This window comes from Echinicola salinicaeni, from assembly GCF_014280965.1.
In the GTDB taxonomy this organism is placed as follows: domain Bacteria; phylum Bacteroidota; class Bacteroidia; order Cytophagales; family Cyclobacteriaceae; genus Echinicola; species Echinicola salinicaeni.
Map to the genome: position 1 here is coordinate 57,672 of NZ_JACODZ010000012.1, position 45,603 is coordinate 103,274.

General features: G+C 40.1%; 39 protein-coding genes and 1 other RNA gene (1 of these 40 cut by a window edge). 25 read left to right on the forward strand and 15 right to left on the reverse strand.

Going from position 1 to position 45,603, the window contains the following annotated elements; genetic code table 11:
• Positions 1–402, reverse strand: the beginning of a protein-coding gene (locus H7U17_RS19435) for a tetratricopeptide repeat protein (RefSeq protein WP_186758515.1). 1,440 nt of this gene lie to the left of the window's left edge; the window shows 402 of its 1,842 coding nt (coding positions 1–402); the start codon lies at positions 400–402; its stop codon lies off the left edge, out of view.
• 44 nt (positions 403–446) lie between these two features.
• Here H7U17_RS19435 and H7U17_RS19440 point away from each other — a divergent pair, with 44 nt between their 5' ends.
• Positions 447–665 carry a PspC domain-containing protein gene (locus tag H7U17_RS19440; RefSeq protein ID WP_186758516.1) on the forward strand — a complete coding sequence of 73 codons (219 nt, stop codon included), beginning with the start codon at positions 447–449 and terminating at the stop codon, positions 663–665.
• Here H7U17_RS19440 and H7U17_RS19445 read toward each other — a convergent pair.
• The 4 genes from H7U17_RS19445 to H7U17_RS19460 form a co-directional block, all read right to left on the reverse strand.
• Positions 662–1,669: a glycosyltransferase family 2 protein gene (locus H7U17_RS19445; protein WP_186758517.1), complete on the reverse strand. Its 1,008-nt coding sequence runs from the start codon at positions 1,667–1,669 to the stop codon at positions 662–664. The genes H7U17_RS19440 and H7U17_RS19445 overlap by 4 nt on opposite strands.
• The gene (locus H7U17_RS19450; protein WP_186758518.1) at positions 1,669–2,001 is read right to left on the reverse strand and encodes a YbaB/EbfC family nucleoid-associated protein; all 333 of its coding nucleotides are present in this window, start codon (positions 1,999–2,001) and stop codon (positions 1,669–1,671) included. Before H7U17_RS19450 ends, H7U17_RS19445 begins: the two co-directional genes overlap by 1 nt.
• Before the next feature lie 158 nt (positions 2,002–2,159).
• Positions 2,160–3,533: a histidine--tRNA ligase gene (hisS, locus tag H7U17_RS19455; protein ID WP_186758519.1), complete on the reverse strand. Its 1,374-nt coding sequence runs from the start codon at positions 3,531–3,533 to the stop codon at positions 2,160–2,162.
• Between the two features lie 430 nt (positions 3,534–3,963).
• The gene (locus H7U17_RS19460; protein WP_186758520.1) at positions 3,964–4,176 is read right to left on the reverse strand and encodes a hypothetical protein; all 213 of its coding nucleotides are present in this window, start codon (positions 4,174–4,176) and stop codon (positions 3,964–3,966) included.
• A gap of 602 nt (positions 4,177–4,778) precedes the next feature.
• Between H7U17_RS19460 and typA the strand changes: the two genes are divergently transcribed.
• Positions 4,779–6,584, forward strand: a complete 1,806-nt coding sequence (typA, locus tag H7U17_RS19465; protein ID WP_186758521.1) for a translational GTPase TypA — start codon at positions 4,779–4,781, stop codon at positions 6,582–6,584.
• A 64-nt stretch (positions 6,585–6,648) separates the two neighbouring features.
• On the opposite strand, the gene H7U17_RS19470 is transcribed toward typA, so the two are convergent.
• From H7U17_RS19470 to H7U17_RS19480, 3 genes are all read right to left on the reverse strand, one after another.
• Positions 6,649–7,089, reverse strand: a complete 441-nt coding sequence (locus H7U17_RS19470) for a hypothetical protein (protein WP_186758522.1) — start codon at positions 7,087–7,089, stop codon at positions 6,649–6,651.
• 190 nt (positions 7,090–7,279) lie between these two features.
• The gene (locus H7U17_RS19475; protein ID WP_186758523.1) at positions 7,280–7,759 is read right to left on the reverse strand and encodes a hypothetical protein; all 480 of its coding nucleotides are present in this window, start codon (positions 7,757–7,759) and stop codon (positions 7,280–7,282) included.
• Between the two features lie 112 nt (positions 7,760–7,871).
• On the reverse strand, positions 7,872–9,335 hold the full coding sequence (locus tag H7U17_RS19480) for an NADP-dependent isocitrate dehydrogenase (RefSeq protein WP_186758524.1): 1,464 nt from the start codon (positions 9,333–9,335) through the stop codon (positions 7,872–7,874).
• Between the two features lie 231 nt (positions 9,336–9,566).
• Here H7U17_RS19480 and H7U17_RS19485 point away from each other — a divergent pair, with 231 nt between their 5' ends.
• A complete protein-coding gene (locus H7U17_RS19485; protein WP_186758525.1) occupies positions 9,567–10,352 on the forward strand; it encodes an enoyl-CoA hydratase/isomerase family protein in 786 nt (261 codons plus the stop codon).
• Positions 10,353–10,373: 21 nt separating this feature from the next.
• The gene (locus H7U17_RS19490) at positions 10,374–11,888 is read left to right on the forward strand and encodes an oligosaccharide flippase family protein (RefSeq protein ID WP_186758526.1); all 1,515 of its coding nucleotides are present in this window, start codon (positions 10,374–10,376) and stop codon (positions 11,886–11,888) included.
• A 27-nt stretch (positions 11,889–11,915) separates the two neighbouring features.
• On the opposite strand, the gene H7U17_RS19495 is transcribed toward H7U17_RS19490, so the two are convergent.
• The gene (locus H7U17_RS19495; RefSeq protein WP_186758527.1) at positions 11,916–13,322 is read right to left on the reverse strand and encodes a hypothetical protein; all 1,407 of its coding nucleotides are present in this window, start codon (positions 13,320–13,322) and stop codon (positions 11,916–11,918) included.
• A 332-nt stretch (positions 13,323–13,654) separates the two neighbouring features.
• Here H7U17_RS19495 and dut point away from each other — a divergent pair, with 332 nt between their 5' ends.
• From dut to H7U17_RS19595, 20 genes are all read left to right on the forward strand, one after another.
• Complete coding sequence (gene dut, locus H7U17_RS19500; RefSeq protein WP_186758528.1) at positions 13,655–14,089, forward strand: dUTP diphosphatase; 435 nt, start codon at positions 13,655–13,657, stop codon at positions 14,087–14,089.
• 114 nt (positions 14,090–14,203) lie between these two features.
• Positions 14,204–15,952 carry a tetratricopeptide repeat protein gene (locus H7U17_RS19505; RefSeq protein ID WP_186758529.1) on the forward strand — a complete coding sequence of 583 codons (1,749 nt, stop codon included), beginning with the start codon at positions 14,204–14,206 and terminating at the stop codon, positions 15,950–15,952.
• Entirely contained in the window at positions 15,945–16,685 is a 741-nt protein-coding gene (locus H7U17_RS19510; RefSeq protein WP_186758530.1) for a DUF4292 domain-containing protein, read from the forward strand. The genes H7U17_RS19505 and H7U17_RS19510 overlap by 8 nt, the downstream gene beginning before the upstream one ends.
• Before the next feature lie 3 nt (positions 16,686–16,688).
• The gene (locus tag H7U17_RS19515) at positions 16,689–17,939 is read left to right on the forward strand and encodes a murein hydrolase activator EnvC family protein (protein ID WP_186758531.1); all 1,251 of its coding nucleotides are present in this window, start codon (positions 16,689–16,691) and stop codon (positions 17,937–17,939) included.
• A gap of 132 nt (positions 17,940–18,071) precedes the next feature.
• Complete coding sequence (locus H7U17_RS19520) at positions 18,072–18,278, forward strand: Sec-independent protein translocase subunit TatA/TatB (RefSeq protein WP_186758532.1); 207 nt, start codon at positions 18,072–18,074, stop codon at positions 18,276–18,278.
• A 12-nt stretch (positions 18,279–18,290) separates the two neighbouring features.
• On the forward strand, positions 18,291–19,721 hold the full coding sequence (gene gatA / locus H7U17_RS19525) for an Asp-tRNA(Asn)/Glu-tRNA(Gln) amidotransferase subunit GatA (protein WP_186758533.1): 1,431 nt from the start codon (positions 18,291–18,293) through the stop codon (positions 19,719–19,721).
• Between the two features lie 62 nt (positions 19,722–19,783).
• A complete protein-coding gene (locus H7U17_RS19530; protein WP_230981506.1) occupies positions 19,784–21,130 on the forward strand; it encodes a lytic transglycosylase domain-containing protein in 1,347 nt (448 codons plus the stop codon).
• A gap of 90 nt (positions 21,131–21,220) precedes the next feature.
• A complete protein-coding gene (locus H7U17_RS19535; protein WP_186758535.1) occupies positions 21,221–22,315 on the forward strand; it encodes a DUF4837 family protein in 1,095 nt (364 codons plus the stop codon).
• Between the two features lie 22 nt (positions 22,316–22,337).
• Positions 22,338–24,611 (forward strand): NADP-dependent malic enzyme, encoded by a 2,274-nt coding sequence (locus H7U17_RS19540; protein ID WP_186758536.1) that lies wholly within the window; start codon positions 22,338–22,340, stop codon positions 24,609–24,611.
• Positions 24,608–25,207 (forward strand): Holliday junction branch migration protein RuvA, encoded by a 600-nt coding sequence (ruvA, locus tag H7U17_RS19545; RefSeq protein ID WP_186758537.1) that lies wholly within the window; start codon positions 24,608–24,610, stop codon positions 25,205–25,207. The genes H7U17_RS19540 and ruvA overlap by 4 nt, the downstream gene beginning before the upstream one ends.
• 98 nt (positions 25,208–25,305) lie before the next feature.
• Positions 25,306–32,346 (forward strand): T9SS outer membrane translocon Sov/SprA, encoded by a 7,041-nt coding sequence (gene sov, locus H7U17_RS19550; protein WP_262891709.1) that lies wholly within the window; start codon positions 25,306–25,308, stop codon positions 32,344–32,346.
• Positions 32,347–32,404: 58 nt separating this feature from the next.
• Positions 32,405–32,782 (forward strand): glycine cleavage system protein GcvH, encoded by a 378-nt coding sequence (gcvH, locus tag H7U17_RS19555; RefSeq protein ID WP_186758539.1) that lies wholly within the window; start codon positions 32,405–32,407, stop codon positions 32,780–32,782.
• Positions 32,775–33,167, forward strand: coding sequence for a VanZ family protein (locus H7U17_RS19560; RefSeq protein WP_317172779.1), 393 nt, complete (start codon positions 32,775–32,777; stop codon positions 33,165–33,167). The genes gcvH and H7U17_RS19560 overlap by 8 nt, the downstream gene beginning before the upstream one ends.
• Positions 33,168–33,240: 73 nt before the next feature.
• Positions 33,241–33,915 carry an energy transducer TonB gene (locus tag H7U17_RS19565; RefSeq protein ID WP_186758540.1) on the forward strand — a complete coding sequence of 225 codons (675 nt, stop codon included), beginning with the start codon at positions 33,241–33,243 and terminating at the stop codon, positions 33,913–33,915.
• Between the two features lie 687 nt (positions 33,916–34,602).
• Complete coding sequence (locus H7U17_RS19570; protein WP_186758541.1) at positions 34,603–35,280, forward strand: energy transducer TonB; 678 nt, start codon at positions 34,603–34,605, stop codon at positions 35,278–35,280.
• Positions 35,281–35,397: 117 nt separating this feature from the next.
• Positions 35,398–35,805: a transfer-messenger RNA gene (gene ssrA, locus H7U17_RS19575) on the forward strand.
• Positions 35,806–35,943: 138 nt separating this feature from the next.
• A complete protein-coding gene (locus H7U17_RS19580; RefSeq protein ID WP_186758542.1) occupies positions 35,944–36,141 on the forward strand; it encodes a hypothetical protein in 198 nt (65 codons plus the stop codon).
• A 446-nt stretch (positions 36,142–36,587) separates the two neighbouring features.
• The gene (locus tag H7U17_RS19585; protein WP_186758543.1) at positions 36,588–37,064 is read left to right on the forward strand and encodes a MerC domain-containing protein; all 477 of its coding nucleotides are present in this window, start codon (positions 36,588–36,590) and stop codon (positions 37,062–37,064) included.
• A 7-nt stretch (positions 37,065–37,071) separates the two neighbouring features.
• Complete coding sequence (locus H7U17_RS19590) at positions 37,072–38,265, forward strand: GTP-binding protein (RefSeq protein ID WP_186758544.1); 1,194 nt, start codon at positions 37,072–37,074, stop codon at positions 38,263–38,265.
• Between the two features lie 244 nt (positions 38,266–38,509).
• The gene (locus H7U17_RS19595) at positions 38,510–39,481 is read left to right on the forward strand and encodes a CobW family GTP-binding protein (protein WP_186758545.1); all 972 of its coding nucleotides are present in this window, start codon (positions 38,510–38,512) and stop codon (positions 39,479–39,481) included.
• A gap of 483 nt (positions 39,482–39,964) precedes the next feature.
• Here H7U17_RS19595 and H7U17_RS19600 read toward each other — a convergent pair whose 3' ends face one another.
• The 6 genes from H7U17_RS19600 to H7U17_RS19625 all read right to left on the reverse strand — a co-directional run bounded on the left by H7U17_RS19600 (position 39,965) and on the right by H7U17_RS19625 (position 44,402).
• Positions 39,965–40,201: a hypothetical protein gene (locus H7U17_RS19600; protein WP_186758546.1), complete on the reverse strand. Its 237-nt coding sequence runs from the start codon at positions 40,199–40,201 to the stop codon at positions 39,965–39,967.
• Positions 40,202–40,228: 27 nt separating this feature from the next.
• Positions 40,229–40,450 (reverse strand): hypothetical protein, encoded by a 222-nt coding sequence (locus H7U17_RS19605; protein WP_186758547.1) that lies wholly within the window; start codon positions 40,448–40,450, stop codon positions 40,229–40,231.
• Positions 40,426–40,875: a DUF5675 family protein gene (locus tag H7U17_RS19610; protein ID WP_186758548.1), complete on the reverse strand. Its 450-nt coding sequence runs from the start codon at positions 40,873–40,875 to the stop codon at positions 40,426–40,428. Before H7U17_RS19610 ends, H7U17_RS19605 begins: the two co-directional genes overlap by 25 nt.
• A gap of 3 nt (positions 40,876–40,878) precedes the next feature.
• A complete protein-coding gene (locus tag H7U17_RS19615) occupies positions 40,879–41,625 on the reverse strand; it encodes a hypothetical protein (RefSeq protein WP_186758549.1) in 747 nt (248 codons plus the stop codon).
• Between the two features lie 878 nt (positions 41,626–42,503).
• Positions 42,504–42,704, reverse strand: coding sequence for a hypothetical protein (locus H7U17_RS19620; protein ID WP_186758550.1), 201 nt, complete (start codon positions 42,702–42,704; stop codon positions 42,504–42,506).
• A 135-nt stretch (positions 42,705–42,839) separates the two neighbouring features.
• On the reverse strand, positions 42,840–44,402 hold the full coding sequence (locus H7U17_RS19625) for a terpene synthase family protein (protein WP_186758551.1): 1,563 nt from the start codon (positions 44,400–44,402) through the stop codon (positions 42,840–42,842).
• Between the two features lie 351 nt (positions 44,403–44,753).
• On the opposite strand from H7U17_RS19625, the gene H7U17_RS19630 reads away from it, so the two are divergent.
• Complete coding sequence (locus H7U17_RS19630) at positions 44,754–45,158, forward strand: MauE/DoxX family redox-associated membrane protein (RefSeq protein ID WP_186758552.1); 405 nt, start codon at positions 44,754–44,756, stop codon at positions 45,156–45,158.
• Positions 45,159–45,603: the final 445 nt, after the last annotated feature.

Genomic DNA, 45,603 nt, shown 5'->3' on the forward strand with positions numbered 1-45,603 from the left:
ACCTTTTACCCTAAGTTTACCCCTGTCCATTCCTTCCATATAGGGAAAAGACATTTCCTTTATAATTTCTACAGCTTGTCCCTTTCCGGCCAAATCCTCCACAGTTAGTGTTATTTCTTCTAAAGGCAGAGCCCCCTCTCCATATTCATACTCTGGCAAAAGTGTGTAATTACTTTTCTCAGACACCAAGCCTCCAGGTATACTGGCTTTCAAGGTAAACTGTATGGAATCCTTATGTAAAACCAAAGGATCCTTATCCACTGAAATCTTAGGCTGACCAGCCGTATCAAAAATGGAACGAGTATTGCAGGCTGAGAAAACCACTGTAATACAAAGTATTAAATACTTATAAGAATGTTTCATAATCTCTTTCAGCATAGGCTGATTTATTGGAATATTCATTATATTTTCACTACTTTTATCACTTTAAATTAAATCTCATAAAAATGGAAAAACTGAAAATATTCTTCGAAGACAGGGCATTTGGCGTTTGTTCCAAACTAGGTGAAAGACTTAATTTCCCTATCGACAGCATTCGGTTGTTCTTTATTTATACTTCTTTTATTACTCTTGGCTCTCCTGTAATCATTTATGTAGTCATGGCAATGATGTTGAAAGTAAGAAAGTATTTCAGAAAGAGTAATAACCCTATTTTATTTGATTAAATCCGAGTGTATATTTTTTTCCCTTTTAGGTAGTAAGTCAAGATAATTGAATTGACTTTTTTACCGACATTTTGGAAGGGCAATTTTGATGCCAAAGGAGGCGTTTTTCGGATTTGATTCCGCATTTTATAGAAGTCGTTATAGGCCGTAATTACCTTTTTAGCATGATCGGTTTTTCCGCCGATAAACAAGTATAGAATAGCAGTAAGATCAAAAAACACCCTTACTAGCATCACTTTAAAAAATCCCCAAGAATTGAGATTCTTGTATAGCATTAATAAGTTATTTCTAAAATTAAGGTAAGTTTTATAAGGACTATTTCTAGAAAGTGTCCCTCCCCCAACATGAAAGACATTCACATATCCTAAATAGCCTAACCTATGACCATTTAGGTTCATTCTCCAACATAAATCTATTTCCTCCATATGGGCAAAAAAAGCATCTTCAAACCCGCCCAATTCATGGAATATTTCTGCACGAATCGCAAAACAAGCACCTGAGACCCAATCAACCTGAACAACATCATTATACTGCCCCTGATCCTTTTCAATCGTATTCAATACCCTGCCCCTGCAAAAAGGAAAACCCAGCCGATCGATATAACCACCTCCGGCACCAGCATAATCAAAGTACTCTTTAGCCTGTTGAGACAGGATCTTGGGTTGAACAGCAGCATATTCAGCATGGGCTTCTAGCCAGTCTACTAATTCAATATCCCAATTTGGGCTAACTTCTACATCTGAATTTAAAAGAATATAATACTTAAACTCACCTTGAATTTTGGCTAAAGCTTCATTATAACCTCCACTGAATCCGAAGTTGGAGGAAAGAATAATCGTACGTAATTGCGGAAATTGGAACTTTAAAAAATTTGCTGATTCATCAGTACTAGCATTATCAGCTATTATAATTTCAAAACTACTGTTTCGAATAATAACGGGAAGGAATTCCTCTAACATCTCCTTCCCATTATAGTTCAGTATGACAATGGCCGCCTTTTTCATTAAACCATATTACCAAAATCCATACCTGGAATATTTGGCATCATGCCTTCTGTGGCCTTTTTCATTTCCTCTTTGATTTGTATCTCAATACTTTCAAAAGCCTTATTGGTGGCCGCAACGATCAAGTCTTTCAACATATCCTTATCCTCCGGTGTAAAAAGACTATCGTCAATGATAATATCCACCACTTTTCTGTGGCCATTTACTATTACCTTTACCATTCCTGCTCCTGCTTCTCCCTCGGCAGTAAGGTGAACTAACTCGGCCTGCTTCTCCTTGATCTTGGCCTGAGCTTCCTTCACCTTATTCATGATATTCATAAAGTCAAACATATCTCAGCTAATTATTTTTGTTCTAAATATAAGGCATTTACAAGAACTATTTTCAACAATGAAAAGGTAATGCGACCTGTTCAAAATGACATATCTCATACATTATTTTAAATAAGTTTATCCTTAGTAAAAAGCCTGTCTTTGTAAAATTCAAAACCTTATTTATTCTTGATTGCAAGAATAGCATCCTCCAAACTAAGCATTTTTTGCTCAGACGTGTCTAGATTCTTTAAGGACACCATATTTTGTGCAATCTCTTCCGATCCAATCATTACCACAAACGGAATCTGTTTTTTATCTGCATAGTTGAATTGCTTTTTCACCTTCGCATAATCAGGATATATCTCAGCGGCTACCTCAGCTGATCTAAACTGATTTAATACTTTCAAACCGTAATTTCTCCCTTCCTCATCAAAATAACCTATCATTACAGCTGTAGACTGCATTTGATCCTCCGGGAATAAACTCAACTCCTCCAACACATCATATATCCGGTCTACTCCAAAAGAAAACCCAACTCCTGAAACTCCTTCTAGGCCAAAAACACCAGTAAGGTTATCATACCTTCCGCCACCACTGATTGAGCCAATGGATACATTATTCACCTTAACCTCGAATATTGCTCCTGTATAATAAGAAAGTCCTCTGGCCAATACCACATCCAATTCTACATGGTTTTCATCCTCTCCCGAATGCTTCAAAATCTCAAGCACTTCTTCTAACTCTTCCACTCCTTTCAAGCCCTCTTGACTTGAATTCAAAAACTCTTTTAAGAAGTCTAACTTTTCTTGGTTATTTCCTTTTAAATCAATAATTGGCTCCAGCTTAGCTACTGCATCAGTCGTAAAGCCCCTTTGCTGTAATTCTTCTTGTACCTTTTCCCAGCCAATCTTATCCAGTTTGTCGATGGAGACACATAATGCTGACTCTTTTCCTGGCTCACCTATTACTTCTGAAATACCAGTTAAGACCTTTCGATTGTTAACCTTAATATCATAATTGTTAAGGCCCAATTGAGCAAGCACCCTTCTGATCATCAAAAGGATTTCCGCCTCACAAATCAGGCTATCCGTTCCGACCACATCCGCATCACATTGGTAAAACTCCCTATATCTCCCCTTCTGTGGTCTATCTGCCCTCCATACAGGCTGGATTTGAAATCGCTTAAAAGGAAATGTCAACTCGTTCCGGTTCATCACCACATACCTGGCAAAAGGAACGGTCAGGTCATACCTAAGGCCTTTCTCCGCAACTTTTGGCAATACTTGACTAGGCCCTTTTTCAAGATCAGCAGTTTTAACCTTTTTTAAAAAATCGCCACTATTTAATATCTTAAATAACAATTGATCACCTTCATCACCATACTTACCTGTCAACACGGAAAGATTCTCCATGGATGGAGTTTCTAATTGCTGATAGCCAAACAGCTTGAAAGTAGCTTTAATGGTGTCAAGTATATAATTTCTTCTTGCCATTTGCTTAGGCCCAAAATCTCTTGTTCCTTTTGGTAAAGTTGGTTTCTGGATGCTCATGAATGCTAAATTTTGCCCAAAGGTAAAAAATCTATCCAATTAAGAGAAAAAATTATCCAAGCTGCCCCAATGCCTGTCAATACTTTCTTTATCTAAATTGCACAGATAGTCCTAATAATTACTTTTTCCTAAATAGACCAATTCATTTAATTGAATAAAATTGTAATGACCAAATAGCATCAATAAAACTCCTCCTTTGCTTCCCGCTACACACTCTGGGGTTAAAAAAAGCACATAGTTATTCACCCCTCCAGCAAAATTGCTTGATCCACAAAAGCGCAGTTAAGATTAGCTATCTTTTTTCAATTCATTGGCACAAAAAAAGGCCATACCATATATAATGATATGACCTGACTTTAAAGTCTACCAATTGTTTTTTCTCAATTACAAAATGTAAATTTCTTACATAAAATAAATTTAGAGCTTTTGATCACAATAATAATACACTTCTAATACCTTCAGCTAGCTTTTGACCTAGAGAAGCGACTTCTTCACTCCCCATAGCTTCTTTCTCTATGGACTTTAATGAAGTTTTTCGTCTAATAATTTCCCAAACATTGTCTTTGGCTTCTCTTTCACTTCCGGCCTCAGTATGAATCTGAAACTCAATATCGTTAATTTCAATTTTAATCAAATATTTCATGATTACAGGTGTTTAATTACCCTAAAATAAAAAACGGTTGCATTAATTACACTTTCGTGTCTCCTACCGGTTATCCGGCATCTTAACATCAGTAAAAATAACTATTACGCATTTCAAAACTACTATTTTGCAGTTCATAAATATATATAATAATTATTTATTTACCACAGATTAAAGATTTTTTTTCCAACTAATTCCCTACATTTATACGATATTTCTTGATAAATGGATTGAACCGCACAATAAACTGTTCCAAAAACTATACCAATAACAATCAAACGATTATAATAATCTAACGATCAGGCTCTATATACTAAAACATATTACACTGTAGTTAAATCAGAAACGATCTCATCTACTAAACCAGACACGAAAATTAATCGCATTCAATCAACAGCTTATCGCTATCACTGATAGCATATAGACCTTCCTGCTTAAATAATAAGAATGAGTGATTTTAAAAGCAGCCTATATTTCATTAACTAAAACATACAATAAACCTAATTATAAGTTTTTAACCCCCTGATTCAATAAACTTTATATTTACTTAATTATAATACCGAATATTCTTTGTACTTTTGCAACTTAATTTAATTCTTACCATGCAGAATATTCGTAACATCGCGATTATCGCACACGTTGACCACGGCAAAACTACACTCGTGGATAAAATCATTCACGCGTCTAAGATCTTCCGTGAAAACCAGCAGTTTGACGACTTGATCCTTGATAATAACGACTTGGAAAGAGAAAGAGGAATCACTATCCTTTCTAAGAACGTATCAGTTAGATATAAAGACACTAAAATCAACATTATCGATACTCCAGGTCACGCCGACTTTGGTGGAGAGGTGGAACGTGTGTTGAAAATGGCTGATGGGGTAATCCTATTGGTAGATGCTTTTGAAGGACCTATGCCTCAAACTCGTTTTGTATTGAGCAAAGCTTTGGACCTTGGCCTTACACCTATTGTAGTGGTAAACAAAGTAGATAAGCCAAACTGTCGTCCAGACGAGGTACATGAAGCCGTATTTGACTTGATGTTCAACTTGGATGCTACTGAAGAGCAATTGGACTTCGTAACCATGTATGGTTCGGCTAAAAATAACTGGATGGGACCTGACTGGAAAGAACAAACGGATTCTATCCTTCCATTATTGGATGCCATCATTGAACATATCCCTGCTCCACAAATCGAAGAAGGAACACCTCAGATGCAAATCACTTCTTTGGATTATTCCAACTTTGTGGGAAGAATTGCCATTGGTAGATTGAAGAGAGGCACTTTGAAGGAAAATGCACAAGTTTCCCTTTGTAAGGCTGATGGATCTTTCAAAAAAGTTAGAATAAAAGAACTTCATGTATTTGAAGGACTTGGTAAAAATAAAGTTCAGGAAGTGCATGCTGGTGATATCTGTGCTATAACAGGTATTGAAGATTTTGAAATCGGGGATACTATCGCTGATCTTGAAAACCCAGAACCGCTTCCAAGAATTGCGATCGATGAGCCTACCATGAACATGCTCTTCACGATCAATAACTCTCCATTCTTTGGTAAAGAAGGTAAATTTGTAACTTCCCGTCACTTGAGAGACCGTCTTTTCAAAGAAATGGAAAAGAACCTTGCCCTTAGGGTAGAAACCACTGACAATGAAGACAAATTCATCGTTTTCGGTCGTGGTATCCTTCACTTGTCTGTGTTGATTGAGACCATGAGAAGAGAAGGTTATGAATTGCAAGTAGGTCAGCCTCAGGTAATTTATAAAGAGATTGACGGGGTAAAACACGAGCCAATCGAGTCATTGGTAGTGGACGTTCCTGAAGCAACTGCAGGTAAAGTAATTGAATTGGCTACCCAGCGTAAAGGAGAGCTTTTGGTTATGGAACCAAAAGGAGATCTTCAGCACTTGGAATTCCAAATCCCTTCAAGAGGTTTAATCGGTTTGAGAAACAATGTGCTTACTGCTACCCAAGGTGAAGCGATCATGAACCACAGGTTTATCGCGTATGAACCATTCAAAGGCCCTATCCCTGGTAGAACCAATGGCTCCTTGATCTCTATGGAGTCTGGCCCAACTACTGCTTATGCAATTGATAAATTACAGGACAGAGGGGTATTCTTCGTAGATCCAGGAGAGGAAATCTACGGCGGTCAGGTGATTGGAGAACACTCTAGAGACAATGATATCGTAGTAAACGTACAGAAAGGCAAGAAATTGACCAATATGCGTGCGTCCGGTTCAGATGACAACTCTAAAATCGCTCCTGCTAAGAAATTCTCTTTGGAAGAATCCATGGAATATATCCAAAAAGATGAGTACTTGGAAATCACTCCTAAGAGCATGAGAATGAGAAAAATCTACCTTGATGAGGGAGAAAGAACTAGAATGGCGAAAAAAGATGCTTAATTGGCATCAACATTCAGAATAATTCAAAAGCCTGTTTAATTAATTTTAAACAGGCTTTTTTCATTCATTTTTTCTCAAAATAGTAAATTGGTCCATCAGCCATATTTGGACAACTTTTGAAAAGTTCACCTTGATGTGTCAATACAAATTCTTCTTTATCCTCACTGCAAAGCCAGGCCCTATTCACTTCAGTCGTATAATCCAAGGTTATGTAGACCCGTGCCATACTTGAATCTGTTATCTCAGCCTCTTTGTAGGTATAGTTGCCACTAATCTGAAAGCTTTCGTCTTTTCCTTCACGTTTTTTCACAAAAGAACCATCCTTATTGAAAACATACGTTTCAAAATAGTCAAGTTCTTCTGCAGGCAACTCTCCTGACCAGCCACTATTTGCTTTGCTAAGCTCCCACTCTCCACGAATAGCAGCAGCTGGTTCAAACTCCTCCTCACAACTTGAAAAGAATAACACAAAAATAAAACAAGGTAAAAACAGCTTTTTCATCATCCATAAATTAAGACCTCTATTTAATTCATTTATATACAAGTAATGGCACCAGAATGTGTTTCCATAAAAAACGCTTACACAAAAATATCAGAATTGATTACTTAAACCTGTCTACCGCCAGGTAAATCAGTGAAAACCTGTGAGAAATAAGGTTACTGATGTAAAAACAGATAATCATATAATTCTAATATCATTTTTTCTTCTCGTAATACATGAAAAGCCCATCACATGGTGCCCAGCTGATATTAGCCAGTTGTCCTTCTTTTGAGATATATAGCGATTCTTTCTCTATATCCTGGCTAGTACAATTATAAGCTATGTCATCACCACCTGTAAAGGAAAGCACCACAACCCCAACATATTCTTCTTCAAACTCCTCAGTAACCTCTTTTATCACATAAGTACCTGTTGCCTCAGCATGAAAACCCTCATAATCCACAGTTTTTATAAAAGTACCTTCATTTGTAAAAGTATAGATATCTTTTCGGTTTAACTCCTCAGGCTCAGGGGAATCTTCCACTTTAAAGCCCCCACTTACTTCTACCAACTCCCAATCTCCTGTCACAAAAGACACACTTGGATCAATAATAATTTCTGAATCTTCCCCTACTTCAGAGCAAGAAAAAGTCAAAGAACAAAACAAACAACTGATTAAAAATAGTTTTTTCATAATAATAAATTAGTTTTATAAACCTGTACGAAATACAAGATCACTATGTCTCAAAAAATATAAAAAAATAAGGGCAACCATTTGATTGCCCTTAATTATGGATATTCAATCTTTATTCTCCCTGTGCTAGAGAAAAACCTAATTCCCCGTCAAAAGTATAAAGGTTTTCAATTTTAATAAAGTCAAAACCAAGCGCTTCAACTTGCTTCAATACCTCTAAAACTTGTGCATGGGTAATGGTGCTTTGGTCAGCATTAAAGAACCTCACCCTCCAGTGGTCTGAGCAGAAAGTTTCTTTCATACCGTCAGGATATACTTTTACCCCTCTGTTGGTAATCAACTGCATCTTCAGGCCATCAGCATCCACTGATCTCAACTTATCTCCAATTACATTGGCATCTCTATCGTTTTCTTTCCAGTCTATAAATACGTCCAAGCCGATCATGTCTTTGACACATGGCTTTCTTTCTGTCAAGGTGATGGCTCCCATATTATCATCCCCTCCTTCACTTTTCTTGAATTCAGCAGGGGTCATGTTTTCAGGTTTTTGACCTAATCTTTCGATCACTGACTGAGCAAACTCCTGTGTACCGACCAATTTAGAAGAAACTCCTTCTTGGAAAATATCTCCTGTATGGATTCCATCTTCCAAAGTTTTCATCCAAGCATTGCTGATCAATGCAGCAACTTCCGGCTGTCCAATATGAACCAACATCATGATAGCGCCATTCAACAAACCTGATGGGTTAGCGATATCCTTACCCGCAATATCAGGGGCAGAACCGTGAATAGCCTCGAACATGGCTACATCTTCACCCACATTGGAAGAACCTCCCAAGCCTACAGAACCTGTGATTTGCGCAGCTACATCAGAAATAATATCCCCATATAGGTTCAAGGTAACAATCACATCAAACATCTCTGGCTTATCAGCGATCAAAGCTGTTCCTATATCAATGATCTTGTGATCCGCTTCGATTTCTGGGTACTCCTTAGCAACCTCATTAAAGACTTTGTGGAATAAACCATCGGCCAATTTCATGATATTGTCCTTGGTCATACAGGTCACTTTCTTTCTGTTGTTTTTCTTGGCATATTCAAATGCATAGCGAATGATTTTCTCAGAACCAGGTCTGGAAATCAATTTCAAACACTGATAAACTTCATCTGTTTGTCTATGCTCAATTCCAGCATATAAGTCTTCTTCGTTTTCACGAACAATCACCATATCCGTCTCTGGGAAGTGCGTATGTATATAAGGAGAAAAGGACTTACAAGGCCTAACATTAGCGTAAAGCCCCAATGTTTTTCTTGTTGTAACATTCAAACTCTTGAACCCTCCTCCTTGTGGAGTGGTAATAGGCGCCTTCAAAAACACCTTGGACTCTCTAAGGGAATCCCAAGCTTTTGGTTCTATACCTGAGCTGATTCCTTTAAGATAGACTTGCTCTCCAATCTCAATGACGTCAGTTTCGATATCTGCTCCAGCTGCTTCCAAAATCCCCAGCGTGGCTTTCATGATTTCTGGACCGATTCCGTCTCCGTAAGCTACGGTTATTTTTCTTTTGGATGACATACGTAATATTATTATAGATTTGAGGTTTCAAAATGTGATACAAAAATATAAAATTTTGTCAGACCTGATTGATAATAAAATGACTATTTCAAATAAAAAGCCAAATGAATTATTGAATTTCAATCCTCAGGATATCAGGCACAAGCTATCATACGGATTCATTTTTGTTAGGTTTACTTTGTCTTTGCTACACCACCTCGTATATTTGAATTTAAACATAGGTTTTAAAGCATGGCTGAAACTACCAATATTCTTTCGGAAAATAAAGACGGTATCCTATACCTCACCATCAATCGGGAACCCAAACTCAACGCAATCAATTTTGATACGCTTGAGGAATTGAAAAACATCTTCAACGAAGTAAGCGACAACAAAACCATCAGGGCGGTAATCCTTACCGGAGCTGGTGAAAAAGCTTTCGTCGCAGGTGCGGATATTAACGAAATTGCCGAGCTGAATGAGTTAAATGCCAGGAAGTTTTCTGAAAACGGACAGGAAGTTTACAGCTTGATCGAATCCTGCCACAAGCCGGTTATTGCCGTAGTCAATGGCTTTGCTTTAGGAGGAGGTTGTGAACTGGCTATGGCCTGCCATATGCGCATAGCATCTGCCAATGCAAAATTTGGCCAACCAGAGGTAAACCTTGGTATCATCCCTGGATATGGTGGTACCCAAAGACTGACTATTTTAATTGGTAGAGGAAAAGCCAATGAGCTACTCATGACTGGTGAAATGATCGGAGCAGAAGAAGCAAAAGCCCTTGGTTTGGTCAACTATGTCACCAGCAATAAAGATGAAGCCATCCAAAAAGCAGAAGAAATCCTTCAAAAAATCATGACCAAAGCCCCCCTGGCACTAGGAATGATAGTTGACTGTGTCAATTCCGCATTCTCCAATGATGAGGACGGTTACCTTATCGAAGCCAATAGTTTTGCCAGATGCGTAAAATCAGAAGACTATAATGAAGGTACCACCGCCTTTCTGGAAAAAAGAAAACCCAACTTTAAAGGAGAATAAGCAATTCTTTGCTGCTAATCCATGAGCAATCTCAAAAAACTTGCGGGACAAACCGCCATTTACGGGATAAGTAGCATTTTAGGTAGGGTCATCAATTTCCTGCTTCTCCCTCTTTATATAGGTTATCTTTCCAAGGAGGACTTGGGCTCTTTCACATCGATATACGCCTTTATTGCTTTCTTTAATATTATTTTCACCTACGGGATGGAAACCACTTTTTTTCGGTTTTCTACTGGAAAAGGATTGAGCACCCAAACAGTCTATAACAATGCCCAATCCCTGATCCTTACCACCTCACTATCACTTGGCGCCCTCTTATACCTTTCAGCAGAGCCCATCAGCCTTTTGATGGACTATCCGGGCAAGACCTATTTGTTCAAGTGGACTGCCTTAATATTGACCATTGACGCCATATTGGCCATTCCATATGCCAAACTAAGGGTAGAAAATAAATCCATAAAATTTGCCATGACCAAACTGTTGAATATCCTACTTAATGTAGGCTTCAATATTTTGTTCATAGTAGTATTCTTCCATATTCATGAAGGTGATTATCTTAGTTTTCTCCAACCTTCAGTAGATGCTATTTACCATCCGGATTGGGGGGTTGATTATATTTTATTATCCAATTTACTTGCCAATGCCTTGATCATTCCAGTTCTTTTCTTCCTTTCGGGTAAATTCAGTTGGAGCCTGGAAAGAAGTATTTTGGGTCCAATGTGGCAATATGCCCTTCCCCTTCTATTTATGGGCTTGGCAGGCGTTACCAATGAAGTATTTTCAAGATTTTTGTTCGAATACCTCTTACCTGAAAATTTCTACCCAGGACTGAGCGCCAGAGAGGCAGGAGGTATTTTTGGAGCCAATTTTAAATTGGCCATATTTATGAACCTGATCATTCAGGCCTTTAAATATGCCGCTGAACCGTTTTTCTTCTCCAAAAGTGAAGACAAAAATAGCCCTCAGCTATATGCTACCGTAATGCACTGGTTCATCATATTTTGCTCCACCTTGATGATTTTGGTGGCTGTAAACCTCAATATCATCTCCCCTATCATCCTTGGTAACAAAGGCTATCAGGCAGCCACCAATATTGTCCCAATGTTATTGATGGGATACCTAATGCTGGGGGTTTATTTTAATTTGAGTATATGGTTTAAGATCACCGACAAGACCATTTATAGCTTTTATATCACTTTCACTGGAGCTATTGTAACCATCTTGGTTATCTTTTTTATGGTGCCAAGGTTTGGCTATATAGGTGGAGCCATGAGTACATTGGCCACCTATATAGTGATGTCCATCATGTGCTATTATTTTGGTCAAAAATATTACCCGATCCCCTACAAAACTGCAAAAGGAATTTTCTATTTACTCACCGCTTTTGCGTTATCTTATCTTGGCTATTATTTAAATATGGATAATTTTATAATAACCAGCTTGCTAAGAAACCTATTGGCAATTGCTTTTTTACTGCTTGTTTCTATTCTAGAGAAAGAGGAGATCAGCCAGATAAAAAGAAGGATCAGCAAATAGCATTTTGTGAGCACCACATCAACCTGTTTAAAATCTCTTATTAGTGAATTTTGGCCTGCCCAATAGCTTTAGAGTTTCGAAAATATAAGCTGTAGTTGCCTTATCTGCGACCCATTCCTCACGTGAAGGATAACTATCTTCACTTTCATCCAAATAAGTATGACCATCCTCAAAACGACTTTGCATTTCAAGTACAACTTCTCCGTGTTTTAACAGCCATTCCCCAGCCTCTTTTTTTATTTCATTATCATTCGAAAAAGCTGCAACTGTACTGTTGAAAGAGACAAAATTCATTCTCCTTCCCTCTCCCCAATCTGTACCCAATGGATAAAAGATATCTCCAGATCCTGGTTTATAAATAGTTCCTCCGGGAGACTTCACCACTCCACCTGTAATGCTATCTCCCTCATGAAACTCCAATTCCGTAAATGCATGGAATACCAAATCTATATTTCTTTTCATCGCTTGTGGCGCTGGTTTTTGGGCTAACCAAAAAAACTTTATTGGATTAAATTCAAAGGGAGAAGTCATATAGTCAGGATGAATAAAGTGGTGATTTACTATGGTACCATCCTCATTGATATTAGTTCCTACCAACCATTCCTTCAATGGCTTCCCATTGTATTTCTTCCTAGATGCCAAATCACTCGGACGAGCAAGGGCATTGAGGTTTAAAAAAACCATTTTATTCATCCATTTTGAATATTCAGGATGATCAGGCATCATGGCACAGGCCACTGTAAGCACAAGACTGTCCCAAGCATTTTCCTCAGCCCCAGTGTCTCCTAGACTAACAATTTCCCCATTTAAATTTCGGTAGGTCTTAATTCCTAACAAGCCTTTGTTATCCATCACCCATTCACACTCATCATAGATCATCGCCAAAACCTCCAAACGGTCTTGATCATCCAACTTATCCCACATCATCCAAGCAGCAAAACTGCTATATCCAGCCCATAAGGCAGATTGCCATTTTCTTCCCCAGCCATCTATTGAATTAGCTTTGTGACTATGCGCCAAGCTACGGATCATTTGGATAGTTTTAGTTTCAGCCTCTTCTACAGGCACCCCTGTAACCGAAGGATCATAGAGCCCCATTCTCAGCGAAGTTGCCAACGCTTCTGCTTCTGCTGCTACAGGACGTATCTTATGCTCTAAAGTCCCCTTCAAATCTAAATAATCTCCTGAGGCTGTTCCAGAAAAGCCGCGTTTTTCCCACCAAGTGGTAAGAGCGTATTTATTCGCATTAAGTAAAATTTCACCTAGCATCAATTGTTGCGGTGATGTTTTTGACTTCTCTTCAAAACGAGTCCAATCAATGTCCTCCACCCATTTCAGCCCTTCTTCAACATCCATAGTCGACTGATCATTTACCTCCTGTCCACTTACGGAAAAGGTAGTCATACATAACAATAACAAAACAAAGTTCCTCATTTCAAACATAGTCTAAGCAATAAGAAAAGTTTATTGATAAAGATTTAAACAAATCTTAATTTAAGGCAAATGTACTAATACTGAATTAAAATCCCCTCAAAATCAAAAAATCCCCTTCTCAGGTTACTATACAATCCATCAGCTCAAAAATGAATAAAATAAAGTATCCCCAAAATTAAGATATTCTATAAAGTCTCTAATTGAAACCATTCTTTACATTCAAATAGCTGGTAAATTCAGATAAGAAAGGTATTTCCTATTTTTCACCTTAAGCATTCCTTCAAAATAAAAATAACCCCCTATCTTTGACTTTATTTAAAAATCAAAATTCCATGAAAGTAAAAGTAATCAATCAATCAAAACACCCATTACCGGAATACCAAACAATACTGTCTGCCGGTTTGGATTTAAGGGCCAATCTTGAGAAAAACATTCTTTTGGAGCCTTTGGAAAGGGTATTGGTAGGAACTGGCCTATACATGGAATTGCCAGCAGGTTTTGAGGCTCAAATCAGGCCTAGAAGTGGCTTAGCCTATAAACATGGACTTACTGTTTTGAATACTCCTGGCACAATAGATGCGGATTACCGTGGTGAGATCAAAGTTCTCTTGGTCAATTTATCCAAGGAGCCTTTTGAAATCAAAGATGGCGAAAGAATTGCACAGATGGTTGTAGCCAAGCATGAACAGATTCAATGGCAAGAAGTAGGAGACCTTTCTGAAACAGAAAGAGGCGCTGGCGGATATGGCAGCACAGGAAAGTCCTGATATTGATCACTTTACTTCTGGGACTATTAGTTGGTGAACCAAAAAGGCATTAAGTTTGTAAAATTCTAGTATAGGACTTTGTCCCGTTCCAGACCAATTTGACTTATTCAAAGCATGAGTTTTAAAAGCATACACAAATACATCTTCCCTTTTGCTATTTTACTGTTCACGACCTTCATTGCCAATGAATCATTGGCACAAAAATCAGGTTCGCGTAAAAGTAAAAAACAGCAAAAAAAAGAAGCCATGGCTGATCGCCTTTTTATAGAAGGTGAAAAGCACATGATGCTGGAGGATTTTGAAAAAGCTTATTTTTATTTTGGCAAGGCACATGAGCTTAATCCTGATGCTGGAGCCATCAATTTCAAATTGGCAGAAATCCTTTCTAGGGCCAACCAAAATGAAGACGCCCTAAAATATGGACAAAAAGCCATTGAGGCTGATCCAGACAACAAATATTATCATTTGCTGGTGGCAGAGGTTTACACTAAACAAAATCAACCTAACAAGGCTGCGGAAATCCTACAATCACTTATTGAAAACTCCGACAAAAACCAGCAATATATCCTTGAATTGGCTTCCATCTATTTGGGTACCCAGCAATATGACAAGGCGCTAAAAGCCTTAGATGACGCTGAAGAGTATTATGGGGTTCTCGAACAGCTTTCTGTTCAAAAACAAAGGATTTACCTTAGAAATAATGACCTTGAGTCCGCTGTCAAAGAAGGGAAAAAGTTAATAGAAGCCAACCCTGGTAACTCCAGATATGTATTGGCTTTGGTGGAGATGCTATTTAATAATAACCGCACAGACCAAGCCTTGGAGGTTGTCAATAAGTCCCTGAAGGAATATCCCAATCAAGGGGATTTAAATTTAGCCTCCTATACCTTATTGAAGAAAAAGGGAGAGATCAGCGCGGCTCAGGCACAACTTTATAAGGGATTTAACAACCCAGATCTGGAAGGCAGGGTCAAAGCCCAGACTTATTCTGACATTATCCAGCAAGATCTCAAAACTCCAGAAAGGGAGGCCTTACTCGACAGCTTGGGACAGTTAATGGTTTTAAGGAACCCAAATGATGCTGAAGTGTATGCGGTATTAGGAGATAGGGAGCTCTTCAAGAAAAACAATGAACAAGCGCTTTCCTATTATCAAAAATCCATCCGACTTAATCAAAATGATCCAAAAGTGCTGCAAAGTATCATTAGTTTAATGTTCGAACTGGGCAAGAACTTCAAGGAAATTGAAGCATATACGACCATCGGTGTTGATGTATTCGAAGAAAAACCTGAATTCTGGTTTTTTCATGGCACTACCAAATTGGCCCTTAATAAACATGAGGAAGCGGAACAATCTTTGCTGAAAAGCCAAGAGCTGAACAATGGGCTGAACAAGCAATTAGACATTATGATCTTGGGCCAACTGGGAGACACTTATCATGCCTTGGATAAAAAAGAAGAAGCTTTTGCCACCTATGACAGTATCTTAAAGCAAACGCCAAATGATGAACATGTGCTGAATAATTATGCTTATTTTCTTTCATTGGAGAAAAAGGAGCTACAAAAGGCCTTTGAAATGTCCAATATACTGGTCAAACAATTCCCCGATAATGCCACCTATTTAGACACCCACGCCTGGGTGTTATTCCAAATGGAAAATTACGAACAGGCCAAGGTTTATATGGAAAGGGCATTGGACAATGAAGATGAGCCTAGTGGCGTTATGTTGGAGCATTATGGAGACATTCTTTTTCATCTGGGCAAAAAGAACGAAGCCTTGAAATATTGGAAGAAGGCTCTCAGCTTAAATGATATCAGTGAAGTATTGAACAAAAAAATCAAGGACATAAAATACTATGAGTAAATACTTTTTACTAAGCCTTATTGCTGCCCTGGTTCTTTTAGCAGGTTGTGCCAGAAAAACCAATCTTTATACCTCTGACGAAGCCATGAAGGAGTTTACCCCCTCCTATTTTGACTTCAATTACCTCAGCGCCAAAGCAAGGGTAGTTTTAGAAGAACAGAATGGCAAAACCACCAAAGGCACCCTCAACCTGAGAGCAAAAAAAGATAGTATTATATGGTTCAGTGTAAGTCCTGGGCTAGGCATTGAAGCCGTAAGGGGCATAATCACCACCGAATCGATCAAAATCAAAGACCGTATCAATGGGCAGGACATAGACCTGAGTTATGATCAATTCCAAAACACTTATGGACTGAGAATTTCCTTGAATCTATTTCAGAACATCCTATTTGCCAATATTCCCAATAAAGTCAGCTATAGGGATAGGCTTGTTCGGGTGGGAAAAACCTTTGAACTGAGACAAAGAAGAGATGATATTATTTACGAATCGGTTATAGGTGCTCAACATGGAAAGGTCGAAAAACTCAATACATCTTCCCGATATCACAAGGGAAAGCTCACTGCCGTTTATCCAGAATTTGAGGATTTAGAGGGACAGCCTTTTGCGCATAAAATATTGATCACCATGCTGATCCAACAGCAATCAAGTAAACCTCAATCTACCTTGGTCAATATGGAAGTCAATAAAGTAGACCTCAGTAATACGCCCATTTCATTTCCCTATAATTTTTAATCTATGAAGCGCAGTTTTCATCTGGTCTTAATTTCATTCACTGCTTTTTTATTTTTGCTGGGACCAGCAGAAATCCAGGCTCAAACCAAGAAAACAAGGGCCCAACTGGAAAAAGAAAAAGCAGAGGTTCAACAGAGATTAAAAGAATTTGATGAAATCCTTAAGAAGACTTCAGCCAGAAAGAAAAACACCATCAGTGAACTAAACCTGGTCAATAAACAGTTAGAAACTAGAAGCAACTTCATCAAGACCTTAAATAGTGAAGTGATTTTGCTCAATAGAGAGATCAAGGAAACTGAGAGTATGATCGGATCTTTGGAAAATGATTTAAAGATCCTGAAAGAGGAATATGCCCAGATGATTTATGTATCCTCCAAACTCAATAGAGGCGTCACAGTCCTTTCCTTTATCTTCAGTTCTGAAAACTTCAAACAGTTCTATATGCGCCTGAGATACCTGAAACAATATAGCGATGCTAGAGAAAAACAGGTAGATCAGATCCTCAAGGTCAGTGAAGACCTTAAAGAGCAAAAGCAGGAACTGGAATCTAAAAAAGGGCAAAAAGAGGCTGCGCTCAATGAAGAGCAAAGCCAAAAGCTGGAACTAGATAAACTCAGAAAGGAACAACAAAGTATTGTCAATACCCTGGCAGCTAAAGAAAAGGAAATCAGGCAGGACATTGCCAAAACCAAAAAGCAACAGGAAGAGCTTAATAATTTGATCAGAAAGGTGATCGAAGAGGAAATCAGACGAGCTGAAGCAGAAGCCAAGAAAGCCAATACGACCACCAAAAAGTCTGCAGGCAGCAGCATTCCTTTGACTCCTGAAGCAGCGGCATTGTCAAGTTCTTTTGCTGAGAACAGGGGAAATCTGCCTTGGCCCGTAGCCAAAGGGTTTATTTCCAGGGGATATGGCAAACATGCCCACCCCACCCTCAAGGACATAATGATCACTAATGACGGCGTGGACATACAAACCAGTCCAAATGAAAATGTCAGGGCTGTATTTGATGGAGTGATCACAAAAATCTCCACGGTACCGGGAATGGGCGGAACGATCATAATCCGTCACGGCGAGTATTATACCATGTATAGTCGCTTAAAGACCATTACTGTAAAATCAGGAGAAACAGTGAAAGCAAATGACAAAATTGGAGAAGTTTCCACGGGCAACAATGGAGTTTCAGAAGTTCATTTCCAAACCTGGAAAGGATTAAAAGTAATGAATCCTTCCATTTGGTTAACCGGGAAATAAGCATTTATGCTATAATATGAGTATCTTTACAAAAAAGATTACGAAAATATAAATAACTGTACATTATTCCTTTGTGATAGTAAGTCACAATTATATCTTTGTAACGATTTAAAAAACTAAAATTCGCTTATCATGACTACATTGGGTTTCATACAAAATATAGGAGGCGGTTCCTTGGTGGTAATTATCCTAGTGATCATCCTTCTTTTCGGTGCTAAAAGAATCCCTGAATTAGCAAAAGGATTGGGCCGAGGCATCAAAGAATTCAAGGATGCTACCAAAGAGATTCAGGATGATATTGAGGAAGGAATTAAAGGAGACAGTAAGAAGAAAAGCTAAATATTATCACCATTGGAAAAATTCCATTCTTTCGACGAAATAAAAATATCGCTTGAAAATAAGGAAACTGACTGTAAAGCGATAGTCAATTATTATCTCAAAAACATTCAGACGAAGGCGCATTTAAACGCCTTCGTTGAAGTTTATGAGCAATCTGCTTTAGAACAAGCAGAAAAAGTAGACCAAAAAATCCAAAACGGAACTGCCGGAAAACTGGCGGGTATGGTTATAGGCATCAAAGATGTACTTTGTTATGCTGACCATGAAGTCAATGCTTCCAGTAAAATCCTAGAAGGATTTCAATCCCAATTTACTGCTACAGCTGTACAAAAACTCATAGATGAAGATGCCATTATTATAGGTAGGCTCAACTGTGATGAATTTGGTATGGGATCTTCCAATGAAAATACCGTTCACGGAAAAGTGCTTAATGCCCTTGATGAAGAACGTGTACCAGGAGGTTCTTCAGGAGGTTCGGCCGTTGCTGTACAAGCCAATCTTTGTACCACATCTTTGGGAACAGATACTGGTGGATCAGTAAGACAACCTGCTGCTTTTACAGGTATTGTCGGTATCAAACCTACCTATTCCAGGGTTTCCAGATTTGGACTGATTGCCTATGCATCTTCCTTTGACACCATTGGAGTTTTCTCTACGAACGTAAAGGACAATGCTCTAGTCATGGAAGTCATTGCTGGACAGGATGACAATGACAGTACTGTTTCTAGAAAAGAAGTCCCCGCCTACAGTCAACAGCTGGACTTGAAAAAGCCAGTAAAAGTAGCCTATCTTAAAGAGACCATTGAATCCGAGGCTCTGCAGCCAGAGATCAAGGCACATACCCTAGATGTACTCAATAAGCTAAAAGAGGAAGGTCATCACGTAGAAGAAGTGGATTTCCCACTACTGGAATATGTATTGCCTACCTATTATATCCTGACCACTGCTGAAGCCAGTTCAAACCTTTCTAGATTTGATGGCGTAAAATATGGTTACAGGACTCCCAATGCCCATAATCTGGAAAGCATGTATAAGCTGACCAGATCAGAAGGTTTTGGTGAAGAAGTAAAAAGAAGGATCATGCTTGGAACTTTTGTACTAAGTGCCAGTTATTATGATGCTTACTTTACTAAAGCGCAAAAGGTCAGAAGATTAATCAAGGAATTTACTGAGGATCTTTTAAATAAATTTGATTATATTGTTATGCCTACCACTCCATCTACTGCATTTAAGTTTGGAGAGCATAGCGATGATCCAGTGGCAATGTACCTGGAAGACCTCTTTACTGTCCAAGCTTCTGTATCAGGTGTTCCTGCCATTTCTATTCCTAATGGAACGGATGAAAAGGGGCTACCGATAGGACTGCAGATAATTACCAACTCTTTTAAGGAATCGGATCTTTACGCTTTTGCAGATTATTTAACTAAAATTAAAAATCAATAATATATTTGGCCATGAGAAACTGGAAATTATATACACTCTTATCTCTGTTGATAAACTGTGTCATGATTACCATTGCTCAAGGTCAACAGGAAGATGGTCTCATTGAAGCTGATAATGAGGCAGTCATTGAGCCGGTCTATGATTACGAATTCATACCTGACTTCACCTATGAAGAAGTGAATGACAGGGTTCGAAAAATGGATACGGGAATGCCTTTTGAGCTGAATGAAACCATCTTTGCTTTCATCAATTATTTTACGGTAAGAAACAGGGAATATTCCAAGATGACCTTGGCACGTAAGGAAATCTATTTCCCGCTTTTTGAGGAAGCCCTCAAGCGCCATGGTATGCCGGACGAAATCAAATACCTAGCAATCATTGAATCAGGATTAAACCCTAAGGCCAAATCTAGAGTCGGAGCCATGGGGCTATGGCAATTCATGCCTGCGACAGGAAGGGTATATGACCTGAATGTTTCCAGGGATATTGATGAGCGGATGGACCCGGAAATGGCTACAGAAGCTGCCTGCAAATACCTAAAAGCCCTGCATAGGATGTTTGGGGATTGGGAGCTTGCTTTGGCGGCCTATAATTGCGGTCCTGGAAATGTTAGAAAAGCGATCAGAAGATCTGGTGGCAGACGTACTTTCTGGGGAATTTATAATCGACTCCCTAGAGAAACCAGAGGCTATATCCCTCAATTCCAAGCCATCATGTATGTTTTCAAATACGCTGATGAGCACAACCTGATATTAGAGGATGGTACCTTCCCAATTGCCCATGAAAAAGTGCATTTTAATGCTGAAATGGATCTTGAACAATTGGCAGAAGTGTCAGGAGTATGTCTAGAGGATCTTGAGTTTTTAAATCCATCGATTATTAAAAATAAAATACCACATTCTCAGAGACACATTGCCTTAAGGGTTCCTAAAAATCAGGCCAACTATTTAGCTGAAAACAAAACATGGATTGTTGATTCCCTAAATATCAGAGAAGAACGATTATTGGCAAGTATTGAAGCGGACAAGCCAAAAGAGAAACCAGCTGAAAAACTTATTTACAGAGTCAAAAGAGGAGATGCGCTAGGAAGAATCGCCAATAGATATGGGACTTCTGTATCTGATCTCAAAGCTTGGAATGGTCTTTATTCCAACAATATTAAAATTGGTCAGCAATTGACCATTTATCAAAACCCTAAAGCTTTCAATCAACAAATAGCTGAAAGTGGCAAGGCAAAACAGGATGCTACCCGCTTATCCGGAAATCCGAAAACCTATATTGTGCAACCTGGTGATTCTTTATGGCTAATTGCCCGTAAATTAGAAGGTGTTAGTATTGAGAAAATAAAAAGGTTAAACAAGCTTAATAACAATAAGATCAAACCAGGTCAAAAACTGATTATTGGATAAAAATTGTATAACTAATTTTTTAATAATAACTTTCTCCCTCTCACTTATTTTTATAAATTGTAATCAGTCCTTAACCAAATCACTCAAAAAATGTCTACGAAAAGAATATTAATATTAGCTACTGTTCTAGTATTTACGGTAATCATTTCCAGTTGCGAAAACCTAAAAAGCAAATCTGGAAGTAATAAGCCCAAGGCACGAGGAGGTCATGGGGAAATATTATTGGTGATAGATTCTCTCAAATATAAAGGCCCCGTAAAGGAAGCACTAGAAAATGTATTTGAAGAAGATATCAAAGGACTCGTAAGAGAAGAAACGATTTTTGACATTCGAAAAGTGGACCCAAGGACCATGACCAGAATTTTAAAAATGGCTTATAATATCGTCTATGTAACGACCTTTGATGACAATAAGCCTGGCAGCAGAATGATTAATTCCCAGTTCAGCCCCCAGTCAAAGGAAAAAGCCCAAGAGGATAAATCCTTATTTATGATCAGGAATGAGGATGAATACGCTCAAGGTCAGGAGGTAATCTATTTATTCGGGAACAATGAGCAAGAATTGGTCAAAAACCTGAAGAAAAACAAAGGTAAATTACAAAACCTATTCGAAGTACGGGAAAGGAACAGATTAGGCACTGCCATTCTAAATCGCAGAAATGGCGCTGCTGAAACAAAGGCGAAAGAGAAATTCAATCTTGACCTTTCTATTCCAGCCTCCTATCAATTCGTTAAGGAGGAAGATAATTTTATGTGGCTGAGACAGCCTACCCCTAATACCCAAAGAGCAGATATCAGCCTCTTTTTTTATGAAACAGACTATACTTCAGAAGAGCAAGTATTTCCTGAAAATATCATAGCATTCCGCGATCAAATTTTGAAAGACAGAATTTTTGGTGATCCTGACAAACCTAATTCTTATCTTAAAACTGAAACAAGCATCATTCCTTCCTTTAGGGATATCAAAGTCGATGGAAAGTACGCCCTAGAAATGCGAGGACAATGGAGAACCAACAATATTAGTATGGGAGGGTCTTTTCTATCCTATATTGTAGTGGACCAAAAAAGAGGAAAACTATACTATATGGAAGGCTTCCTTTATTATCCTAATGAAACCCACAAATCAGCACTTAGGGAAATTGAGACCATTTTATTGGCCACAAAATTCCCGGAAGCTGTACAATAATAAATCCTATATATAACTCAGTATGGCGATTAAAATCAGAAAAGAGGATGCACTTGGATACCATAGCCAAGGAAGTCCAGGGAAAATCGAAGTAGTTCCCACCAAACCTTTATCCAGCCAGATGGACCTGGCGCTAGCTTACTCCCCTGGTGTAGCTGAACCCTGTTTAGAAATTGCCGCCCAAAAGGAGAATGTTTACAAGTATACTGCCAAGGGAAATTTGGTAGCGGTAATATCCAATGGAACTGCAGTCCTAGGTCTGGGGGATATTGGGCCAGAAGCAGGCAAGCCTGTAATGGAAGGAAAAGGCGTACTGTTCAAAAAATTTGCCGGTATCGATGTCTTTGATATTGAAATTGATGAAAAAGACCCAAAGAAGCTTATCCAAATCATAAAATCCCTTGAGCCTACTTTTGGAGGTGTAAACCTTGAAGATATCAAGGCACCTGAATGTTTTGAGATAGAGCAATCCTTAAAAAATGAAATGAAAATCCCTGTCATGCACGATGACCAGCATGGCACAGCGATCATTTCCGGTGCAGCCTTGCTTAATGCCCTGGAAATCGTCGGTAAGAAAATTGAAGATATTAAGCTGGTCGTCCTAGGTGCTGGGGCAGCGGCTATTTCATGTACCCGATTCTATTTGTCTCTAGGTGTAAAAAAAGAAAACCTTGTCATGGTAGATAAGGAGGGGGTGATTACAGTTGATCGAGAAGACCTAGATGATATTAGAAGAGAATTTGCTTATTCAGGCAATGACCTTCACGGCCTAAGTGATGCCATGAAAGGTGCTGATGTGTTTTTAGGACTTTCCGCTGGAAATATAGTTTCCCCGGAACAGATCAAATTAATGGCCGAAAACCCCATCGTATTTGCCTTAGCCAACCCCAACCCTGAAATCGCCTATGACCTGGCAACTTCTACAAGAGATGACTTGATCATGGCAACAGGCAGATCGGATTACCCTAACCAGGTGAATAATGTTTTGGGATTCCCTTATATTTTCCGGGGAGCCCTAGACGTAAGGGCTACGGGCATTAATGAAGAAATGAAATTGGCCACAGCCCATGCCATTGCCAAACTGGCCAAAGAGCCTGTACCAGATATAGTCAATAAAGCTTATGGAGATGACCAATTGGGCTTCGGAAGAAATTACCTCATTCCTAAACCTTTAGACCCAAGGTTAATCACCACCATTGCACCTGCTGTAGCTAAAGCAGCGATGGATTCCGGTGTTGCTCATAATCCGATTGATGATTGGGAAGCATATGAATTAGAACTGCAGGAAAGAATCGGAATTGATCAAAGATTGATGTCCAGAGTGATTTCCAGGGCCAAAAAGAACTCTAAAAGAGTTGTTTTTGCGGAAGCCGATAACCGTAAAATCCTTAAAGCCGCCCAACTTATCATTGATGAAAAAATCGGTGAGCCTATCTTACTTGGAAACCGGGAAACAATCACCAGGCTGATCGCCGAAAACTCCCTTGAACTGGATAATGTTCAAATCATTGATCCATTTGAGGATCCAGAAAGATTGGAACGCTATGGCAAAATCCTATATGATAAACGTAAGCGTAAAGGCTTAACACCTTTTGAAGGCCAAAAGCTCATGCGGGACCGAAATTACTTCGGAGCCATGATGGTGGAGCTTGGTGAAGCGGATGCCTTAATTTCAGGTTTGACCAAGGATTACCCAAAAACCATCCTTCCTGCTCTTCATGTAATTGGCGTGAAAAAGGATGTTGACCGTGTAGCGGGTATGTATATCATGAATTCTGACAAAGGGCCTTTCTTCTTTGCCGACACCACAGTAAACGTTAATCCTACAGTTGATCAGATGGTAGAAATCATCGGATTGACTGCTGATGCTGTACGATTCTTTGATTTGGAACCTAGGGTAGCAGTACTCTCCTACTCCAATTTTGGCTCAGCAAAAGGCAATACGCCAACTAAAACGGCTTTGGCCACTGCCAAAGCAAAAGCTAAATTCCCCGATCTGGTCATTGAAGGGGAAATGCAGGGTAATGTGGCATTAAGTGAAGAAATCCAACAGGAAAATTATCCTTTCAGTGCCCTAGCTGACAAAAAAGCCAATACATTGATTTTCCCTAACTTGAGCTCTGGAAACATTGCCTATAAACTGGTCGCAGGAATTGGAAATGCAGAAGCAATCGGCCCGATTCTTTTGGGAATGAACAAACCGGTGCATATCTTACAGTTGGGCAGTTCCATTAGGGAAATTGTCAATATGGTTGCCATTGCGGTAGTAGATGCACAAAGTCACAATAAAGCATGATAGATTATTTAAAAGGAAGATTAGTTACCAAAGACCCCACTTATGTGGTCATTGATATTAATGGAATAGGTTACCATGTCAAAATTTCATTGAATACTTATTCCCAGATAAAGGATGAGGAGCAGATCATGCTCCTCACCCATTTGCACATCAAAGAAGATTCCCATACACTTTTTGGTTTTAAAGAAGAGCAGGAGAAAAAACTTTTCCTATTGCTGATTTCCATCAGTGGTGTGGGGCCTAATACTGGCCTGATGATTTTATCCTCTTTAAATGTGGATGAGCTAAGTGCTGCCATTTTGCATGAAGATCATAAAACCATTCAAAGAGTCAAAGGCGTCGGTGCCAAAACGGCCCAGAGGATCGTGTTGGAATTAAAGGATAAAATACAAAAAGAAGGTATGGAAAGCACTACTGCTGCACCTTCTGGATTTATTCAACAAAACAATGCCATTAAAGAAGAGGCTTTGCAGGCACTTTTAACCTTAGGCTTTACCAAGGCTGTAGCAGAAAAAAATATCAATACAATTTTGAAAAAAAGCGGCAAAGAAATTTCCTTGGAAGAATTAATTAAGGCATCTTTAAGGTCAACTTAATTTATTCAAGTTTGACTACAGTGAGACATTACTTTTTCTCAACAAATAACCCAAGCTACTTTTATACAACAATTACTTTGTTGTTATCAGCGATTTTCTTGTTTTCTAACAAGGCTATCGCTCAAAATGTCGTTCAGGATACTGTACCGAGTTTGGTGGATTCTTTGGACAAAAGAAGGACTTTGCCCTCTTTTTTATTGTGGGATAACTTTGAAACCAATCCACTATTTCCAAATCAAACACCATTCCAAAATCGTCAATCTCCTTTTTACCAAACAGGACCTAATGAAGAACAGGTAGAGGTGCAAATGGATTCCACTATTCATTATAAGGTGTATGATGAAATGGACTCCACGGATATTTCACCTGGATATTATTTTGATTTTGAAGAATTTTCGAAAATACAAGAACTGCGCATGCGTCAGGAATACTGGAGGAACCGGTCCAGAGGCATGTATGGAGAAAGTGCCGTCAGTGGTAGAGGACTGATCCCCCCTATGACCATGAGCCCAACATTTGACAGGCTTTTTGGTGGTAGTGAAATCAATATTACCCCTACCGGATATGTCAACCTGGATTTTGGAGGTATTTTCAGAAGAATAGATAATCCATCCATCCCGATCAGGCAACAGCAAAATGGTGGTTTCAACTTTGATCAGCAAATCCAGATGAGCGTCAATGGAAGCTTGGGACAAAAAATGCAGATCAATGCCAATTTTGACAGCAACAATTCCTTTGACTTCGAAAACCAACTTAAAGTCGAATACAGGGGATTTGAAGAAGATATCGTCAAAAGTATTGAAATAGGCAATGTGAGCATGCCTGTTCAAAACAGCCTGATACAAGGTGCTCAAAATCTTTTTGGAGTCAAAACCCAATTGCAATTTGGCAAGTTGTTCATGACTTCTGTCGCCTCCACGCAAAGGGGACGAAGAGATGAAATCGTCATCGAGCGTGGTGGTCAAGGTAGACCTTTCGAAATCAGGGCCTCGGAATATGATGATAACCGCCACTTCTTTTTGGCTCATTTCTTTAGGGAAAACTATGAAAGATGGCTAAGGGGCTTGCCCCAAATTCTCTCTGGTGTTAATGTCACAAGGGTAGAAGTCTATATCATGAACAGGGCCAATAAAACAGAAACACTTAGAAACTTTGTGGCTTTTATGGACTTGGGTGAGGGCCAAAGGATCTACAAACCCGAAAATCCCAATATTGGCCCTGGAACACCTGGCAGCCCTGCTAGCAATGATGCTAACCAGCTCTTCCAAACTTTAACTTCAAACCCTTCTTTTCGCCCCTATGACAATGCCTCTACAGCAATAGAAAATGATCTTAACCTTGTAAAGGGCACAGACTTCACCCAAGTAAATGGCGCTCGAAAACTGGCGGATAACGAATATACCTTCCATAAAGAACTGGGGTATTTGAGCTTAAACAGGAAGTTGCAAAACGATGAGGTAGTTGCCATCTCCTATGAATACACCTATAACGGCCAATCCTACAAAGTCGGAGAAATGTCTGAAGACTACCAGAACCGAGCAGAATCCGATGTATTATTCCTGAAATTATTAAGACCTGCAAGAATCAATGTCAATGTCCCTACTTGGGACTTGATGATGAAAAACATCTATAATTTCAATGCCAACCAAATCCAGCAGACAGGATTTCAATTACAGGTGATCTATCGTGATGACAGAACCGGACTGGACAACCCAAGTTTACTGGAAGGTGAACTGGTGAAAGATGTGCCTTTGATCAGGCTGATGAAACTCGATAACCTGAACCCACAGAATGATCCTCAGCCGGATGGTAACTTTGACTTTGTCCCAGGCTTGACCATACTACCTGAAAAGGGCATGTTGATCTTCCCGGTATTGGAACCGTTTGGACAGACATTGAGCGATAACTTTCTTCCCAATGAGGAAAGCCTCAAAAACAAATTTGTATACGACACCTTGTACCGCACCACCAAAGCAGATGCGGAATTGGTCACCAGGCTAAACAAATACTATTTAAAAGGTAGTTTGACTGCCGGATCTTCTTCAGAAATCATGCTGCCAGGTCTGAATATTTCCGAAGGCTCCGTTTTGGTAAGAGCAGGCAATATACCACTGACTGAGGGCGTCGACTACACGGTGGATTATAATATTGGCAGGGTGGTCATTATCAATGAAGGTATACTTTCATCCGGTAAACGTATATCCATTAGTTTCGAAAAAGCGGACCTTGTTTCCTTCCAGACAAGAAGCTTATTGGGCACCCGTTTTGACTATTTGTTCAATGATAAATTCAATATCGGAGGAACCTTTCTGTATTTAAATGAAAGACCCAATATCACTAGGATCAGCACAGGAAGTGAAACCATTAAAAATAGCCTTTGGGGATTGGATGTAAATTATAGTGATGAATCCCGGTGGTTGACCAAACTGGCCGATGTGCTACCCTTCACAGACACCAAAGAAAAGTCTCTGGTCACCTTTAATGGTGAATTTGCCCAATTGATCCCGGGCACTTCAAATGAGGTAAATGGAGAAGGCGCTTCTTATATTGATGATTTTGAAACCGCCGTTACACCATTTAGTCTAGGTGGTGCTTCGCAAAACTGGCACCTTTCAGCCACTCCCCGCACTGAAGATGATCGATTTGATCTGAGCATGCAAACTGAAGACCGCTTAGGAAATGCCTATAGAAGGGCCCGCTTAGCATGGTACAATATTGACAATGTATTTTATCGCGAAAGTGGACAAGGCGTGCCTCAAAACATCAACTCAGAGGACCGTAATAACCATTATGTCAGAAGAGTGGTCCCCCAAGAAATATTTCCTCAAAGAGACCGGGATGTAATTGTAACTCCGGAGCCATTATTTGAATTGGCCTATTTCCCCCACGAGAGGGGCATGTACAATTATAACCCCAACCTTGACCGAAGAGGGCTGCTCCCCAACCCAGAAGAAAATTATGGTGGAATTACCCGGGCGATCACCTCAGACGTAGATTTTGACAGGACCAATATCGAATACATAGAATTCTGGTTAATGGATCCATTTATCTCCGGTGAAAATGGTCGGGTACTGGATGGTATTTTCAATGAAAACAATACTACTGGTGGTAAGCTCATGATCAACCTAGGGGAAATTTCGGAAGATGTCATGATGGACGGGAGACATGCTTTTGAAAACGGCTTACCGGCTGATGGAGATCCCAGTGCTACCAATGAAAATGAATGGGGCCGAGTAACCAGTCAACAGTACCTGACCCCGGGTTTTGACAATTCACCAGAGGCCAGACCCAATCAAGACGTAGGCTTGGATGGCCTTAGCAGTGAGGACGAAGTGGACTATTTTGCCGACCGTTTCCTTAATCGCTTAAATGTCGACCCAGATGTTTATGCCGAGATTGAAGCAGACCCTTCTGCAGACAAATTCCAATATTATTTGGGAGATGAATTGGATCAAAATGATGTAAAAATACTGGAAAGGTACAAGCGTTTTAATGGCTTGGAAAATAACACCCCTATCAACTCCAATTCCAATTTGGCTTACACGCCTTCAGGCTCCAATCAACCTGACAATGAAGACCTTAACAATGACAATACGATCAATGAGATCGAAAACTATTATGAATATGAAGTAGACCTCCGTCCCGGTCAATTGGTTGTTGGCCAAAACAATATTGTGGACAAGGTAACCCATAATGAAAATGGTGATGAGGTAAACTGGTACTTGTTCCGAATCCCCGTCCGCCAGCCTGACAATGTCCAGGGGGACATCACTGGATTCAAATCCATGCGATTTGTAAGGACTTACCTTACTGAATTTGAACAACCTGTGGTATTGAGAATGGCCAAGTTCCAGATGGTAGGCAGCCAATGGAGGACTTTCCAAGAATCCCTCTATGAAAGAGGATTGTTTGAAGTGCCGGAACCTGATGTTTCCAATCTCACAGTGGGCGTGGTAAATATTGAGGAAAACAGTCAAGGAGGCCCTAACCAAAGCCCCTATGTACTACCTCCAGGTATCATCAGAGACCGGGACAATACATCTACAGTTGAAAGGAGATTGAATGAGCAGTCTTTACGTTTATGCGTGGACAATCTCCAAGCCAGAGATGCCAGGGCAGTATTTAAAAATGTCAACTTGGATTTGGTACAATATGGCCGATTAAAAATGTTCTTCCATGCGGACAGTGAAGATGCTGAAGATGGGGAATTAAGTGCTTTCTTGAGATTAGGTACTGACTATACTGATAATTATTACGAAATAGAAGTTCCTCTTCACATCACGCCTACTGGCACCCGGGATCCTCAGCAAATCTGGCCTGAGCTGAATGAAATCAATATTGGAATTGATGAAATTGTAGGTGTAAAGTCTGAAAGAGATAATAGCCAATCTCCACAAAACCTGCCTTATACTGCCCAAGTCAGACAGTATAAGGTCACTGTAGTTGGACGACCTGAATTAAACTATGTCCAAGGCTTGATGATCGGAGTAAGAAATCCTTCTTCTACGGGTGGGGCCAGTAAATCCATCTGTGTTTGGGCCAATGAATTACGGGTAGTCGACTTCAACAAATCTTCAGGCTGGGCCGCCAATGCAAGATTAAACGCCCAAATTGCAGATGTGGCTACCATTTCTTCTACAATCAGGCATAATACCTTTGGTTTTGGAGGATTGGAAACCAGATTATCCCAGAGATCAAGGGAATCCAGCACCCAATATGATATTTCTGCCAATGTGCAGGTAGACCGCTTACTGCCAGAGGCATTGAGGGTAAGTATCCCTATGTATGTCAGCATGGAAAATGCCACTACAAAGCCTCAGTATGACCCCTTGAACCCTGATGTTCCCTTTGAACTGGCCTTATCAAAATTCAGAACAGATGCAGAAAGGGAGGCTTATAAAGACCTAGTCCTTGATCAGGTTAAAAGAAGAAATATCAGCTTTACCAATGTGCGTAAAATTAAAAAGGAGGACAATGAAAAAAACAGGATTTATGACCTGTCCAACTTCTCCTTTTCATATGCCTATGGCTTGGTAAAACAAAGTAATATCAATACCCAGGATTATACTTTTGAAACCTATAAGGGAAATATCGCCTATAGTTATGCTCCTGAACCTGTACTCATTGAACCTTTTAAAGGCTCAGAAAAAATGAGCAGTCCTTACCTGCAATTGATCAAGGACTTCAATTTAAACTTGGCCCCTACATTGATGACGGCCAGAATTGACATGGACAGGCGGTTTATGCGTACACAGTATAGAAATGATCAGCTTACCACTGAAAATGTAGCGCCTTTATTCCAAAAAAGTTATTATATCAATCGCTTTTACAGCCTCAATTGGGACCTTACCAATAACCTTTCTTTTGACTATACCGCTAGGGTGAATGCATTGGTAGATGAACCTGAAGGAGACCTGAATACCGAAGCAAAGCGTGATTCTGTAAGAAATAACCTAAGGCATTTTGGCAGAACAACCAATTATAACCATTCCTTAGTGGCCAATTACCACATACCTACGGAAAAAGTACCTATCCTTGATTGGATTAGCACAGATTTCCGCTACGAGGCGACATACAGCTGGATGACAGGGTCCATAGGGCAAAAGGACACCCTGGGGAATGTCATTCAAAACACAAGGGACCGAACCTTTACAGGTAAATTGGACATGATAAAACTGTACAATAAGGTCACCAAGCTCCGGGTGCTCAACACCCCCAAAAGGCCATCCATCCCTGGACAGAAACAGCCTCAGGACACCATTAATACAGATGGTTTCTTAAATGGCTTTCTGAAGTTTGCCATGATGCTTAAAGAAGTCTCTGGTCGCTACAGCATTACAGAAGGTACTTTCCTACCCGGTTATATGGAAAATACCAGCTTATTTGGATTGGACAGGAGCTTTATGAATCCAGGCTTGGGCTTTATTTTCGGTAGCCAGAATGCTGATATTCGATACGATTTGGCTAACCAAGGACTCATGGCTCCTAGTACAGAGCTGACGCAAACATTCCGTCAAAACCAGGTCAAAGACCTTAGATTAAATGCTATTCTAGAGCCTATTAAGGATTTGCGTATCACCTTGGATTTACGAAAACGGGAAACTGGACAATATGCCGAAATATTTAGGCGCAACAGTGAAATGGAAGAGGAATATGCTTCCATCAACCCTAATCGCCTTGGAGCCTATAGCATTAGCTATAATATCATTAAAACGGCCTTTGCAAAAAATGATGATCAGAACAACTCTCCATTATTTAGCAATTTTGAGAATTACAGACCCATCATCAAATCAAGGCTAGAGGCATTGAACCCAGGAGGCGAGTATAACCTCAATGGTCAAGATGTGCTGGTGCCATCTTTCTTAGCGGCATACTCTGGTAAGGCTGCAGAAGATATTGATTTAAGTCCTTTTCCTAAATTCCCACTGCCCAATTGGAGATTGGAATACCGAGGACTATCCCGATTACCATTATTCGAAGAGCATTTTAGCTCCATCAACCTAACACATAATTACACCTCTTCTTATGATGTAAGTAATTTCTCCAATTCCTTATTATATCAATCAGGACTTGAATTGTATAATAGTTTGCAACATTACCCAATGGCCAGCATAACGGATGAATTTGGAAGTTATATTCCTGTATATATCTTTAACCAAGTAGTTATTTCAGAAAGGTTCGCTCCCCTATTTGGCATTGATGTATTGACCAAAAGCAGAATGAACATTTCTTTTGAATACAATACAGAAAGGAATATAGGACTGAACTTCTCCAATGCCCAGGTAACAGAACAAAGCAGTCATGACTTTAGATTTGATCTGGGCTATACCAAATCAGGTGTAAAGATTCCTTTTAAGATTCAAGGTCAACAAGAAGTATTAAACAATGACCTGGAAATAAGGATAAGTACAAGCATAGTCGACACCAAAACCCTACAGAGAAAAATTGAAGAAGGCAGCACGGTTACCAATGGAAACCTCAACCTACAGATTAGACCGACCATAGGTTATATCATCAACCAAAACCTCAAAGTCTCTCTTTATTTTGACCGTACCGTCAATGATCCGAAGATTACCACAGCCTATAGACGAAGTTCCACTGCATTTGGAGGACAATTACGATTTAATTTAGGCCAATAGGTTTTATCATTTGGGGAAAGCTTGTATTTTTGGCTTTGATTAATCCTAAATATAGAATATGAACTTCCCAAAAGAATTAAAGTACACAAAAGACCACGAATGGGTAAAAATCGAAGGTGACACAGCAACTATCGGCGTAACTGAATTCGCCCAAAGAGAGTTGGGTGACATCGTTTATGTAGAAGTTGAAACTGTCGGTGAAACTATCGAGACAGGAGAAGTGTTTGGTACAGTAGAGGCAGTAAAGACTGTATCTGATTTATTTATGCCATTAGAAGGAGAAATTATCGAATTCAATGAAGAATTAGAAGGATCTCCTGAGTTGGTCAATGAATCCCCTTATGAAGAAGGATGGATGATCAAAGTTAAGTTTGAAAACGAATTACCTTCTGACTTGCTTTCAGCTGAAGAATACGCTGAATTGGTAGGTGAATAAAGAAAATTACTTTAGCGATCGCTTTCTACCTGCTTTGTTATGGTTGGTGATGTTAATATTACTGATCATGGCCCCAGGGGATCAATTACCAGAAGGCCCAAAAATACCAGGATTGGACAAAATGGTCCATTTCAGTCTCTTTGGCGGACTCCTTTTCTTATGGAATAGGGCGACAAATAGCCAAAATGAAAGCTTATCAATTAAAAGATTTATTACTAATCACTTAGTTTTGGGCGTCATTTTTGCTATATTAGCTGAAGAGATGCAACAACTTGTTCCGAACAGGAGTTTTGACCTTATGGATATTGTTGCTAATTTGACTGGAAGCTTAATCGGTACCCTTTGTTTTTATATTTTGTACAAGAAGAAAAGTAAGTTTGTATAAATAAAAATAAATGGTTAGAATTGTTATCGCTAAAATAGAGCAAGAATTATTAACCTTTATATGAGTATTAACTATGGAAGCTAAAAAGACACCAAAAGCTGATTTGACCAAAAAATCAGGAATGTTCCTGAACTTGGGTCTATTGATCAGCGTTGGTCTTACGCTGTTTGCTTTCGAGTACAAGTCTTATGAATCAGGTGAGCTGATGGACTTGGGAACAGTGGAAGACGATTTCGAGGAACTATTGGATATTCCGATTACGGAACAACCACCTCCACCGCCTCCACCAGTAGAGCAGCCTATCATCGAGGAAATCCCTGATGAGGTAGAGATTGAAGAAAAGATCGAAGTTAACTTTGACGTGGACGTTCAGGAAGAAACAGTAATTAAAGAAGTTGTTATTGCTGATGCTCCTGTTGAAGAAAAAGCGGAAGAGATTTTCGATGTGGTGGAAACCATGCCTACTCCTCCAGGTGGAATGGAAGGTTGGAACAAATACTTGAGCAAAAACTTGAAGTATCCAACTCAGGCTAGGAGAATGGGAATCGAAGGTACAGTATATGTGGTTTTCGTAGTTAACACTGATGGATCTATACAAGATGTTGGTATCTTGAGAGGGATCGGCGGTGGTTGCGATGAAGAAGCCATGAGAGTAGTTAAAAATGCCCCTGCTTGGGAACCTGGTAAACAAAGAGGTAGACCAGTAAGGGTAAAAATGAGATTACCTATCCGATTCAAATTGAGCTAAGCAATTTATCTTAAAGATATAATTAAGCAGGCTGTCATTTTTGGCAGCCTGTTTTTTTTTGCCTTAATTTCTCCTATTAGCTTTCTTCAGTTCCCTCTAGCTCTACTAACCCGAAATATTCACAACATATCTATTACGGCCTGTAAAAACGCTTTTTCTAAATGAAATGTTGGGTTTGCCCAGTTTTTCTGGTTGATCTAAACGCTACCCCACCTTTTTGCTGGCCTTTGAAGCATGCTGTTTTGGACAATAGAAGGTAGCGCTAAGAAAATGCGTTAGCACATGCAGTGACCGGATGAGATTCACTATCTTTTAGCCCCCAGCCTTCAGCTGAAAATTAAAAAGGGTAAAAGATATTACTGACGGATAATCTGTATTCCATTATATAAGGCTTACCAACTTCCTAGAACCACCATAAGGATCAGGTTTTTCTTCAATTTTTCATTAACAGGAAAAGCAAACTGGCCTCTCCCCTTAGGAATAAATATTGAAAAATAATTTTAAACTATATATTTAGTTTTATAACTAATTATTTCTATATTAGTACTATAATATTGAGCAAAAGACTGCGCAAAGCTTACCCGGGTACTTGCAGGTCTGGTTTCATCCTAAGTACTTACCATCCCTTAGGCTTATGGAACCAGCATATACCGCTATAATGAAATCATTCACCATAAATGCATGACCATGGAAGCAAAAAAAACTCCCCAAGCCGACCTAAGAGGAAAATATGGATTATTTTTCAATGCCGGCCTATTGATAAGTGTGGCATTGGTGCTCGCTGCATTTGAATTCAAATCCTATCAAAAGGCCCATGCTTTGGACCTTAATACCAAGGCGGATAGTTTTGACAAAATATTGGATATTCCTATCACCGTTCAAGAGCCTCCTCGACCCAAAACAGTGCAGCAACCCAAAATCGAAGAAGTACCCGATGAAGAAGAAATCATGGACAAGATCGATGAAGTATTTGATATCAATTTACCGGAGGAAGTTAAGATACCTGAATATGTAATCAATGAAGCGCCACCAGTAGAGGAAAAAGCGGAGGAAATATTCGAAGTGGTGGAAACCATGCCGAGCCCCCCAGGTGGCTTAGAAGGCTGGGCCAAATATTTGAACAAGCACCTAAAATATCCCACACAGGCCAGGCGAATGGGAATTGGTGGTACCGTTTACCTCTATTTTGTGGTAAACACAGACGGCTCCATCCAAGACATTACCGTAGCCAGAGGCATTGGAGCAGGTTGCGACAAAGAAGCAGTGCGGGTACTCCAAAATGCACCAAAATGGACCCCAGGAAAACAAAGGGGCAAGCCTGTAAGGGTCAAAATGGCCCTACCGATAAAATTTCAATTACAATAAAAAATTATGTGGGTTAAATGGGGTGGTCGCATGGCTGCCCTGTTTTCTTTTAAATGGAATACCAAATTCCCTTTAATGGGAACGAATTTTGTATTACTTTTGTCATCCTTGAAATATGGGGCTGACCGGTTTTGACAGTAGGTGTAAGGACTGGGCTCGCATGTCGGGTGGAGCATGTACGTCCGTGAATAATTCATGCGATCTATAATTGGCGAATCTAATTACGCCATGGCTGCCTAATCAAACCCAATAGGGATTGATACTGCTTAAAGGGTTGAGTTGCGATAGTAATTCCCCGGCCACATCCCGCAGCTCTCTGACTTGGCAGAGCTGATCCTGGGGTGTCGACTTGCCAGGTCTAGCATTGGAGATGCTATTAATCCAATGCGAAATTCAAATAGCTAAGCTCTACGGTAGCTGTGTCATCCAGCAGCCCTGAGACGAAAATCCAACAGGTGACTAAACATGTAGACGGTACGGTGTTTCCCTATCTGGACCAGGGTTCGATTCCCTGCAGCTCCACAACAAAAGGGGGTAAAGCGATTTTTTCGTTTTACCCCTTTCTTTTTTGCTCCCTTTCTCGCCTAAATAGCACAGTGCCATATAGATGCATTACACTTTTTAAGTAAATTGTCTGTTTTTACAACTTTAAATCATTTCACTATGACAACTCAATTTTCTGTTTTATTACAGTCAACCTTTTCTGGTGCTTTAGGTGCCGCACTTATTTTGGCACTTTTCATTATAGCCGTTATTGTTTTGAGATTAATTGGCGCTTGGATGTTACGAATAAATGAGGTCATTGACCGTCAGGACCAAATCCTACATGAACTCAGAAAGATGAATAATAGGTATGAGTGATATAATGAAATTAATACTGGAAGCCATCAAATAAAAACAGACTACTCTCTAGGTCAATAATAAATAGTAGAAGGAAATGAAAGACGGATCCCCCCTTCTTACTTATCAGCTATTTTTCAACCATATTATTCTTCTACCAAAAGCCTTATTTCCTCTACAGCTTGATTCGATTTGGATGGATCAATAGTAAAAACCGAGGTGAATATTGACCTCGGTTTTTACTATTGATAAACTGTAGCATTTTCCAATATATAGTTACACTGATAGACATCTGTTTCATTGAGTTTGAGCTTCCCATTGAAGATCATTTCCTCATCCATCACTGATCATATTTTTTAGTTTAGGATGACACAAAGCTAGGGAGCAAAACCTTTATTTGCAATAGTGTTGCATTTAAATTACTAAACGATTAATATTGCAACATAATTGCATAAACAGCTACCTAAATGAAAAATTCCTTTATAGGCGCCCATCTGGACTTTATCGGATTTTCCACTTCCTTGGCCTGCGCGCTCCATTGCGCCGCCCTGCCATTTTTGATAAGTGTCTTGCCCCTGATCGGACTGGGCTTCCTGATGAATCAATGGATAGAATACATCATCATCCTGCTGGGCTTCTTTCTGGCAGTATTTGCCCTGTCCCATGGATTTTGGAACCACCACCGCAATTCCCTTCCATTGCTATTGATCCTTATTGGTTTCGGAATCATCCTGGCAGGCCTGATCTTCGGTCATGGAGCTGCAGCACATGCCATTACTCGCTCCGGGCCGTTTCCGCTCATTGAAATCAATAAAAATCCATCAACAGTAGAACATTTCATCACACCCATTGGCGCTGTATTCGTAAGCGCAGCCCATTATATCAATTGGCATTATATCAAGAAATCAAAAATCGGCTGTACTCCCGGTGAAAACATAAAATAGTCATCCCATGCAAAACAAAATTCCAGTAACAGTACTGAGCGGCTTTTTGGGCGCCGGCAAAACAACCTTGCTCAACCATATCCTCCAAAACCGGGAAGGTTATAAAGTTGCTGTTATCGTCAATGATATGAGTGAAGTAAATGTGGATGCCCAGCTGGTCCAAAATGAAATAAAACTGAGCAGAACAGAAGAAAAACTTATTGAAATGTCCAATGGATGCATCTGCTGCACCCTAAGGGAAGACCTCATCGAGGAAGTACAAAAACTGGCCCTCCAAAAGAAGTTTGACTACCTCCTGATCGAAAGTACTGGGATATCCGAGCCCATTCCTGTGGCCCAGACCTTTTCTTTTGAGACGGGGGACCAGCTCATGGACCTCTGTCATATCAGCAAGCTGGACACCATGGTGACCCTCGTGGATGCCTTTAATTTCTTCAAGGACTTCGGCTCGGCAGAAACCATTCTGGATCGCCAAATGACCGATGACCCGGAGGATGCAAGATCCATCGTCAACCTCCTCACTGACCAGGTAGAATTTGCCAATGTCATCATCCTTAACAAAACTGACCTAGTCACTGAAGAACAGCTAAAACTCCTAGAAGAACTATTGATCAAACTCAATCCAGAAGCCAAGATCATCCAGACATCCTATGGAAAAGTAAACCTAAATGAAGTGGTGGACACTGGATTGTTCGACTACGAAAAAGCCGAGCAGTCAGCTGGCTGGCTCAAGGAGCTGAACAAGGAACATGTACCCGAAACAGAAGAGTATGGTATCGGCAGTTTTGTATTTAGAGATCACAGACCATTTCACCCAGGAAGGTTTTGGAACTATATCCGTACTTCATGGCCCAGCAATATAGTGAGGAGCAAAGGGCTCTTTTGGCTGGCCTCCAGGCCCCAGCATGCCCTCTTATGGAGCCAGGCCGGTGGCTCATCGAAGGCTGAAACCTTTGGCACCTGGTGGGCGGCCTATTCCGAAAAAGAACGCCTGAACAACCCTAGCTATATCGAAAATCGTGACCTGATAGCCGAAAAATGGGACCGCCAATATGGCGATCGCATGAACGAACTGGTCATCATAGGCCAGGAATTGGACGAGGAGGAAATCACAAAAGAACTGAAGGCCTGCCTGATTACAGAAAATGATACGGCCAATTTCTCCCTTAGCGCCCAGCTGAATGATGAATGGCCCCTTTAGAAACTAATAATGTGAATTATGTATATCCGCAATTGCACCACTGGATTTTGAATAGTATGATAATCTTTCAAAAAGCACATGAAAGTCCCAAGAAATCAGATTTTATTCCGTGCAAACCTGTCTTCCGCCAGGTAGATCTGTGGAATTCGTGAGAAATAAAGCTACTGGTGTGAAAACGGATAATCATAATGTGAATTCAAGCAAAATAGAAAACCAGGATTCCCCTATTTAAATTTCATAGTTCATGTCCTTACCAACACCTCCTTCCAAGATCAAGGTTTACCTATTGACCGGCTTTTTGGGAGCTGGAAAAACCACCGTTTTGAATGGTCTTTTAAAAGCCAAGAAAGACGAGGAGAACATCATCATTGAAAATGAATTTGGAAAAGTGTCCATTGACGCCCACTTGGTTGAAACACGGTATTGCTCCCTTTTTGAAATGAACAATGGCTGTATTTGCTGTTCCCTGGACAATGAACTGGTAGAAACACTGGCCTCCATTCTTAATGCGGATGTACAGCCCGACAACCTGTTCATTGAGGCATCAGGAGTGGCAGATCCTGGCAGCATTATAGCCCTCTTCCGTAAAGAAGAAGTCGCCAACTTCTTTCAGCTCCAACAGGTAGTGGCTGTGGTAGACACTACGGTGGTGGAAGACTGGATAGAAGAAATCCCAGAGGTCAGCCGCCAGCTGGCCACTGCGGATTTGATCGTTCTGAACAAAAAATCCCAGGTCGCCCCATCCTACCTTTCATCCTTAACCCAACTGATGCAAAGCATCAATTCCCTGGCAACCGTCTTGGCCAGCGACCACGGCCATATCCCCCATGACCTTTTTACCCAAGCCAAAAAGACTTGGGATCCTGCCATAAGCACCTATGAAATAGCCGCTAAGCCCCAGCAACACCCTTTGAAAAGCATGCTATTTGAAGTGGAAACACCTATCGATAGGGAAATATTGCTCAGCCAACTTACCCTGACCTTCTTCCTAAGCTATCACCAACTGTACCGGATGAAGGGATTGGTTTGGCTATCCGACAGCCCACAACCACATATCGTCCAGACCCATGGCCGGCAAGTGCATATAGCACCATTGGAAGGGGAGTCAAAATTGCCCTACCCAAAATCCCAACTGATCTTTATCGGCAAGGGCCTAGAACGAAAATCCCTGCAGAAGATCATTAATAAAGTCCTAGCTACAAAACAATTAAGGTAGACCTTTGGTAAGAGATATAATAGGTTTCCACTCATCAGCCCCTTTCCTGATGTCAAAAAATTAGGATTACCTATTTAATACCATTCGCGAACGATTAAGAACGTTTACGAAGGAATATAAATAGTTTTTTACCGATAAAAGACCATGACGGCTTCCTCTTATAGGAATAGTATTACTATAAAAAAGCTGGGTGTAATTTGTAATTACACCCGGCTATTCCTACCATTTAGTGATGAATCTAAAAATCAACATTAATGGTTATACCCCTGACTTGGTGGAGTATGCCACTCCACCCTACTATCCTGGGATTTTATTTGAGAAATAAAAAAGTAATCAGCACAAAAAAAAACCACCTCAAATAAATGAGATGGCTTTTGATAATTGATGACTTTAGCCTTTAGACCTTTGGCTTTAGACTTACTTCTTTCAGCCTTAGACCTTGAGCTTTAAGCTTTTCACTTTCGGCCTTAGACCTTGAGCTTTTCACACTCCTTGATCCTCTTCATTTTTCAAAGTGGAAGTTTCGGATACCGTCAGCTGACTTATACTACTTATCAATCCTCCAGCTATAAACAGATAATCTGGCAAATCCTCTAAAACCTCAATCGGTATCCCATAGAGTGTTATGGCTGTAGCCACCAATGCAGCTCCTACTTCCTGCATCCTCCTAAAGAAGGGAGGTGTAGGAGACTTCAATCTTCTGATTATTTCCTTTTTCATGATTCTTATTTAATCAATGGCAAATCATTAACTACCCGATACAAAATGGGAACTGGCCTTCCCCATTCCCATTACCTTTAGCAACCTGACCAGATCCACTTTGATAAAGCCCACTTCCTTCCTTAGCTGAATCATATCAGCCTGGACAGCCCTAAAATCCCTGTGCATATAATGCAGGAAATAAGCGATGATGGAGAGGAGGGCCGATACTAGCCCTCCTAGCCCTACCAAATAGATGCTTCCGTCCATGATCCTTCACCCATACATAAATTGAGGCCTTCATTTACATCACTATAAATCTCCAATAATACCTCATCTTCTGATTGGAATAATTCATGGAGCCTATCCCTAAGCTTTAGAAATGCAAGTCTGGAAAAACTTCCCTTACCCTCTTTTTCTATGTCTGTTACCGGACAGATATAATTGGATGGCACCTCTTCCTTCTTTAGTGGAGAAAACTGGCTCACTAGCTTGCCTTTCAGCTTGCATATGCCATAACTCCACCCGCCTATTTCTTCATAAAGGAGACCAAGTCGGTACATCCCTTCAGCAATACACGGTAAGGATGGATGGGCCCTACTGGCCTCCAAAACCTGGCAAATTGGCTTCCCCTGAAGGGAAATTTCACCATGGGTGGCCGTCGGCCAATAACTCCGTTTCAATAAAAGCTTCATGGCTTATACCACTTCGGTCAACAAAATCGAAGCAGCATTATGCGCCCCATTATTCAATGGGTACTCCTGCCCATTGACCTCTTGGATAAACTCCACCCCTAGGACAAATGCCTTATGGGATTCCGTTAAGCCTGATTTGTCCACGCTCAGGGACAATCCCGTTACTGGATCTCCTACTGGAAGTAATCCAGAATCAACAGAAAAGGTGGATCTTTCCTTACTGGTCAAATCCAAACTCACCCCAGAGGCAAAGATTTTAAAATGGGTAGTGCCCTCAGGAATCATTAGATGATCTGCAGGATTAAAATCCGAAAAACTCACATCTAAAGATGCCGCAGCATCCGCTATGGTAAACTCCATATATAAGGTAGATCCCAACCGGGTCCTTCCATTGATTTCAAGTCCGGTCAGCAAATTCCAATCTCCTTCAATTACCTTCCGGTCTCCACGCTTGTTTACAGGATCAGTCTTAAGAATTTTCAGCATGGCACTGTAAATTCGGTTATAGAGCCTGGAATCGCTGGCTTTCAATAGCACATCCCTAAAGGTATCCTTGAGAAATTTGGCTCCGTCTGCTGCGGTTGCAAATTCCCTTAGGTTCTCTCGGGTTCGTGCATACTTGGGATCACTCATGATCCGCGATTTGCTTACACCACCTTTGGCTCGGGCAAAATACCCATCCTTGGTCTTATAAAACGACAGTCCTCCCACTGCCCCATTTAACGTTATTATACTCGTTTGTTTAGCCATTTCATTTACGTTTTTAAGTTAAACATACCCGATAATGACCCTTTCATTCTAATTTTTCAAATGAACATGCGCTTCCTGCGCATTGTTCGTTTTTACCCATTCCCTGCACCCTAATTCCCCCAAATCCGTCATTGCAAAGGATCCGCCCTGCCTGACACCAGGTAGCAGGAACGGCGGAGACTGAGGCAATAGCCCTTTCTCAAATCCGTCATTGCGATTCGCCCTGTCTGACGCCAGGCAGGCGTGGTGGAGAAGCCCGCCTCCCGGAGGGCAGGCAATCCCACCTTGTGAAGACGAGATTTCCCTAAAACCCGTCATTGCGATTCTTGGGACACTGAGCATGCCGAAGTGCACCAAGGAGAAGCAATCCCGTCTACCGAAGAGGAGATGGCTTCACTGAGCTACCATTGACAGTGACGAGAATCAAAGTCACTCGCCGCGGCGAGAGGATCTCTTTTCCTAATCGTTACTGGAAGAGATGCTTTCCCGATAATCGGGACAGGCTCTATCGTCAGCATGACATCGATTTTAAGCTCACGTTATACAACCCTTTTATATTTGAGAAAATGTTGGTTTCTCGCAGTGACGTACCCCCTCTTTCTTCTTTCCTCTTTTTTCTTTACTCTGTTCTCTTTCCTCCAATCATGATACTTGATACTAAGTACTAGCTACTTGATACTACATTCCCTATACTTCCCTAGTACATACCTTGGGGATACCTTGGGGATACGTTCCCTTTTCGCTATTTTCCAAGAAATCATGGTATTTTTCTAAGACACTTCACAAGATTAAAAAATCTCCTCCACTTCCTTCCATCTCCGCTCTTCAATTCCTCATTTTACATTCTTCATTTCTTATTCTGTCTCCAGTCTCACGTCTCAATCAATATACTCCATCACCTTCTCCTCGGGAATCCCACTGAAGGAAGAAAATTCAGAAACAGTAATATATTGCTCTGGCCCCTTATTGAGCAGGCGCCGGATCTTGGCAATTACCTCTTGGGCATGACGGATACTCCTTCCAGTGAGCAACTGGATATCCTTGGGATAAATCACACATCGTTTCTTTTTACGGAACATGCTAGTCCTTATTATCCAACTATAAAAATTCCAAGTGGTCCTTTTAATCACTATTTCAGGCTGATAACCGATTCCTAAAAATAAAAAATCAAGTATACCCTCTTTTCAAATCAATAAAATTAAAGGAAAGCATAGCTACTTATCCTCACCCATCGTCATGCTATTTCTATTCCGATGACTTACCAAAACCTTGCCGTACCATTCTGGCCACCCGACCACCTGTGCCTCCACCATCATCAAAAATGATTTTAACTTCTCCCCATCCTTTGGCTCCACCACTTTCAAAATATCGGCCTTAATCATTTTCATCGAATCCAGCACATCCTGATACTCCTTCCATAAAGTCGCTAAAGCATCCTGTTTATTCGTTTGGTTAATGCGGTTCATTAAGTTCACCAAATTATGGGGCAGATTCCCATAAACATTCGTTTCAATGACAAGGATTTCATTGGATAAAGCCACCAATTTCACTCCCTGCAGCATATAATTTTCAAGGGCATCCCGATAAGGTTTTAGTTCTTGCCAGTATTCAGCTTGGATCCATTTCAATAACCTCATACATAATAAACCTTCCGAGAAGGCTTGACGTAGCATTTTATAGTAGGCCAAATCCTCTTCATTATCATAAGCTTTCCCTCTAGCCTTCCACCCACGCTCCTCCAAATACCCTTTGATTAGATTTTTCATTTCATCCCAAACATCTTTTTCCATTATCCTCCTGGCTTCCTCAGCTAAGTCTTGCATGGCAGAATAATAGGCCATTAGACGGGGAACTGGCGATTGATAATCTTCCTGTAATATCGCCTGTTGTAGACCTGCTCTTATCCTTTCCCAATAAAGCTTTCCATCACCAGAAGATATATGATACATATAAATATCTATGGAACTTAACAACATGATCAGCTTTGCGGCCCAATGGACCTTTCGCTTATTACCCTTGGGAAAAAGATGCGATACCAAAAAAGCCAAATTCATTTTTTCTACCGCCCGACTGCTGACTGGATCAGCAAGCACCGGAAAGAAACTGCCCCAACCATCCATCGTTTGGCGAATCTCCTCCATATTGCTATGCTTCATTATCTGGAAACCTGAAATATTAAGGATGGGTTGATGGACCCGTTCTTCCTTATTTCCACTCATTTCATCAAATCGGGATATCGTTTTTGAAGATACCCCCACCAGTTCAGCAAACCGACTCTTGGTAAGCCTGGCCTCTATTCCTCCAGAAGAACTCCTTATTAAACTGAGTACTTTCACATAGGGCATTCCTTCCAGGTTATTCCAAAATTCATCTTTTTGCTCAAACTCAACATATAATTTCCTATATAAAACCTTGAAATCTGGCATGTCCTGCAAGATAATTTTCATATCAGCGACCGGAATACTGGCTATTAAACTGTTTTCCATGGCCTCAATGGCGTAAGGACTGATTTTATCCAAATGGTAACTGCTCTTGTCCAATACCAAACTAACAGATGGAAAAACCTTTTTTAACTTCCCATGGAGGCTCATCCCTGCCATTCCCTTCATGACTACCAGCAGGTACATTTCCTTTCTTCTTTCACTTCTGATCACCTCCTTTTTTCTATAGGAATAAAATGAAATAAAATCTTGAAGTAATAAATACCTCTCCCAACTGATCCACTGATAATTATCAAGCAAACTTTTTAGACGACGCAAATAGCCAACTTTTTTCATAACTCTATAATCATATTTTAAACAATGGCAGCATCCCGGCCTTGCTTCCTGATGCAGATAAAATCTATCCAAAAAGCAGCGGTGTTTTTATGCCTTACACCGCCTAAAAATCGTGGTCGTAAACAACCTTGATTAATTAAATCTAAACCATAACCTTAAATCAAGTCAAGTTTTTCAACTATAAAATTAAAAAATCATCCATTTTTCAGACAATGTCCAATACACCATAGGACATTTCAATATTAAACCCATAATCAATTGACTTTTAAACCATTACAAACATATCTTCAAATATCAACACCAAATACCATCAATCCTACTGACTGAAATCAACAATTTTTAATAATTAAAATGAAGTCAAAAATATCCCATATCATCAACATCATTTTCATACTGTTATGGACCTATACAGGCCTGGAAAAACTCATTAACTGGGAGGCCACATATAAAGCTTTCCATAACCAACCTTTCCCACCTGAGCTGACGGAAATTTTGGCCTATTCCATTCCTGTTACAGAACTGCTATTGGTACTGATATTACTTATTCCCCAAAGTAGGAAATTGGGACTCCTTCTATCTACCTTATTGATGACCGTATTTACCACATACATTGGTTTGGTTTGGGTGGGCGCCTTCCCCAGAATCCCCTGCACTTGCGCAGGATTTATCGAGTCCATGTCTTGGGAAGGACATCTGATTTTCAATGGGCTGTTTATAGCGTTGGGGATTATTGGAGTAATGAGATTTGAGTCTTGAGTAGGGATCCTTGAGTATTGTATATGAGATACTGAAAAATAGTTGAGTCAGGAGACTCAATCTTAATCGTCCCGCAGCTAAGCTAACGGGACAACGGAGGTACAACTGACGGGACAACGGGGTGAGAGATAGTTTTGCTACTTAGCCACTTACCCCGAAGGGGTAAAATCTACGTAGACGAAATCGCTAAGGTAAATCCACACGACCCTGAAGGGGTCGAACAAAGGCTGTTTATGGTATCGGGGATTATTGGAGTATTGAGATTTGATTCCGGAAACGAAAACAAGTGTCTGACCCGTCCTGAAAATGGTTGACACTATTCTTCTTTAAATATAGCTAGCATTTTACTATCAAGGAAGTTTACTCTAACTTACAATACCACGATGAAGCGGAGTCAAGCTCTGCTGAGGAGCAACTTGCCAAGGAATAGTCGTTTGGTCCGATA

Coding starts and splice junctions, on each gene's coding strand:
- H7U17_RS19440 (WP_186758516.1), top strand. CDS start 447: ATGGAAAAACTGAAAATATTCTTCGAAGACAGGGCATTTGGCGTTTGT.
- H7U17_RS19445 (WP_186758517.1), bottom strand. CDS start 1,669: ATGAAAAAGGCGGCCATTGTCATACTGAACTATAATGGGAAGGAGATG.
- H7U17_RS19450 (WP_186758518.1), bottom strand. CDS start 2,001: ATGTTTGACTTTATGAATATCATGAATAAGGTGAAGGAAGCTCAGGCC.
- hisS (WP_186758519.1), bottom strand. CDS start 3,533: ATGAGCATCCAGAAACCAACTTTACCAAAAGGAACAAGAGATTTTGGG.
- H7U17_RS19460 (WP_186758520.1), bottom strand. CDS start 4,176: ATGAAATATTTGATTAAAATTGAAATTAACGATATTGAGTTTCAGATT.
- typA (WP_186758521.1), top strand. CDS start 4,779: ATGCAGAATATTCGTAACATCGCGATTATCGCACACGTTGACCACGGC.
- H7U17_RS19470 (WP_186758522.1), bottom strand. CDS start 7,089: ATGATGAAAAAGCTGTTTTTACCTTGTTTTATTTTTGTGTTATTCTTT.
- H7U17_RS19475 (WP_186758523.1), bottom strand. CDS start 7,759: ATGAAAAAACTATTTTTAATCAGTTGTTTGTTTTGTTCTTTGACTTTT.
- H7U17_RS19480 (WP_186758524.1), bottom strand. CDS start 9,335: ATGTCATCCAAAAGAAAAATAACCGTAGCTTACGGAGACGGAATCGGT.
- H7U17_RS19485 (WP_186758525.1), top strand. CDS start 9,567: ATGGCTGAAACTACCAATATTCTTTCGGAAAATAAAGACGGTATCCTA.
- H7U17_RS19490 (WP_186758526.1), top strand. CDS start 10,374: ATGAGCAATCTCAAAAAACTTGCGGGACAAACCGCCATTTACGGGATA.
- H7U17_RS19495 (WP_186758527.1), bottom strand. CDS start 13,322: ATGAGGAACTTTGTTTTGTTATTGTTATGTATGACTACCTTTTCCGTA.
- dut (WP_186758528.1), top strand. CDS start 13,655: ATGAAAGTAAAAGTAATCAATCAATCAAAACACCCATTACCGGAATAC.
- H7U17_RS19505 (WP_186758529.1), top strand. CDS start 14,204: ATGAGTTTTAAAAGCATACACAAATACATCTTCCCTTTTGCTATTTTA.
- H7U17_RS19510 (WP_186758530.1), top strand. CDS start 15,945: ATGAGTAAATACTTTTTACTAAGCCTTATTGCTGCCCTGGTTCTTTTA.
- H7U17_RS19515 (WP_186758531.1), top strand. CDS start 16,689: ATGAAGCGCAGTTTTCATCTGGTCTTAATTTCATTCACTGCTTTTTTA.
- H7U17_RS19520 (WP_186758532.1), top strand. CDS start 18,072: ATGACTACATTGGGTTTCATACAAAATATAGGAGGCGGTTCCTTGGTG.
- H7U17_RS19530 (WP_230981506.1), top strand. CDS start 19,784: ATGATTACCATTGCTCAAGGTCAACAGGAAGATGGTCTCATTGAAGCT.
- H7U17_RS19535 (WP_186758535.1), top strand. CDS start 21,221: ATGTCTACGAAAAGAATATTAATATTAGCTACTGTTCTAGTATTTACG.
- H7U17_RS19540 (WP_186758536.1), top strand. CDS start 22,338: ATGGCGATTAAAATCAGAAAAGAGGATGCACTTGGATACCATAGCCAA.
- ruvA (WP_186758537.1), top strand. CDS start 24,608: ATGATAGATTATTTAAAAGGAAGATTAGTTACCAAAGACCCCACTTAT.
- gcvH (WP_186758539.1), top strand. CDS start 32,405: ATGAACTTCCCAAAAGAATTAAAGTACACAAAAGACCACGAATGGGTA.
- H7U17_RS19565 (WP_186758540.1), top strand. CDS start 33,241: ATGGAAGCTAAAAAGACACCAAAAGCTGATTTGACCAAAAAATCAGGA.
- H7U17_RS19570 (WP_186758541.1), top strand. CDS start 34,603: ATGGAAGCAAAAAAAACTCCCCAAGCCGACCTAAGAGGAAAATATGGA.
- H7U17_RS19580 (WP_186758542.1), top strand. CDS start 35,944: ATGACAACTCAATTTTCTGTTTTATTACAGTCAACCTTTTCTGGTGCT.
- H7U17_RS19585 (WP_186758543.1), top strand. CDS start 36,588: ATGAAAAATTCCTTTATAGGCGCCCATCTGGACTTTATCGGATTTTCC.
- H7U17_RS19590 (WP_186758544.1), top strand. CDS start 37,072: ATGCAAAACAAAATTCCAGTAACAGTACTGAGCGGCTTTTTGGGCGCC.
- H7U17_RS19595 (WP_186758545.1), top strand. CDS start 38,510: ATGTCCTTACCAACACCTCCTTCCAAGATCAAGGTTTACCTATTGACC.
- H7U17_RS19600 (WP_186758546.1), bottom strand. CDS start 40,201: ATGAAAAAGGAAATAATCAGAAGATTGAAGTCTCCTACACCTCCCTTC.
- H7U17_RS19605 (WP_186758547.1), bottom strand. CDS start 40,450: ATGGACGGAAGCATCTATTTGGTAGGGCTAGGAGGGCTAGTATCGGCC.
- H7U17_RS19610 (WP_186758548.1), bottom strand. CDS start 40,875: ATGAAGCTTTTATTGAAACGGAGTTATTGGCCGACGGCCACCCATGGT.
- H7U17_RS19615 (WP_186758549.1), bottom strand. CDS start 41,625: ATGGCTAAACAAACGAGTATAATAACGTTAAATGGGGCAGTGGGAGGA.
- H7U17_RS19620 (WP_186758550.1), bottom strand. CDS start 42,704: ATGTTCCGTAAAAAGAAACGATGTGTGATTTATCCCAAGGATATCCAG.
- H7U17_RS19625 (WP_186758551.1), bottom strand. CDS start 44,402: ATGAAAAAAGTTGGCTATTTGCGTCGTCTAAAAAGTTTGCTTGATAAT.
- H7U17_RS19630 (WP_186758552.1), top strand. CDS start 44,754: ATGAAGTCAAAAATATCCCATATCATCAACATCATTTTCATACTGTTA.